The sequence below is a fragment of the Streptomyces sp. BV286 genome, from assembly GCF_019090165.1.
GTDB lineage: Bacteria > Actinomycetota > Actinomycetes > Streptomycetales > Streptomycetaceae > Streptomyces.
In genome coordinates this window covers 57,672-111,063 of record NZ_JAHRIB010000167.1, presented here as the reverse complement: position 1 = coordinate 111,063, position 53,392 = coordinate 57,672, and the positions used below count along the sequence as shown (strand labels likewise).

69 protein-coding genes and 2 pseudogenes (1 of these 71 running past the window's edge) are annotated in these 53,392 nt (G+C 68.4%); 36 read left to right on the top strand and 35 right to left on the bottom strand.

What is annotated here, in order from left to right; all coding sequences use genetic code 11:
• Window positions 1–2 precede the first annotated feature (2 nt).
• The 13 genes from KUF83_RS30445 (at window position 3) to KUF83_RS30385 (ending at window position 7,307) form a co-directional block, all read left to right on the top strand.
• The gene (locus KUF83_RS30445; RefSeq protein ID WP_217458208.1) at window positions 3–467 is read left to right on the top strand and encodes a hypothetical protein; all 465 of its coding nucleotides are present in this window, start codon (window positions 3–5) and stop codon (window positions 465–467) included.
• Complete coding sequence (locus tag KUF83_RS30440) at window positions 464–1,075, top strand: DUF262 domain-containing protein (protein WP_217458207.1); 612 nt, start codon at window positions 464–466, stop codon at window positions 1,073–1,075. Before KUF83_RS30445 ends, KUF83_RS30440 begins: the two co-directional genes overlap by 4 nt.
• Window positions 1,072–1,215, top strand: a complete 144-nt coding sequence (locus KUF83_RS30435) for a hypothetical protein (RefSeq protein WP_217458206.1) — start codon at window positions 1,072–1,074, stop codon at window positions 1,213–1,215. The genes KUF83_RS30440 and KUF83_RS30435 overlap by 4 nt, the downstream gene beginning before the upstream one ends.
• Entirely contained in the window at window positions 1,212–1,610 is a 399-nt protein-coding gene (locus tag KUF83_RS30430; protein WP_217458205.1) for a hypothetical protein, read from the top strand. Before KUF83_RS30435 ends, KUF83_RS30430 begins: the two co-directional genes overlap by 4 nt.
• A 99-nt stretch (window positions 1,611–1,709) precedes the next feature.
• Window positions 1,710–1,970: a hypothetical protein gene (locus KUF83_RS30425; RefSeq protein ID WP_217458204.1), complete on the top strand. Its 261-nt coding sequence runs from the start codon at window positions 1,710–1,712 to the stop codon at window positions 1,968–1,970.
• Complete coding sequence (locus tag KUF83_RS30420; RefSeq protein ID WP_217458203.1) at window positions 1,967–2,518, top strand: hypothetical protein; 552 nt, start codon at window positions 1,967–1,969, stop codon at window positions 2,516–2,518. The genes KUF83_RS30425 and KUF83_RS30420 overlap by 4 nt, the downstream gene beginning before the upstream one ends.
• 200 nt (window positions 2,519–2,718) lie before the next feature.
• Entirely contained in the window at window positions 2,719–3,189 is a 471-nt protein-coding gene (locus tag KUF83_RS30415) for a hypothetical protein (RefSeq protein WP_217458202.1), read from the top strand.
• Window positions 3,190–3,287: 98 nt separating this feature from the next.
• Window positions 3,288–3,929, top strand: coding sequence for a hypothetical protein (locus KUF83_RS30410; RefSeq protein WP_217458201.1), 642 nt, complete (start codon window positions 3,288–3,290; stop codon window positions 3,927–3,929).
• A gap of 152 nt (window positions 3,930–4,081) precedes the next feature.
• Window positions 4,082–5,059: a hypothetical protein gene (locus tag KUF83_RS30405; protein ID WP_217458200.1), complete on the top strand. Its 978-nt coding sequence runs from the start codon at window positions 4,082–4,084 to the stop codon at window positions 5,057–5,059.
• Between the two features lie 17 nt (window positions 5,060–5,076).
• Window positions 5,077–5,340 (top strand): hypothetical protein, encoded by a 264-nt coding sequence (locus tag KUF83_RS30400; RefSeq protein ID WP_217458199.1) that lies wholly within the window; start codon window positions 5,077–5,079, stop codon window positions 5,338–5,340.
• Window positions 5,341–5,512: 172 nt separating this feature from the next.
• Window positions 5,513–5,989 (top strand): hypothetical protein, encoded by a 477-nt coding sequence (locus KUF83_RS30395; protein WP_217458198.1) that lies wholly within the window; start codon window positions 5,513–5,515, stop codon window positions 5,987–5,989.
• On the top strand, window positions 5,989–6,723 hold the full coding sequence (locus KUF83_RS30390) for a hypothetical protein (protein ID WP_217458197.1): 735 nt from the start codon (window positions 5,989–5,991) through the stop codon (window positions 6,721–6,723). Before KUF83_RS30395 ends, KUF83_RS30390 begins: the two co-directional genes overlap by 1 nt.
• Window positions 6,724–6,893: 170 nt before the next feature.
• Window positions 6,894–7,307 carry a hypothetical protein gene (locus KUF83_RS30385; RefSeq protein WP_217458196.1) on the top strand — a complete coding sequence of 138 codons (414 nt, stop codon included), beginning with the start codon at window positions 6,894–6,896 and terminating at the stop codon, window positions 7,305–7,307.
• A gap of 78 nt (window positions 7,308–7,385) precedes the next feature.
• Here the strand turns inward: KUF83_RS30385 and KUF83_RS30380 are convergent, their stop codons facing one another.
• The 12 genes and pseudogenes from KUF83_RS30380 to KUF83_RS30330 form a co-directional block, all read right to left on the bottom strand.
• Window positions 7,386–8,438 (bottom strand): hypothetical protein, encoded by a 1,053-nt coding sequence (locus KUF83_RS30380; protein WP_217458195.1) that lies wholly within the window; start codon window positions 8,436–8,438, stop codon window positions 7,386–7,388.
• 60 nt (window positions 8,439–8,498) lie between these two features.
• Window positions 8,499–8,948: a hypothetical protein gene (locus tag KUF83_RS30375; protein ID WP_217458194.1), complete on the bottom strand. Its 450-nt coding sequence runs from the start codon at window positions 8,946–8,948 to the stop codon at window positions 8,499–8,501.
• A 97-nt stretch (window positions 8,949–9,045) separates the two neighbouring features.
• Complete coding sequence (locus KUF83_RS30370) at window positions 9,046–10,812, bottom strand: hypothetical protein (RefSeq protein WP_217458193.1); 1,767 nt, start codon at window positions 10,810–10,812, stop codon at window positions 9,046–9,048.
• Between the two features lie 51 nt (window positions 10,813–10,863).
• The gene (locus tag KUF83_RS30365; protein WP_217458192.1) at window positions 10,864–11,193 is read right to left on the bottom strand and encodes a hypothetical protein; all 330 of its coding nucleotides are present in this window, start codon (window positions 11,191–11,193) and stop codon (window positions 10,864–10,866) included.
• Window positions 11,194–11,451: 258 nt separating this feature from the next.
• On the bottom strand, window positions 11,452–12,498 hold the full coding sequence (locus KUF83_RS30360) for a hypothetical protein (protein ID WP_217458191.1): 1,047 nt from the start codon (window positions 12,496–12,498) through the stop codon (window positions 11,452–11,454).
• Window positions 12,499–12,709: 211 nt separating this feature from the next.
• Entirely contained in the window at window positions 12,710–13,123 is a 414-nt protein-coding gene (locus tag KUF83_RS30355; protein WP_217458190.1) for a hypothetical protein, read from the bottom strand.
• Window positions 13,120–13,485: an HNH endonuclease gene (locus tag KUF83_RS30350; protein ID WP_217458189.1), complete on the bottom strand. Its 366-nt coding sequence runs from the start codon at window positions 13,483–13,485 to the stop codon at window positions 13,120–13,122. The genes KUF83_RS30355 and KUF83_RS30350 overlap by 4 nt, the downstream gene beginning before the upstream one ends.
• A gap of 144 nt (window positions 13,486–13,629) precedes the next feature.
• Window positions 13,630–13,941 (bottom strand): helix-turn-helix transcriptional regulator, encoded by a 312-nt coding sequence (locus tag KUF83_RS42870; protein ID WP_308403206.1) that lies wholly within the window; start codon window positions 13,939–13,941, stop codon window positions 13,630–13,632.
• A 93-nt stretch (window positions 13,942–14,034) separates the two neighbouring features.
• Window positions 14,035–14,271 (bottom strand): annotated as a pseudogene (locus KUF83_RS42865) (helix-turn-helix transcriptional regulator); the annotation flags it as partial.
• 69 nt (window positions 14,272–14,340) lie between these two features.
• Window positions 14,341–14,847, bottom strand: coding sequence for a hypothetical protein (locus tag KUF83_RS30340; RefSeq protein ID WP_217458187.1), 507 nt, complete (start codon window positions 14,845–14,847; stop codon window positions 14,341–14,343).
• Window positions 14,848–15,214: 367 nt separating this feature from the next.
• Complete coding sequence (locus KUF83_RS30335) at window positions 15,215–16,408, bottom strand: helix-turn-helix domain-containing protein (RefSeq protein WP_217458186.1); 1,194 nt, start codon at window positions 16,406–16,408, stop codon at window positions 15,215–15,217.
• A 27-nt stretch (window positions 16,409–16,435) separates the two neighbouring features.
• Window positions 16,436–16,987, bottom strand: a complete 552-nt coding sequence (locus KUF83_RS30330; protein ID WP_217458185.1) for a hypothetical protein — start codon at window positions 16,985–16,987, stop codon at window positions 16,436–16,438.
• Between the two features lie 184 nt (window positions 16,988–17,171).
• Between KUF83_RS30330 and KUF83_RS30325 the strand changes: the two genes are divergently transcribed.
• From KUF83_RS30325 to KUF83_RS30315, 3 genes are all read left to right on the top strand, one after another.
• Window positions 17,172–17,615, top strand: a complete 444-nt coding sequence (locus tag KUF83_RS30325) for an XF1762 family protein (protein ID WP_308403203.1) — start codon at window positions 17,172–17,174, stop codon at window positions 17,613–17,615.
• A gap of 95 nt (window positions 17,616–17,710) precedes the next feature.
• On the top strand, window positions 17,711–18,583 hold the full coding sequence (locus KUF83_RS30320) for an RNA ligase family protein (RefSeq protein ID WP_217458184.1): 873 nt from the start codon (window positions 17,711–17,713) through the stop codon (window positions 18,581–18,583).
• A 933-nt stretch (window positions 18,584–19,516) separates the two neighbouring features.
• Window positions 19,517–19,855, top strand: a complete 339-nt coding sequence (locus tag KUF83_RS30315) for a PadR family transcriptional regulator (RefSeq protein ID WP_217458183.1) — start codon at window positions 19,517–19,519, stop codon at window positions 19,853–19,855.
• A 61-nt stretch (window positions 19,856–19,916) separates the two neighbouring features.
• On the opposite strand, the gene KUF83_RS30310 is transcribed toward KUF83_RS30315, so the two are convergent.
• On the bottom strand, window positions 19,917–20,303 hold the full coding sequence (locus KUF83_RS30310; RefSeq protein WP_217458182.1) for a hypothetical protein: 387 nt from the start codon (window positions 20,301–20,303) through the stop codon (window positions 19,917–19,919).
• A gap of 131 nt (window positions 20,304–20,434) precedes the next feature.
• On the opposite strand from KUF83_RS30310, the gene KUF83_RS30305 reads away from it, so the two are divergent.
• Window positions 20,435–20,827, top strand: coding sequence for a hypothetical protein (locus tag KUF83_RS30305; RefSeq protein WP_217458181.1), 393 nt, complete (start codon window positions 20,435–20,437; stop codon window positions 20,825–20,827).
• 30 nt (window positions 20,828–20,857) lie between these two features.
• Here KUF83_RS30305 and KUF83_RS30300 read toward each other — a convergent pair whose 3' ends face one another.
• From KUF83_RS30300 to KUF83_RS30235, 14 genes are all read right to left on the bottom strand, one after another.
• On the bottom strand, window positions 20,858–21,274 hold the full coding sequence (locus tag KUF83_RS30300; protein WP_217458180.1) for a hypothetical protein: 417 nt from the start codon (window positions 21,272–21,274) through the stop codon (window positions 20,858–20,860).
• A gap of 445 nt (window positions 21,275–21,719) precedes the next feature.
• Complete coding sequence (locus KUF83_RS30295; protein ID WP_217458179.1) at window positions 21,720–22,166, bottom strand: DUF4262 domain-containing protein; 447 nt, start codon at window positions 22,164–22,166, stop codon at window positions 21,720–21,722.
• A 103-nt stretch (window positions 22,167–22,269) separates the two neighbouring features.
• Entirely contained in the window at window positions 22,270–22,728 is a 459-nt protein-coding gene (locus KUF83_RS30290) for a DUF4262 domain-containing protein (protein WP_217458178.1), read from the bottom strand.
• Window positions 22,725–23,093: a hypothetical protein gene (locus KUF83_RS30285; RefSeq protein ID WP_217458177.1), complete on the bottom strand. Its 369-nt coding sequence runs from the start codon at window positions 23,091–23,093 to the stop codon at window positions 22,725–22,727. The genes KUF83_RS30290 and KUF83_RS30285 overlap by 4 nt, the downstream gene beginning before the upstream one ends.
• A complete protein-coding gene (locus tag KUF83_RS30280; protein WP_217458176.1) occupies window positions 23,090–23,590 on the bottom strand; it encodes a hypothetical protein in 501 nt (166 codons plus the stop codon). The genes KUF83_RS30285 and KUF83_RS30280 overlap by 4 nt, the downstream gene beginning before the upstream one ends.
• A gap of 112 nt (window positions 23,591–23,702) precedes the next feature.
• Window positions 23,703–24,335, bottom strand: a complete 633-nt coding sequence (locus KUF83_RS30275; RefSeq protein WP_217458175.1) for a hypothetical protein — start codon at window positions 24,333–24,335, stop codon at window positions 23,703–23,705.
• Between the two features lie 71 nt (window positions 24,336–24,406).
• A complete protein-coding gene (locus tag KUF83_RS30270; RefSeq protein WP_217458174.1) occupies window positions 24,407–25,240 on the bottom strand; it encodes a hypothetical protein in 834 nt (277 codons plus the stop codon).
• A gap of 51 nt (window positions 25,241–25,291) precedes the next feature.
• The gene (locus KUF83_RS30265; RefSeq protein WP_217458173.1) at window positions 25,292–25,984 is read right to left on the bottom strand and encodes a hypothetical protein; all 693 of its coding nucleotides are present in this window, start codon (window positions 25,982–25,984) and stop codon (window positions 25,292–25,294) included.
• 11 nt (window positions 25,985–25,995) lie between these two features.
• Window positions 25,996–26,301, bottom strand: a complete 306-nt coding sequence (locus KUF83_RS30260; RefSeq protein WP_217458172.1) for a hypothetical protein — start codon at window positions 26,299–26,301, stop codon at window positions 25,996–25,998.
• 91 nt (window positions 26,302–26,392) lie between these two features.
• Window positions 26,393–27,484, bottom strand: coding sequence for a hypothetical protein (locus KUF83_RS30255; RefSeq protein ID WP_217458171.1), 1,092 nt, complete (start codon window positions 27,482–27,484; stop codon window positions 26,393–26,395).
• Between the two features lie 145 nt (window positions 27,485–27,629).
• Window positions 27,630–28,277: a hypothetical protein gene (locus KUF83_RS30250; RefSeq protein ID WP_217458170.1), complete on the bottom strand. Its 648-nt coding sequence runs from the start codon at window positions 28,275–28,277 to the stop codon at window positions 27,630–27,632.
• Between the two features lie 67 nt (window positions 28,278–28,344).
• Window positions 28,345–29,274 (bottom strand): hypothetical protein, encoded by a 930-nt coding sequence (locus KUF83_RS42155; protein WP_254644598.1) that lies wholly within the window; start codon window positions 29,272–29,274, stop codon window positions 28,345–28,347.
• Window positions 29,275–29,362: 88 nt separating this feature from the next.
• Entirely contained in the window at window positions 29,363–29,860 is a 498-nt protein-coding gene (locus KUF83_RS30240; RefSeq protein ID WP_217458169.1) for a hypothetical protein, read from the bottom strand.
• Window positions 29,861–29,956: 96 nt separating this feature from the next.
• A complete protein-coding gene (locus KUF83_RS30235) occupies window positions 29,957–30,649 on the bottom strand; it encodes a hypothetical protein (RefSeq protein ID WP_217458168.1) in 693 nt (230 codons plus the stop codon).
• A 274-nt stretch (window positions 30,650–30,923) separates the two neighbouring features.
• On the opposite strand from KUF83_RS30235, the gene KUF83_RS30230 reads away from it, so the two are divergent.
• The 13 genes from KUF83_RS30230 to KUF83_RS30170 all read left to right on the top strand — a co-directional run bounded on the left by KUF83_RS30230 (window position 30,924) and on the right by KUF83_RS30170 (window position 42,601).
• Complete coding sequence (locus KUF83_RS30230; RefSeq protein ID WP_217458167.1) at window positions 30,924–31,658, top strand: hypothetical protein; 735 nt, start codon at window positions 30,924–30,926, stop codon at window positions 31,656–31,658.
• Between the two features lie 196 nt (window positions 31,659–31,854).
• Window positions 31,855–32,343 carry a hypothetical protein gene (locus tag KUF83_RS30225; protein WP_217458166.1) on the top strand — a complete coding sequence of 163 codons (489 nt, stop codon included), beginning with the start codon at window positions 31,855–31,857 and terminating at the stop codon, window positions 32,341–32,343.
• A 103-nt stretch (window positions 32,344–32,446) separates the two neighbouring features.
• Window positions 32,447–32,590, top strand: coding sequence for a hypothetical protein (locus tag KUF83_RS30220; RefSeq protein ID WP_217458165.1), 144 nt, complete (start codon window positions 32,447–32,449; stop codon window positions 32,588–32,590).
• A 187-nt stretch (window positions 32,591–32,777) separates the two neighbouring features.
• A complete protein-coding gene (locus tag KUF83_RS30215) occupies window positions 32,778–33,821 on the top strand; it encodes a hypothetical protein (protein WP_217458164.1) in 1,044 nt (347 codons plus the stop codon).
• 64 nt (window positions 33,822–33,885) lie between these two features.
• Window positions 33,886–34,701, top strand: coding sequence for a hypothetical protein (locus KUF83_RS30210; protein ID WP_217458163.1), 816 nt, complete (start codon window positions 33,886–33,888; stop codon window positions 34,699–34,701).
• Between the two features lie 138 nt (window positions 34,702–34,839).
• Entirely contained in the window at window positions 34,840–35,475 is a 636-nt protein-coding gene (locus tag KUF83_RS30205; RefSeq protein ID WP_217458162.1) for a hypothetical protein, read from the top strand.
• A gap of 2 nt (window positions 35,476–35,477) precedes the next feature.
• Window positions 35,478–35,768 carry a hypothetical protein gene (locus KUF83_RS30200; protein ID WP_217458161.1) on the top strand — a complete coding sequence of 97 codons (291 nt, stop codon included), beginning with the start codon at window positions 35,478–35,480 and terminating at the stop codon, window positions 35,766–35,768.
• 87 nt (window positions 35,769–35,855) lie between these two features.
• The gene (locus KUF83_RS30195; RefSeq protein WP_217458160.1) at window positions 35,856–36,962 is read left to right on the top strand and encodes a hypothetical protein; all 1,107 of its coding nucleotides are present in this window, start codon (window positions 35,856–35,858) and stop codon (window positions 36,960–36,962) included.
• Between the two features lie 149 nt (window positions 36,963–37,111).
• Window positions 37,112–37,579 (top strand): hypothetical protein, encoded by a 468-nt coding sequence (locus KUF83_RS30190; protein ID WP_217458159.1) that lies wholly within the window; start codon window positions 37,112–37,114, stop codon window positions 37,577–37,579.
• Window positions 37,580–37,711: 132 nt separating this feature from the next.
• Window positions 37,712–38,680 (top strand): hypothetical protein, encoded by a 969-nt coding sequence (locus tag KUF83_RS30185; RefSeq protein ID WP_217458158.1) that lies wholly within the window; start codon window positions 37,712–37,714, stop codon window positions 38,678–38,680.
• Between the two features lie 183 nt (window positions 38,681–38,863).
• Window positions 38,864–39,868, top strand: coding sequence for a DUF6884 domain-containing protein (locus KUF83_RS30180; protein WP_217458157.1), 1,005 nt, complete (start codon window positions 38,864–38,866; stop codon window positions 39,866–39,868).
• An 87-nt stretch (window positions 39,869–39,955) separates the two neighbouring features.
• Entirely contained in the window at window positions 39,956–41,047 is a 1,092-nt protein-coding gene (locus KUF83_RS30175; RefSeq protein WP_217458156.1) for a hypothetical protein, read from the top strand.
• A gap of 102 nt (window positions 41,048–41,149) precedes the next feature.
• Complete coding sequence (locus KUF83_RS30170; RefSeq protein ID WP_217458155.1) at window positions 41,150–42,601, top strand: hypothetical protein; 1,452 nt, start codon at window positions 41,150–41,152, stop codon at window positions 42,599–42,601.
• 56 nt (window positions 42,602–42,657) lie between these two features.
• Here the strand turns inward: KUF83_RS30170 and KUF83_RS30165 are convergent, their stop codons facing one another.
• Genes KUF83_RS30165 through KUF83_RS30150 form a run of 4 tightly spaced genes read right to left on the bottom strand, consistent with a single transcriptional unit; the run spans window position 42,658 to window position 46,470 of the window.
• Window positions 42,658–44,061 (bottom strand): NAD(P)/FAD-dependent oxidoreductase, encoded by a 1,404-nt coding sequence (locus KUF83_RS30165; RefSeq protein ID WP_217458154.1) that lies wholly within the window; start codon window positions 44,059–44,061, stop codon window positions 42,658–42,660.
• Window positions 44,058–45,257, bottom strand: a complete 1,200-nt coding sequence (locus KUF83_RS30160; protein ID WP_308403199.1) for an MAB_1171c family putative transporter — start codon at window positions 45,255–45,257, stop codon at window positions 44,058–44,060. Before KUF83_RS30160 ends, KUF83_RS30165 begins: the two co-directional genes overlap by 4 nt.
• A gap of 2 nt (window positions 45,258–45,259) precedes the next feature.
• On the bottom strand, window positions 45,260–45,844 hold the full coding sequence (locus tag KUF83_RS30155) for a toxin-antitoxin system, toxin component (RefSeq protein ID WP_217458153.1): 585 nt from the start codon (window positions 45,842–45,844) through the stop codon (window positions 45,260–45,262).
• Window positions 45,841–46,470 carry a hypothetical protein gene (locus tag KUF83_RS30150; protein WP_217458152.1) on the bottom strand — a complete coding sequence of 210 codons (630 nt, stop codon included), beginning with the start codon at window positions 46,468–46,470 and terminating at the stop codon, window positions 45,841–45,843. The genes KUF83_RS30155 and KUF83_RS30150 overlap by 4 nt, the downstream gene beginning before the upstream one ends.
• Window positions 46,471–46,716: 246 nt before the next feature.
• Between KUF83_RS30150 and KUF83_RS30145 the strand changes: the two genes are divergently transcribed.
• The 3 genes from KUF83_RS30145 to KUF83_RS30135 all read left to right on the top strand — a co-directional run bounded on the left by KUF83_RS30145 (window position 46,717) and on the right by KUF83_RS30135 (window position 48,668).
• On the top strand, window positions 46,717–47,238 hold the full coding sequence (locus tag KUF83_RS30145; RefSeq protein WP_217458151.1) for a hypothetical protein: 522 nt from the start codon (window positions 46,717–46,719) through the stop codon (window positions 47,236–47,238).
• A gap of 575 nt (window positions 47,239–47,813) precedes the next feature.
• Window positions 47,814–48,347, top strand: a complete 534-nt coding sequence (locus tag KUF83_RS30140) for a MarR family transcriptional regulator (RefSeq protein ID WP_254644597.1) — start codon at window positions 47,814–47,816, stop codon at window positions 48,345–48,347.
• Window positions 48,348–48,350: 3 nt separating this feature from the next.
• Entirely contained in the window at window positions 48,351–48,668 is a 318-nt protein-coding gene (locus KUF83_RS30135) for a hypothetical protein (protein WP_217458150.1), read from the top strand.
• 77 nt (window positions 48,669–48,745) lie between these two features.
• Here KUF83_RS30135 and KUF83_RS30130 read toward each other — a convergent pair whose 3' ends face one another.
• Entirely contained in the window at window positions 48,746–49,291 is a 546-nt protein-coding gene (locus KUF83_RS30130; protein ID WP_217458149.1) for a hypothetical protein, read from the bottom strand.
• Between the two features lie 283 nt (window positions 49,292–49,574).
• Entirely contained in the window at window positions 49,575–49,793 is a 219-nt protein-coding gene (locus KUF83_RS30125) for a hypothetical protein (protein WP_217458148.1), read from the bottom strand.
• Window positions 49,794–50,199: 406 nt separating this feature from the next.
• Here KUF83_RS30125 and KUF83_RS30120 point away from each other — a divergent pair, with 406 nt between their 5' ends.
• From KUF83_RS30120 to KUF83_RS42660, 3 genes are all read left to right on the top strand, one after another.
• Window positions 50,200–50,907, top strand: a complete 708-nt coding sequence (locus KUF83_RS30120; protein ID WP_217458147.1) for an RNA polymerase sigma factor — start codon at window positions 50,200–50,202, stop codon at window positions 50,905–50,907.
• A 70-nt stretch (window positions 50,908–50,977) separates the two neighbouring features.
• On the top strand, window positions 50,978–51,268 hold the full coding sequence (locus KUF83_RS30115) for a hypothetical protein (protein ID WP_217458146.1): 291 nt from the start codon (window positions 50,978–50,980) through the stop codon (window positions 51,266–51,268).
• Complete coding sequence (locus KUF83_RS42660; RefSeq protein WP_217458145.1) at window positions 51,265–52,734, top strand: hypothetical protein; 1,470 nt, start codon at window positions 51,265–51,267, stop codon at window positions 52,732–52,734. The genes KUF83_RS30115 and KUF83_RS42660 overlap by 4 nt, the downstream gene beginning before the upstream one ends.
• Before the next feature lie 86 nt (window positions 52,735–52,820).
• Here KUF83_RS42660 and KUF83_RS30105 read toward each other — a convergent pair.
• Together KUF83_RS30105 and KUF83_RS30100 are read right to left on the bottom strand one after the other, a co-directional pair.
• A pseudogene (locus KUF83_RS30105) lies at window positions 52,821–53,183 on the bottom strand (single-stranded DNA-binding protein); the annotation flags it as partial.
• Window positions 53,184–53,251: 68 nt separating this feature from the next.
• Window positions 53,252–53,392, bottom strand: partial view of a peptidoglycan-binding protein gene (locus KUF83_RS30100; protein WP_217458143.1) — the 3' end only. 933 nt of this gene lie beyond the right edge of the window; only the last 141 of its 1,074 coding nucleotides appear in the window; its start codon lies off the right edge, out of view — the gene reads right to left on this strand; its stop codon occupies window positions 53,252–53,254.

Below are 53,392 nucleotides of genomic sequence, written 5' to 3'. Positions count from 1 at the left end.
CAGTGAAGATCACCATCGAAGTCCCTGATCCCGCACCGCCGCAGGTCGTCGCAGCCGTTACCGCCCTCATCACTGCGGCTGGCACGCACGGCACCGTCACCACCGACGCCGAATGGACCGTCGAGCGCGCGATGCGGCTGCTGCGGGACACCAACTCCCGCACCGTCCTGTTCATCGAGGCGGCCGTCGAGGGCGAGGGGTGGGTCGACGGCCCGGCCTTTCGGGCGCAGTGGGGCGAGAGCGCGCTGCGAGGCCCGAGCCAGTCCATCACTAAGGCCATCAGGCGCGGTGCGGAACAGGGGCATTGGTCGCCGACCATCACCCCGCCGTTCACTCCCACCGCCCCCGACAAGGAAGGGTGGTCCAAGACCGGCGGCTACTACCTTGCCGACGGCCTCGTGCCGATCTTCCGTGAGGCACTGGCCGCTTGGAAGAAGGAGAACGAGAAGAAGGGGGCCGCCACGTGACCCGCCAGACCACTGGGCCCATCCGGCACACGAACTTCACCCCGACGTTCCGCCGGGCGTCCGCGCTCGTCGCCGACGTTAAGCGCGGCGACCTTGACCTGCATCCGCCGTACCAGCGCGGCAGCGTGTGGGACGACACGCAGCGGCTGAATCTCATCGAGTCCTGGCTGTCCGGTGTCCCGACCGGCCCGATCGTCCTGGTGGACCGGGCCAACGGCGAGTGGCGGACACAGGACGGCAAGCGCCCGCTCCACGACGAGATCGAAGTCGCCATGTGGGGGTGCGCAGACGGGCAGCAACGCATCACCACGGCCATGGCCTGGTTCGACGACGAATTCGCGGTGCCATCCTCCTGGTTCGACGCTGATCTGGTGGACACGACCGAGCGAACCCCGGATGGCCCGTACGTCCGCTTCACCGGCCTGACCCGACCGGGACAGCTCAAGTTCGACATGAACCAGGCCAGCTTCCAGGTGTCCGAGGACCGGACATGCACCGGCCTGGCCGACGAAGCCCGCACCTACCTGCTGATCAACACGTCGGGGACCGCGCAGACGGCCGCCGATCTCGACAACGCCCGCTGTATCGCCAACGGAGACTCGTCATGAGCGACACCCAGAACACCATCCCGTGGCACTGCGAGAACCCGCAGCTTCGCGCTGACGGGTTCCCCGAGGCCGCCGCGACGTTTCAGCCGGACCCGGCCCTTGTCGATGCCGCTTGGGGCGAGGAAGAGGTTGCCCGGTGAGCGCCGCCATCTTCACCGACGCCGAAGCCATGGAACATCAGGCCCGGTCCTTGAGTGACGAGCTGGACCTGAGTGCTGGCTGGGAACAGCACTTGCGCACCGAGCAGCGTATTGAGGAGTTGCGGGAGGAGGCCGCCAGTATCCGGGCCCGGATCAAGAACAGCATCGAGCACATTCGGAACTACTACGGGATCGACCTGCGTGTCGACCTGAAGGTCAAGCACAACGGTCATGCAGGCCACATCGTCGGCTTCGCCGGGCAGTACGTCGTCATCCAGCTCGACGGAGGCAAGTACCCGATGACCTGCCACGCCACCTCAGACGTGGAGTACCCGCCGGGCACCCAGGTCGGGCCCGGCCCGGATGAGCGGTTTGCTCACCTCGTGCAGGTGTAACGGACACCCGGGTCACTCCGTCTATCCCATGCACGGCCCCCTGCGTCGGCGCCCGCCGACCTCGTTGCTCAGGCAGGGGGCTGTGCGCTGGGAGAGATCGTGAGCACTGCCACCATCGCCGACCGTGCCGAGCTGCTGCGCGAGGCGTCCCTGACGATCTGCGGCCAGCGTGAGGGCAAGACGCGCTCGTGCGACTCATGCCTGCGTAAGGCGGACGCCGTTGTGCAGCTCCTCAACGGTCCGGATCTCAATACCAGGCTCCTGCCGCACGTCGCGGACATCGTCTGCGGTTCGACCGGTCGCCCCTGCTCGGACTGCTGGGAGAAGGCCACCGCCCTCATGCTGGAGCTGCGTCGGTGACGTTGTTCGAGTTCCCGGAACTCATGACGGTGATGGGCGAGGTGCAGACCGGCCGGCAGAAGGTCAGCTCCATGCAACAGGTCGCGAGTCTCCCCTGGGAGGCGATTCCCGCGACGGCGTGGCGGCACGTTGTCCGCAAGGTGAAGGCATCTCTGTACTACGACGCAGGCGCCATCTGCGTGTTCTGTGCGGATCTCTCGCCCGGGGGAGTCTCGTGCTCGGCTACTCCGCGATGCGGTCCCGTCCGCCTGAGCATCTGGCCAGGCTTGGGTGCACAGAGATACCCGCTGACTGACGATCTGCTGACCTCCTACTCGGGGTTCGACCGGCTCCGGCTGATCGCTACGACATCGGACCTTCTCGGGCCGTACGCGCAGCGGGAGGTGATGGCGACCAGTTGGGTCCGCACCGACCCGATGAAGCGGCACGCCCTGATGCAGGAGATTGTGGGCGAGCTGGATCGGTCCGTCCCAACGGCTCCCGTCCGTACGTTCATCTGGGACGGACAGCGTGAAATCGCCTACCCGAGCGCCTGGTTTGAGGCGTGATCCGGCCGTGAATCGGAAGCGCTCGATGGCAGCCCGGGACGCCGGCCGGACCGCGAGCGTACAGATGGCTACACCGGCGGCCGCGGGTGGCAAGTCCCCGTGGCCGCCGCGGTGTTCGTGGGTGCGCAGCCCGGCCTCATCTATCAGCCTTGGTTGAAGGTTCGGCAGAGTGATGCTGCCCCTTGTGGAATGATCCGATCATGGGGAGACATCAGTGGGGGAAGGCAGTCAGCGCGGTCGCCTTAGGCGTGATCGTGGCGGCCGTGAGTGGTTGTGGCGGCTCGGGTGACGACAGTGCGGCCCCGAAGCCGGCCGCGGTAAAGACGCCGAAGACGGTGAGCCTGGACAAGGCGAGCACGGCTTTCGAGGACGCTGTCACGGATCACGATTCGACGGGCGGCTGTGTCTCGGTCGAGATCAACACGTGCTACGACGCGATGATCGATCTCATCGAGCCCGCGCGTGACCTGCGGAAGGCGATGAACGCCGACAAGTCCATGCCAGCGGACTTCTGGACAGACGCGTACGTGCTCATCGACACGATGGAAGAGGGCGTGGCGATCGGGGAGGACCGCGGGGGAGGCGAGATGAACACCGCGAGCAACAGACCGAAGGTGTTCGGCAGCGCGCACGACCTGGTGGACTGGCTCGCCGCCAACCCCGTCAAGTAGGGGCGTCGTCAGTAGCCCGTGACACCCGCCGACATCGGCTCGGGCCGTATCTTCTGGATCGCGCCCGCGAGGGCCGGAGCCGATATATCCTAACAACCTTGTTACAGCAGCTAACAACCTTGTTTGAGGTACTGGTGTCTGGATCGCGCGATCAGGAAAAGCTGACAATCGCTATCGACGTAAGGCATGCCGCACGCCTAACAGCGATCAAGAAAAAGCATCGGAGAGCCGCTGCCGAGTATGCGGATAAATTGATTGCCCGGGGAGTTCCACGAGTCGAGGCCCAGCTCCGGGCGCGCCTACGCCGGCCGCGGCGGTGGCCGACGCTCGATGACATTGTGGCGCGCGCCGTCGAGCGGCGCCTGGACGAAGAGGATCTGCGCGGCCCCTGGCATCCGCTGTCTCCCGAGGAGCAAGTCCTGGCGTCATTGCCGGGACGCCAGCCAGGCAAAAACTACCCCGGCTTCCTGAAGTACCGAGCATACGAACTACCCGCTGAGCTGGTACTTCGCTTGCGGACGGCCGCGATTCGCGTCAGCGAGGAGCCGTTGGCGGAGATGGAGGAGCGAGGGCTGACGTACAACCAACTCGACATGACGCTGGAGGACCGAGAGAAGCGCGAAGAGCTGGTCGAGAGGGTGTACTCAGTGCCTCGGATCGTGCGTCAGGCGCTGGAGCGCTACGGCCCCTGGCCCCCGGATGAGCATCCTCCGTCAGCCCCGGAGGCCACCGAAAGCTAATTAATCAAACAACCTTGTTACAAGAAGCGGCGCACTCCGCGCGATAGATAAGGCCGAGATCGCTCCATTGCTACCTCCTCCGGAAAGATGCTTGAATTTCCTTGAAGAACAGGCTAAAAATTCTCTCGACTTTCCCGCCTGGAGGATGCTCAATGGCCAATTACGTACCTGCCCTGCTCAACCTGCCGCGCTACACCCACTGGAGCGATGTGCCTGACGGGCTGCTCACCAAGACCCAGCTCAACCGGCGGGGCCTCAAGCCGGGCTCCGCCCCGGTGGGCCAGGTGCTCTATCACGGCAACTGCTACGCCCCGCTGCACGACGTGGACGCCGCCGTGCCGAAGCGCGGGTGCTCTCCTGCGCAGCGTGCCGCGCTGGATCGGGCCCGCGAACTTCAGTACGTGTGCCGGCGGTGCGGTGACCGCCGCGACTACCCTCTCGGCAGCGGGCGCTGGTGTGAGCCCTGCTCGTACGCCGCGGCGCTCTATGCCTCGCACGCCAAGTCCCGGCGCTTCGCCCGCGAAATCGTCGGCGACCGCGGCGCGGCGCTCGTCGTCGTGGCGGCTGGCCCCGGCGAGTACGCGCAGCCGGAGACCGTCGCGGTCATCCGCGTCCACGACCAGGAGTTGCTGCACGAGGGCGCGGCCGGGGCGTACGGCACGCCGGAACGCGGGGCGCTGCTCGACCGGCTCGATGTGCTCCTGGACGGCCGCCGCGTCGTCCACGAGACCGACCGGGGCCCGGTCAGCCGCTACCCGTCCATGCTCGTCACCCCGCCCGGACAGCACGTGAGCAGCACGCGTGACAGCCTCCACGCCTGGCTTCGCCCGCACCGCGAGAGTGCCGAGAAAGCCGACTACGTATCGCGCCTGTGGCGGCAGTGGTTCGCTTGGACCCGAGACGAGTGGACCTCCACGGCGAGCGAGCCCGGGGACCAGGAGCGCGGCGTTTGGGTCGCCTGGGACCGGACCGCGGCCGCCGCCACCGACGCCTTCGCCTTGGCCGTGCTCCTGCACCGGATCACCGAGGGCACCGAACCTGTATGGGAGCGGGCAGCCTGGATGGTCGACGGGCACGGAGTGCCGGACCCAGGCCCGGTCCGCCGGCGCAAGGCGGGGGCGGCGGCCTGATGGTGCAGATCCGAGTGATGACCGACGACAGCGACGTCGGCGAACACATCCTGGAAGTGTTGGAGCCGCTGCTGCGGTCATGCACCTCTCTGGTCGTGAGCGAGCGGACGAACCTCAACCACCGCGGCGGCGGCCTGCGCGTCACCTACGAGGTGATGCTCAACCCCGGGGCGACGACGGTGCACGTCGACCAAGAGGTCACCGTGGAACGGGCCGACGCCCCACGGCGGCGGCCGTCGCGACCGGCCTTGCCGCGGGCTGGTCGTACGCTCGACCCATGATCTGGGTGAGGGCGGCATCGATGGCGTCCGGCTTGGCGCCGTGGTGGACGAGGCGGGATCGGCGGCCGAAGTACTCGAACCGCTGGACAGCCTGAAGCTCTGGCCGCGGCCGAGGTCTGGTGAAGGCACCCCTGTCGAAGACCGGATTGTGTACTCGGCCCGGAATCGCCTCGTGGAAGACTGGCCGCTCCAACTGGACAGCACCGAAGGGCCCGTGATGACCGACCAGCCCCGTCTCTCCGAACTTCTCGGCGCCACGAGTCAAGAAGCCGTTCTCGCCGAGGACTTCGCCTACGTCCTCGATCGGATCTCCGCGCTGATCGGGTACGCAGAGGATGGGAACTGGCGCAGTCTGCACGAGAAGATCGGGTCTTTGAAGTCGGCGCTCGACACCTTCGACCACAAGATCAGCGAGTCGGTGACGTACGAGGACACCGGCGAGAAGGGATCGGTGTACCGCGACCCGATCGTGGACACGCACCGGACCGTGCAGCTCATCACCGCGTTCGCGCAGAGCAGCGGCGGGCGGCTCGGACCGGCGCTGTTCCCCATCTCCAAGCTGGAGAACGAGCAGGCCGTCGAGCAGATCCGCGCCGACCAGGAACGCAACCGCCGCTTCAAGCAGGAAATGTTCGGAGACGACGCCTGATGGCAGCGGTCCCGCGGCGGGCCGAGCGGCTGCGCAAGGTCGCCTGGAAACTCACCGAGCAGTACGGCCTGCCGCGCGACCGGCAGATCGAGGCGGAGATCGACGACTACGCCCGCCCGAAGCGGTGGACGTTCGTCTGGAGGGATGGCCCCACCGAGACTCAGCTCCGGCGCGCGGCGGCACAGCTCGACAAGGAGGCGTTGGATGGGGTCGGCTGTCGGCGCGAGTACAGCGACACGGCTTACGCCGTCGCTGCGATCCGGTGCCTGCGCGATGGCGACCCGGGAGAGGACCCGTATCACGCGGGCGTCAGCGTCTACGACGCCGGCCGGCTCCTGGACACGACGAAGAACCCGGGTCCGAGCGACGACCGGGAGCGCCACATGGCCGCGCGCTTGGTGAAAGCCTCCGAACGACGCCCCTCGGTGTACGGCGACGGAGACGCGATCTGCCGAGAAGCCACGGAGAAGGGCCTGTCGCCACTGCTGCGGGGCGAGGACGCGCCGGCGCTGACGCCGATCGAGTTGCTGACGGAGCGGTATGCCCGTGGCTCCGCGAGCGCGCTGTGGATGTACAGGCTGACCCCGGTGACCCCGTTGGAGGCATTCGCGGCCGTGCAGGCGGACGAGAAGGCGTCGCCCGAGCACATCGCCGCGGCCCTGACCCTGCTTCCGGAGCTGCATGCGGCACTCGACGCTGCGGCGGCGTCACTTCAAGAGCGGCTTTCCCCGTAAATGTGATGAACGCGGAGTAAAGTGCGTCTAGGCCTGGTACCGCCTCCCCCGTCGGTACCAGGCCTGTTCATCTCCGGCCGCCTTCTCGTCCCGAGACGGAAGCATGCGCCGACCTGCACAGTCCTCCGAGCCTGCCGCCCCGGCAGGATCTTTTACGGAAGGACTTCCACATGACCTCTTGGACCCCGAAGCTCACGAACGTCGCGGGCGAGGACGGCACGGTCGGCACCGGCGAGTTCGTCGACGCGAGCGGCGCCGTCGTCTTCACCGCGCAGATCGTCGCGAAGAAGGAGACCAGCGCGGCGTCCAACGCCGGGTTCGGCCTGACGCTCCCGGTACCGGCGAAGGCCGGCGTGCGCGTCGTCTTCCAGCTGGAGCTGGACGGCCGGGACGCCGACAACGGCGTGTGGACGGGCGAGGGCCTGCTCTACGCGAGCAGTGACGGTTCGCAGATCGACCGGCTCCGGGTGACCACGGCCGCGAACGGGGCCGCACTCGCGAACGTAGGGCATCTCTACGGCGACGCCGAGGGCGCCACCGCGGCGGAGGTCATCACCGTGTCGGGGTCGTACATTCCCGCCTGATGAACGCGGTCTGACGGGCCGCCGGGCACCGATGGGGTTCCTTCCCTGTCTCGCCCGGCGGCCCATCGGTGTTTCCGGTCAGGCGGTCCGGCCGCGCACGATGATGACCTGCTGCACGCCGACTGATTCTTCGCGCTGACGCAGTTCGCCTTCGACGGCCCGGCGGATCGGTTCGAGGCGGGTCGGCATGGGCTTCCACTCCGGTACCGCGGCGCCGACCTGCGGAGCGTCGCGCTGGCTCTGGAGGACTTCCATCTCCTCGTTGAGGGCTTCGGCCGCGCGGAAGAAGACGCGCTGGACACCCCGAGGGCGCAGTGGCATGCCGGGCGGTTCTTGGACGAACGTGCCGTCGGGCAAGCGTCGATTGTTGTGTTCCAGCGACACCCACAAGTGTCTGACCGCGTTCTGCTCATGCTCCCGGCCCCGCTGGTAGCGCTTCGTCAGTTCCTTCCACAGCAGAAGGTAGGTGTTGAGAGCATCGCGCGTCGCGGGAGACAGCTCCCATTCCTCGATCGGGGGCGGTTCGGCCATACGCCCCTGCCGGGGGCGCTGGATACGGATGGTGGACAGGTCGCGGGCAAGGTGGGCCACGTGCTGGGCGGCGAGGGTGCCGGAGCTGGCGCCAGTGTCGAGGACGATGCCGTACATCGCGAGAAAGCGGATACGGAACGGCTCGCTGATGGACCGCGCGACCTGCCCCTTGAAGTGGTCCAGGAGCAGCGCGCGGGTGGGGGGCGGAACGACCGGGGCCGGGGCCGGGACGGGCGGCTTCTCGGGGGGTGCGAACGGGGTCCCGGTGTGCGCGGCAACGATCTCCATGGCGCGTATGCGGGCGCGGATCTGCGAGTCGGACTCGGGGATGGTTTTGCCGTCTCCGCGGATGAGGCCGCGGACGGCCAAGTGCAGGAACTCGTCCACGGAGGGTGGCGAGAACAGAGAAGCCAGATCGTCGTACGCGTCGGGGATGAGCCCGTGATTCTTCAGAGCCCGCGCGAACGCCCCCTGTAGAGCCCGCAGGTGCTTCTTGCTGGAGGAGCCCATCTTCTCCGTGGGGAGGGCGCACAACTCGTCCACGGCGCGACTGAGGGCGATCAGTGACGGCGCGGTGGGCGTCTGTGCGGCAGTGGACATGCCCACCATCATGACGGGTGGACTGTTGGGCGGCTCGCAGACGCTGGAATAGATCATCCCTTACGTCTGATCCTGCCCCGGCCTCTGCTGTCGCTCTGTCCTCCGGAGAGGCGTAAGGAGTGTCATGACGAGCCGCCTGATTGCTAGGGCGAAGCCGCCGAGCGTGACGACACTGAAACCGAGAATGCTGACCCACGCGGTGAAGAGCGCCAAGATCGGACTGGGGGAGCGCTCGTCTCCAACCAGCCACAGAATCAGACCGGTCTCGGCAACGAAACTGGCCACGCACAATCCGATCCAAACTATGCCTAACATGAACATGCCGCGCATAGACTCTCGTTCGTCACGAGTGATTTCCGGGCCCTCCCCGGTGAACGCCCGGAGCAGCAGGTGTGAGCCTTGTTGCCACTTCTGATTCAGGACTGCGACTTCGACTGCACCGGCCAGCATGATCACGGGGATAACCGTGGACATCGTCCCGGCATACTCCTCAGTCATTAGGTAGTTCATGGGTTCCGCCCCTTGATTCGCCGAGCCGATGCGGCAGTATGCCGCTTCAACCGGTGTCCGCACGCCGCCTTCCGGGTTCTGCGGCCGGTCATCTGGGTCAGGCTATGAGGCCACGACGGCGGACGTACGGCTCGTAGACGGCCAGGAGGATGCCTTCGGCGCGGTCGGGGCTCTTCATCCCCCGGGCCTTCATCTGCTTCTTACTCTCGACGACGCTGTGTCCGCCAGCGTTGTTGCCGAGGTTCGGAGTGGTCAGCTGGATGCCTGCCTCACGGTCGACTCGCAGACGTAGGCGGCCGGAGCCGGTGGAGGGGTCGGGCTGGAGGAGCGCGCGCGTGGCGAGCCACATCTCGTCTCTTTTGCGCCATGGCCTCATTACGGCGCCCGGGTCGTCACGCTCGGGGGATTCGGAGACCATGACGCCGATGATCTCTGAGCTGTGCTTGCCGTTGTCGCCCCAGACTTCGAGCATGCCGACGGCACCGTGACCTAGCCCGTTCTTGTCGATCTTGACGTGGACCTTCGCGGTGGACCCGAGGGCCTGCGCCAGGCGCTCCGCGGCGTGTACCTCCTCCAAGATCTTCTTGGCGACCTTGACCTGGTTGTCGTTGGCGGCGCCGCTGGAGTGGTGGCGGTGCTCGATCGCGTCGCCGACGATCCGGTAGATCGTGAACTCGTCTCCGCCGTCGGCCGCGACGTCCACCCCGAGACGCACCCAGGAACCGCGCTTGACGGTGTGCGTGGCCGTCTCTCCTTCAAGGCCGAGGTCGCACAGGCGCACCCAGCTGGGCCCGGTCGGGTCGTCGTTCTTCTGGGCGTCTTCGACCCAGGTGATGGGGATGACTTTGCCGCCGCCGCCTTTCGGGAAGCGGGCGTAGACCTTCGCTTCAACGTACGGGTGGTCTTGTCCGTACTCGCGGATGGTTCGGTCGACCCAGCTCATGTCTGGCAGGTGGAGCGCGAGGGAGTGCTTCGGTACGCCGGCCGGGCAGTCGTTGCAGTACGGGACGCGTTCTTTCGTGATGGCGGGGGAGTCGAGCGTGGCGATCGGCACGGTGACGGTGGTGGGCTCTTCGGGGTTGTCCCCTTCGTCACACAGGCCCTCGAACCAGGAGCGCGGGTCGTCGGCCGGCGGGTTGCCGATGGCGAGCATCCTCGCGTCGCCCGTCAGCAAGTTGTTGGTGCCGTTGCCGATGCCGCGGGCGATACCTCCGGCCTCGTCCACGATGACGAGCAACTTCGGGGTGCCGTGAATTCCTTGCATCGCGGCTTCGTCGCCCTCAGGTGCGGTGAAGCCGTACGCAACCAGTACGTCGTTGCCGTAGCTGTCGGGCATCTTCCACTGGGTGGTGGCACACCAGCCGGGGAGGCCTGCGCGGGCGATCGTCCTTCGGACATGCGGCCAGAGCTGGTTTCTGACCTGCCGAAATCTCGTCGCGGTAGTGACGATGACCATCGTCCCGGGGGGATTCACGGCCCCCGCCCACGCGACCAGCCTCCCGGCGATCCAAGTTTTCCCGACGCCGAATCCTGCGGGGACCGCGATCCGCTTGTGGAAGGGGACTGCGTCCACGATCTCTCGCTGCTTGCTCCAGATCGATTCCCCCAACACGTCCTCAATGAATCCGGAGGGCGTGTCGTGCCACAGGCCGTACATGGTGCCGGTCTCGCGCTCGACTTCGGTGAGGACGTGCGCCAGGTCGGCGTTGTCGAGAGTCTTGATCGTGGCGCGGCGGGCGGGGACGGGTGCGCGCAGGAGCAGGTCGGCGATGCTTGCGGCATCCGAAGAACGGACGCCTTGGCGCTGGTCCTTGCTTGCGTGCGCGGCCGTGACGACGTGTGTGGGTGAGGTCGTGGCGGCCATGGGGCGCACCGTGCCGGGCCTGCACTGTTATCGTCCCGGGCTGACCTCTCGTCAGTAGCAGTATCCGCAGACGCTGCTGTTGCCGCCGCACTCTTCGGTCAGGTGGTAGTCGCCGCGGCATCCGCAGTCGCAGCCGCCGAGGAGACGCTTCGCGAACAGCTTCCTGATCTTCGCGAGGAACAGCTTGTCGGGGACGGGCCCGATCTCAGCTTCAAGGGCGGCTTGTACGTCCCATGCCATCCGCCAGGGTGCTGCGCCGGGGCGGGATGGGGGCGGGACGCGGCGTACGGCGTCACACATTGCTTCGTCGGGGATGTCCTTGCACTGCATGCGGCGGCCGTTGATCAGCCGGATCGTGGGCCTCTTGAGCGTCTGGGGCACGGAGATCCTAGAAACGTCTGCGGCCCCCGTCCGGTCTCGGGCCTCCGCTGCGGCCACCGGGGGAGTGGTGGGAGCGGTGCACGATCGGGGACGGGGGCCGAAGTGGAGGTGAGGCGGCTCCCTGAGGGGGGGGTAGGGAGCCGCCTCTGGTGGGTGATGACCGAACCGAACCACCTGCGGGCGAAGGGCGGAGGGCCACCCTTCACAGCCATAGACGTAGTGGCCCCGTCAGGCGTTACAGGTTGTGCTGAAGGATTTTCACGTCTGGTTCTCGTCGGGTGACACGACTCGGCGTACGACCTTGGGGTCGCGGTCGATGGCCTCGGCGATCTGTGGCGGGGTCCAGCCGTACGGGGCTGCGTGCATGACGCGGATCGCCGTGTCGCGGATCTCGATGGCGGCGGCTTGGCGGGCCTTGGCGGCCTCGTACTCCGTGGCGATGTCAGGCAGCTGCTGCTCGGCGTTCTTGACGAACCTGACTCCGGCGGCTCGGGCAGCGGCCGGCTGCTTGGTGCGGTCGGGCAGTTTCGCGTCGCGGGGCAGGCCGAGCGCGCGCGCGAGGATGCGGTTCATGGCGTTGCGGCTGATGCCGGCGGAGTAGTACACACCGCGGGCGGTCGTGTAGAAGGCGAGACTGCACACCGCAGCGTCACGCTTGGGCAGGAGATCGGCGACCTTCTCCTCCTCCTGGTCCACGAACTCCCCCACGAGCCGCAGCCGCGCTTCGTCGGACACGGCGACCTTGGCGAACTCCTCCAGGACTCCGCGGCGGGCCTGGTCGCGGATGGCCGCGAAGTCGGGGCGCGCCAGGGCAGGGACGTTGCTCCGGCCGCCGACGGTGCGGAGCTCCTCGTACACGTCTTCCAGGTGCGCGAGGGCGGTGTCGCGGCGGGCTTCGGCGGCCTCGTAGCGGGCGGCGATCTTGACGGCCCGGCTGGTGGCGTTCTTCGGGTGCGGGACACCGGCCTTGCGGGCGGCCTCCGCGCGGTTCGCAGGCCAGCTCGGGGGGTTGATCCACCCGTCACGGCCGTCGAGCCCACCGGTAAGCGCGTCCATGGCCAGGCGCTTGACCTGGGTGCGGCCGATGCCGAACTTCTCGTGCAACTGTGGCTCGTACTCGTACAGGGCCGCAGCAGCGATGAGCCGCTGGCGTTCTGCCTTCAGCATGGAGAGTTCCATGTACGCCTGGTCGCGGATCTCCTCGGCAACTTCGCGCCGTTGGGCGGGGTCCTTGACCTTGCCGAGTTCGTCGTTGACCTCGGCCTTTGCGTCGGCACGGAGCTTGTCGTAGTCGGTGCTGCTCATGATGCTGTCCCGTTTCCGGGTGCGCGCCCTGTGGGCACTGGTGGCAGGGGCCTCCCCTAGCCGGATGTCCTTACCGGGAAACTGTACACCGGGTCCGCAACGGGGAGGTAGGCGCGGCCGATCTCACGCATCACAAGGAGCACCAGGAGGTCACCGCCGGGGAGTGGCTGGTCGCCGTCGCGGGGGACGGCCCGCGGCGGCGTGCCGGCGCTCATCCCGTCTTCCTGTGCGGGTTGTCGAAGCGGGCTCGGAGCTCGGCCGCGGTGAACATCCGGAAGACGCACAGGGTGCGGGAAGCGATCGTCACCGAGACACCGCGGCGCCCGCCGGGCTCCATCAGCATCCACCCCGTACTGAAAGGCACACACCGGCGCGTACGCCAGCCGCCGACGGAGTACCGGCCCCACCGGCGGCCGAAGTCGCGGAACCACAGGTCACGGGAGCCGCACGGGCCACCGAACCGCCCGATGGTGACGGTGCGGCCCAGGGCGGTGAGCGCGAAGCCGATGGTGCGCCTGCGGTCGTCGTCGAAGCTGAAGATCCGCGAGTACGACAGGGTGCCGCCGCTGCGCCACAGGGCCACGTACCAGCGCATCGTGAGAGGGAAGCTATGGGTCGCGTTCACGATGCGCCTCCGACAAGGGCATCGACGCGCATGCGGGTGCCGTCGGCGTAGAGGACGTACTCGGCTCTGCCCGGGTAGGTGACGGGTACTTCGCCGGGGAGCATCGGACGGCGGACCTTCCAGCCGGAGCTGTACGACTCGCGGGGGTGGTCCTCAAACCAGGTGTTGCACGTCGTGCACACCAGGAGGAGGTTCTGCGGCTGATTGATCCACTCCTGGCGGGCTCCGCCCATCCCCCGGTTGACGCGGTGGTGGATGGTCAGGTCCCGGGGGCTGTTGCAGCGGGCGCAGCGTGCCCCGTCACGGACGTGGACGAGGTTGCGCACCGCGTCCGTGGGGCCGGTGCGGCGTCGAAGGGCCACGGCGAGGGGTCTCCGTCCTGTCCCGCGCGCCGGGCCGCGGTAGCGGCCGCCGTGGAGCGGGCGGGAGCGAGGACGGGACCATGCATGCCGGGCGGGGCTACCGTCGCGGGGCCCCGATCTGCGAAACGGAGAGGCAGCTGAGTGTCAGATGCTCACACTGGTCGCGTGACGCTGCCGCTGGCGAGCGGCGTCCAATTCGGCAACACGTTGCCGAACCGCGACGAGGTTGTCGGGGTTGATCCGGTAGTAGACCCGGGGAGGCCGAGCTTCCTTCCTCGGCTGCGTCTCCTCTTCCAGGCGGCTCAGGAGCCATCCGGCGCGCTCCATTCGGCTGAGGGCGGGATAGACACTGCCGGGGCCGTAGTCGAGGGCACGGACAGCCTCAAGGCCGTAGAACTCGAAGTTCTCGTCGGCTATGTGACGCTCACACGCATAGTCGGCAATGTCGATCGCCACTCGTGTCCACCTGCCGAATGGTTTCACCCCGGTTACCGCGCGGAGGAATCGTTGGAGGCGGCTCGGCACGAGAACGGACTGCCTCATGCGGTGCCCGTGCGACGTCAGCTCGTAGTAGCGGCGCCCGGAGATCCGAGGATCTGAACTGTCCACGTTGTCCGCGGCCACCCACCCGCATTCTTCAAGGCGCTGAAGGATCGGGTACACAGTTCCGGGCCCGCGGCCCGTCTTCCAGCAGATCGTCAGGCCCCACTCAGGCGCAGCCGGGCTGGCGTCTCCTAAGACCTGCAAGATGTCACGGGTGGCTCTGGTAAGCCGGAGAGCAGTCATGCCGTCATTGTGCTGCTGAAGTGACGTGACGCAGGCCTGAACGGAGAACCGCGTCACGTCACTTGAAGGTCAGGCGACTACGCCGGCCGCCTGGCGTTGCTGTTGACGCTGGCGGGCGGTGTTCAGGGCGTCGAGGACTTCCACGGCGTACGGGACATGCACGTAGCCGACGTACACACGCCCCAGGGGGTTGTCCCCCTTGCCGAGGACGACTTCGTACTCCCCGCCGGTCGTCTCGTCGTCGTAGTTGTACGTGCCGGGCTCGGCGTCCTCCATGTCGAACCATGCAGCGTCGAAGACGGCTTGGACGGCCTCGATGATCAGCTCGTTGGGGACGGAGTCCAGCTCGACGGTGGCGCGGGTGTCGTCGTCGATGCAGATCCGGCCGTCGCCGAGATCGCGGGGCTTGTCGATGGCGAGGGTCACCGGGCAGCAGTAGGGCGGGGTGGGGGAGCGGTCGAGGCCGGGCAGGGCCGTGCAGAGGGCGTTGATGGCGCACTGCTGCTGATGGTCGTAAGCGTCCTTCCACTCTTGGAGGGCCGCCTTCACGGCGGGCGTCATGTTGTCGGGCTGCATGTCTCGTGTCCGATCGTTCGTGCCGGGAAGCCGTCGTTGGGTGCCCGGCCTGGAGGGGGGTCAGCCGTGTGACGGTGACGGTGAAGATCGCTTGTGTCTCGGCGCGAGGCCGCTTGTCGGCCGAGGACTTCCCTGGACACGACGAAGCCCGCGGCGGTCCGATCTGGTCCACCACGGGCTGGACTTCGTTCTGTTCCTTCTTTGTGTTTGGTTCTCTTCTGTTTACATGCGCCACAGCGCATGAGGCCACGTACGCCACAGCGCATCAGGCCAGATACGCCACAGCGCATGAGGATTTCACCTGATGCGCTGTGGCGTATGAGGAAATCCTGATGCGCTGTGGCGTACGAGGAATAGTTTCCGCAGGTCAGATGCGGTCCGAGCGGCGCGGCCAGAAGCGGAGTTCCTTCACCATCCGCAGCACCTCCCGTCCGGGCCGTCGGCTGCCGATGACGATGACTGGCGCGTCACACACCGGCCCCTCACCTACCGCGGGCACGCCTGTCACGATCCCTCCGGATGCCGGGGCCTTGGTGAACGCCACCTCGGCCGACGACGGCAAGATCATCAGCGGCTGGTTCTTCAGCGCGTTCCCGAACGCGGTACCCACGCCAGAGGCCAGCTCTGTCCCCTGGATCGCGCCGTCTTTGATCACCGCCGAGACGAGCCCGCCCGGCGCGAACGGCCTCAGCTCCTCAGCAGGCGACACCGCCGGCTTGTTCTTCGCAGCGTCCGCCTCCTCGATGCGCGTGCGCAGCTGGCCGCACAGCCGCTCGTGCTCGTTCGCGTACACCCCGGACTCGTTGACCCGGGCGCCCAGGGCGAGCCAGCGGGCGAATGTCCGGTAGGAGATCCCGACCTTCTTCGCTGCCTCCGTGCGCGTCGCCCCCGCACGGACGACCCGTACGAGCAGCCCCACGATCACCTCCGTCGCCGGGAACGCCGGCTCCGGGACCGGCTTGCTCATCCCGCCCTGCGCCTGGGGAGCGGGCACCAGCACCGGAGGGACAGCCAGGGGCTGCGCCGTCTCCACACGGGCGTGCAGGATGCCGCACAGCCGTTCGTACTCGGTCGTCGCCCCGCCGGCCGCGTGCACCTGTCGGCCACGGGCCAGCCATCGCAGGACACTGCGCTTGTCCACTCCCGCGGCTTCGGCGGCCTCCTGCAACCGGCCTTCCTGGCATAGCCGCGTCACGGCCTCCAGCCGTGCGGAGTTCAGCAGTGCCGGGCGACCGATCGGCGCCTTTCCCTCGGGCACGTTCTTGCCCAGCGCCTCGTCCGACATGATCGCGTCGATCGCGCGCCGCTTGCGTTCGGCGACTTCCAGCGCCACGACCAGGCGCAGCGACAGCAGCTCAAGGCCGGTGGATGCGCCCCCGTTCTCGCGCATCTTGCGGCCGAGTGTGATCCACCGCTGCAACGTCGTCAGGGGGACCCCGACCGATGCGGCAGCCTCCCCGCGAGTCTTGCCTTCCTGCACCGACTTGGCGATGCGGTTGATCATCTGCACGTGCAGACGGGTCGGACGGCCACGGGTCGGCAGAACACTGATCTTCGTCATGGCGCGGAAGGTAGACACACCGCCGCATTAGTGTCCTGCGGCCCCCGCACGGCCCTCCGGCCGGGCACGGCCGCCGCCGTCCAACTCCTGCACGGACGCGCTGAACCTCCCCACCAAGTCCTCGTAGGACCCCACCCATTTGCCCATCAGTTCACGGTACGTGAACACCTGCTCGGGGAGGCTCAGCATAAAATGCAGGTCCTTCGCGAAGATCCCAAGTTCCCGCGCTTTGGCATGCAGGTCGGGCGCCACGTCGAGCGCTAGGAAGCTAGCGGTGCGCTGCATTCCCTCGGCAGCGCTGGCCAGCGTGTTCAGCTCCTCCACAGTGAGACGGACCGCCGCTGTGCGACGCGCCAGTCCCTTCCCGAAAGCCGCCCGAGCAGCGTCCGCGTGCGTCAAGAAGCCGCCGTACGCTTCCCGACGCATCTGACGGAGCCACTGCTCGTGCGTTCCCCGGCGCTGCTGGTCGGCCTGATAGCGGGCACCGCGGAAAGCGATCAGAGCCGCGACCGAAGCCCCCGCCCCACCGATAATGCCGCCGCCCAACGCGCCAATGAGTCCAGCCAATCCCGCATCCACGTCGAGATCGTAGAACGCAAGCTGCTGCTCGCAAGGGGGAACGGAGACAGCGGCCGGGGACGGTAGCGTGCGGCGGAACGCATGGTCACGGCCTCCGGGCGCTGCAGGGGCGCCCCTGCAACGTGGAGGATTCGTGCTCCGTCCAACCCCCGGCGCGCACCCGGGGCCCCCGAGACTGCACCTGGTGCCGGTCAGGCAGAGAGACGCCAAAGCGTTCGTCGCCGAGTGGCACCGCCACCACACCGCTCCGGCCGGAGCGGTGTTCTGCGTGGGAGCGGCGGACGACGCCGGCGTGCTACGCGCGGTCGCCATGGTCGGCCGCCCCGTCGCCCGCATGTACGACACGGGCCAGACCCTTGAAGTCACCCGCACCGCCACCGACGGCGTCCGCAACGCCAACAGCCTCCTGTACGGCGCCGCGTGGCGCGCAGCGAAGGCGTTGGGCTACTCCCGGCTCATCACGTACACGCAGGACGGGGAGAGCGGGGCAAGCCTGCGAGGGGCGGGCTGGCAGGTCATCGCGCAGCGTCCGCCGCGGCCGGGCTGGAACTGCCCGAGTCGGCCCCGGACTTCGAACGGCAACGACCTGGTGGCCCGAACGCTGTGGGAAGGCGCTCACCGGGGGTAGAGACGTCCCGCAGCGTGTGTCCTGGGCCGCCGGGAGCCGCCGCAGACGGAGCACGCCACCGCGCGTATAGTCCCGGCCGACCGCAGGCTCAGGGTGTGGAATGGCCCGTCTCTGTCGCTCTCGCCCAGGCCGTATCAACGCTGCCCGTCGGCAAGGAGGTGTACTACGAGCCGAAGATGGACGGCCACAGACTGGTCATGTGGCGTACGGAAGACAACGTGCGCCTGCAGACCCGGGCCGGCCGAGACGTCACCTCAGTCTGGATGGATCTTGCGCTCGCAGGAATGCAGCTCCCCGCCGGGGTCGTACTCGACGGCGAAGGAATTGTGTACGTCGATGGCCGAATCAGCTTCGGAGCGGCGCAGTCGCGGGCGAACTCCACCCTGATGCGCGCCCGCGCTCTGGCTGAACGGCACCCCGCCCACTACGCCGTTTTCGACATCCTGCGGCACCCGGAACACGGCGACACCCGAGGGTGGTCCTACCGACGCCGTAGATCCCTGTTGGAGCACCTTCTGGAGGAGTACGGCGTGGGGCCGCCGATCCAGGCTGTGCCCACGACGACGGACGTCGAGCTGGCCCGGCTCTGGTACGAGGCACTACAGCCGCAGGGCGTCGAGGGCCTGGTCGTGAAGGTCGGCTCGTCCACGTACCGGGGCAACTCCAGGCAGTGGCGCAAGATCAGGCACGCGGAGACGGTAGACGCCGTGGTCGTCGGATACACCGGGCCGGCCGCTCGCCCCCGGCACCTGGCCGTGCGGCTGCCGGACGGACGCACGGCGTTCTCGCAGGCCCTGAGAGCACCGTTGGCGGCACAGATCGCGGCGCTGCTCGCCACAGCAGGCCCGGCACGCCAGACGCGGACCGCTGCGGGGGAGTCATTCAGCGCAGTCGGCATGGATGTGGTGGTGGAGGTCTTGTCGGGCACCACTCGACATGCCGTCGTTACCGTGACTCGGATGAAGTAGCGCCGACTGTTGCGGCCATGCAATGGTGTATCAAGGCTGCGTGCAGTCTTTCAGCGAGGGGCCCTTTCTGGCCGCGAACCTTCCAGGGCCCAACGCCTTCAGCTAGCCGTCCGGCCCCTGGTTACAACCAGGGGCTGACGACGTCGTACAGCCGGATAACCGCCTGTACCGCGCGCAGCGTCCCGTCTGTGGCCGCAATTATGGCCACTGTGGTGACGCAGGCTCGTCTGAGCCGTTGCCACCGAGAACGCCGCGTGCTGGTGGGACATATTCGCCTCACCATTGCGATGCACCTCCTTCATCCCGGGCCCGAGGTCTCGGACCCGATCGGAGTCTGGGAAGTCGCTGCCCGGGTGCCGAGCTGCATCGCTAGCGCCTATGGGACCACATGGATGGTGCGTGAACCGGGCATCTTCAACTCGCGGACCGCTCATCGAGACGGCGAAGAACACCCTCAGTGACCGATCGCCGAGTTAGTACTAAAACGCGCTAGACAGGCCAGTGACCTGCGGCTTCACTCGCCTCACGGAACTGTTTAAATGCGGACCAGTAACACTAAGTAACGTATGATCTCTGTCACATTCTCCCGTTTTGCGTGCTCAAGGGAGCATCCAGGCAGATAGTGCAGCTTTGTCGGCGCGCCTCGGACAGCAGGCAGCCGTCCGGGGCGCGCGCAGCGTCCAGGTCGATCAGCCGGTGCCGCCGAACAGGCCACCGTTCCCCGATCCGCCGGTCCCTCCGCAGGGGAATCGAAACCCCTTCGGGATGCGCCGGGGGCCTGGTGTACATGGCAGCTGGCCAACCCGAACCGCCCCTTCCCCGCTCCGTTGGCACCCGGAGCCTTGCGCAAGGGGATCATCTCGGGCCTCCGAAGAGAAGGCAAAGCGTAGGCTCGTCCAGCAATCAGCGGCGCCTCGTCACTACTGTGCACGCATGGCCATCAATCTCACCCCTGCCGTGGTGAAGGTGCTCCACGCCTTCCTGGCCGACGCGGAAAACGTCTTCTACGGCGCTGGGCTGACGGCATCCACCGGCGTCTCCAGTGGTTCGCTGTACCCAGCTCTCACACGCTTGGAGCGGGAGGGCTGGATCACGGGCATGGGCGAGGACGTTGACCCTCGCGAGGTAGGCCGCCCTGCCCGGCGCCTCTACCGGATGACCGGGCGGGGGGTGTGTGAAGCGCACGTCGCACTGGTCGAGCTCAGCGAAAGCGTACGTCCGCCGGCGGCCTCGCCCGGCTGGTTGGAGGAACGAGAGCGCTCTTCGCACTGACAACGCAGCACGCCCCGGGCAGCGGGTCAGCCGTCCGGGGTGCGCGCAGCATGCAGGTGGGTCAGCCGGTGCCGCCGAACAGGCCGCCGTTCCCCGATCCGCCGGTCCCTCCGCAGGGTGGCGTGCTGGGCTCTCCCGTCGGCTCCTCAGTGGGCTCCGCGGGCACGCTGGGCTCGCTCGGCGGGAACGTCTCCACGGGCACGTCGTCCTGGGGAGCGAAACAGGGTGTCGGGTCGGGACCCGAGTCAGTGGGCTCGGGATCGACCGGGTCGCACTCGGGGTCGAAGATGCTGCAGCTCGCCGTCGGCGACGGCTCGGGAGTCGGGTCGTCGCTGTCGTCACCGTTTCCGCCGAACACGGCGTACGCGGCGAGGATGGCTCCGACGACGACCAGGACGACACCGACGAGCAGAGCGGTCAGCCGGCCCGGGGGCTTGGACACGGACATGAGGTGTTCCTTCCATGCGGGTGTGTGACCGCCGGAGAGTGCACAGGTCGGGGGCCTTGTGGCGCGGGCTCAGTCGTCCCGCGGCTTGCCCGGGTGGAGCGGGCCGGCAGGCCTGCGCCTACGCTCGAAGAGTGAGCAGCGAAGCGATTCCCGAGCCGGTGGAGGCGCGCCCCTGGCGGGCCGACGATGGGCCGATGCCGAGGGTCACGACGTGGCCGGAGCGCGGCTGCCCGGCGCTCGGCGTGTGGTCACACGAGGCATGGCGGTACGCGCGGGTGATGGGGCGGCAGGACTGGGCCGACGGCCGCGTGTTCTACCAGGTGAGCGTCGACCTGCGAGGTGACACGACGGTCTCGGTGCGCCTGTACCAGTGGCCGCAGCCGGGTCTACGAGTGGAGCGGCGCCCGCCGGGCCGGGAGCGGTCTGCGGGAACGGCAGCCGACCGGGGCCAGGGAAAGATGCCGCGCGCGCGGCCCCGCACGAGCAGTGCGGGGCCGAACGGACGTCCTCCTACGGCTTCGTGAGCAGCTGGGGCCTGGCCCCGGAACAGCCGGTCAGACCGCCTTGGCCATGTTGTCCTGTGTGAGGCCCGGGAGCGCGTCCGGCAGCTTCTTGAGGGCCTGCCGCGCGGCGATCAGCTCAGGGCCTTCGAAGTTCTCCCAGTGCTCATGTGTCAGGACAATGCTGCTCGTCTCGCGGCACTGCGCCCACAGACGGTCGTACTCGGCCTTCTGTTCGTCGGTCCACCCGGTGGTGGGCTCCCGCGAGGAGCTGTAGCCATTCAGGACACCACCGTGCGCCGGGGCGGGCGCCTCCCAGCCGTCATGCGGATCACGCGACCACGGCAGCTTGGCCTGGTAGCGGTTCAGCTCCTCAAAGGCCTCGGCGGCGGCCTTCTGCGCCTCGACCAGCTTGGGAGGAAAGCCGTACGGGTTGGACGGGTCGGAGGGGGTGTCGGTGGCATCGGTCATGTGATCGAGAGTAGCCCGCGCCCCGGACATTCCCGGATGGTGAGCCGGGGCGCCCGGGGCCCGTCATCACCTGCGGACAGTCCTCGGCAGGGCCGAGGCTTTCGGAGCAGCGGGCTTCCTGACCTCGCTGCCTTGCGGCTTCCGCGGTGCCGCCGTCTTCTCGGATCCGCGGGGTATGCCGCTATGCCCGCTCCCGGAGTTCGAGCCGGACACTGCCGACGACGAGCCGTACAGGATGCACGGCCGGGCGCCGGACGGCACGAGGTCGACGCCTCCCGTGCGGGACACCGGGCAGGTGGGCGGGCCGTCGTCGTCGCCAAGCATCGTCAGCGCGAACAGCACACTGAACGCCACCACGGCGGCGATGACGGCACCCTTAAGACGGTGATGACCAGAGGAGTGGTGCGACTTCACAGAGGAGCGCCTTTCCAGGGCAGGGAGGGGGCTACAGCAGAACTTGGGCGTCGGGCTGGGCGTAGTACTCATCGCCGGGAAAACAGCCCCACTTGTCGGGGACCAGGACTTGCCACACGGTCACGGGCGGGCCGGACAGGTCACGGGCGCTGGTGAGCTTGGCGGTGTCCTCCACGAGATGCAGGCGGACCGTGAAGCCGCCTTGCAGCACCGCGTCCAGCTCCATGCCCTCTGCCGGGTCCAGGTGCTCGACGTGGAGCTGTTCGGCGGCGATGCGGAGAAGGTGCGCGGCGAGCGTGCCGGGCGTTCCCGACGTCGCCAGTTCGTAGGCGCGGCCGGGCCTGGCGGCCAGACCAACCGTGTATGAGAACGGCAGCTCATCCCCGTCCGGGTCGAAGATGTGGTGGATAGCGTGCTCTGGGAGCACCCGGATCTCCGGCTCCGGAACTCCCCAGTTGTTGTCGTCGTAGCCAGGCATGCGGGCGGTCCTTCACATCGGTACGGGACGCGGCCAGGGCGCGTGTTCGGCGCACTCCAGCCGACTCGCTCCGCTACCGTCCACGGCTGCACGGGCACCGGGCCTACAACAGCCGCTGGCCGTCGAGCCCGCGCACGTACGCCGGTTCGTCGGGGAAGGCATCCCGGGGGCCGGGCAGCATGACCTGAAGGGCAGGCGCGGGACGCTCGTACAGGGCGTGCACGACTTCCATTACCGACGGCTCGTCGACTGCCCGCAGCTTCACCGTGGTGTAGCCGTCCACGCAGTGCAGCAGCATGCCGGGAGCGAGGCAGGCCCGTGGGGTGGACCAGAACCGGCCAGCGACATCGTTGAGGAGGCGGGCCGCCGCATCCGGGTGGGTGCCGACGATCGCCAGCTCGTACCCGCCCGAGCGGGTCTTCACGTGGAAGCCGACGGTGTACGTGAGGGTGGGCTCGACGTACAGCGGATCGCTGACGGAGACCACCGCATGCCCGTAGTGGTCGCGATACGCGGCAGTGTCCGCGAGGAGCATCGGGTCGACGGCGGCAAGAAGGGTCATGCGGCAGTCCTCCGGATCGGCACGGGGCGGGCAACGGGGCGCAGCGCGGGGCGAGGTCCCTGAGCCGGCGTGGTGACCGGGGTGGCGGCGGTGACGCGGGCGGACACGTCCGTCATCCAGGCGCGGAAACTGTCCGGCACGGCGCATCCGGACCGCTCCACGACCGCCCACACTTGCGGGGCCGTCGCCATCCCGAGGAGCGCGTTCGGAGACTCGGGCAACAGCGGGCCGGGCGGGAACGGCACGCCGATCGCGGCGGCCAGGTCGCGGGCGAACCACACCGGTTCACCTCCACGCACCCGCACCCGCACCCGCACTGGCGCGTAGTCGTAGGGGAACGTGCGGGTCCCCGCCCTGGCGCTCACCGGGTTGGCCTGAACGAGGAGCGGTTGAGGATCGCGGCGAACGTCAGGGCAATACCGCGCGCGGCCGGGTCCTCGGTGCCCGCAGCCATGGCCTGAGCCTCCGTCTGCGCCTGATGGATGACGTCGGCCTGGTTCTCTGCGCGCTGCTTCCACATCGCCAGTGCCCCCGTGTGGTTGCCCTCCATGCAGGCGAACGCTTCCTGCATCGCCTGCATGGACGACTTCGCGAGTTGCAGGCGGATCTCCGGCCGGGAGTGCCCCAGGACCCACAGGAACTGTCCGGGGGTGGTGATCTGCTCGGACAGTCCGGCCGGTTCCTCGCCGGACCGTATCCGGGCCACCTCGTTGCGCAGCCGGTCGTTCTCCGCGCGCAGCCGCTCGTTCTCCTTGCGGACGGCCGCTTCCTCAACGAGCAGCGTTCCGGCGCTCTGCGGGGGCACGGACGCGCGCGAGACGTACGGAATAAAGGGGAGATCGATCGAGGGCGCAGCAGGCATGGGGACCTCACGTGTGACGGGCGCGACAACACATAGACGGAGTGGGCGGCGAATCCGCTACACCCCGACGCAATCGGGCACGCCGGGGCGTCACGGCCGGCTCAGGGCCCGGTCACAGGAGCGACCACTTCCCCGAGTGCTCGAACTCGCCCGTGCTGAGGTCCACAACCAGGTGCGCCCCGTGGGCCGGGGGGTCGGTGCGGGAGTAGTCCGCCAGGAGGGCACGGAACCGCTCCTCCAGCGCGAGGCCTTCGGCGGCCTCCGGCGATCCGTCGTCCTCGGCGGTGAAGCCGATCAGGACCGGGTCGTCGCATCCGGCGATGTGGACGTAGACCGTCTCGTCGTCCCAGAACACCCCGTCGTCGTAGTTGGGGTTCGTGACGAACTCGACGTGCGTCGGGGTCTCCGGCTCGGGTATGTCCGGGTCGGCGGCGACCAGGGCGCGCAACACCGCCACCAGCTCCCCCGGGATACGGCGGTCGCCCTCGGCCATGAGCGCGTTCCCCAGGGTGTACAGGTCGTCCCGGGTCCAGTGCCGCACCATCGGCAGCACGCGCTCCGGGGCGGCGAAGAACTCGGGGTCCATGCTCGCCACGGCCTTGAAATCGGCGTACGTCAGCACGCTGTTCGGGACGAGTTGACTCGCGCTGATGGCGCCCGCCTCGATGCGGGAGGCGGGTGAGGCAGCCGGCACGGGAGCCCGGGTCGTGCCAACGTCGATGGAGGCTCCGGGGTACAGGTTCACGAGGGTGGTCCTTCCAAGGGGGGGGCGGGCCGCCCGGTCGTACGAGACCGGGCGGCCCAACGAGAGAGAGGTCAGAGGTAGTTGGCGCGGATGATCTCGGCGATTTCCTCGGCGACGGCGCGCAGCTCGTACGGGTAGGAGGGGGCGCCGTTCGGGAGGTCGACGGTGATCCGCTTCCCGTCCGGGTCGTCGTGGAGCGTCACGACCAGGTCGTCGTACTCGTCCACGAACACACGGAGCGTGGGGACGTCGGGGCCCCAGAGCTTCCCGTACGCGCCTATGTAGCCGGACTCGGAGCCCCAGCCCTCCCCGAGGACGGTCGCGGCCTCCTGGGCGTACTCGCTGATGGTGTACGCGTACTCGGTGCGGCGCGCGTCCTCGGCGGGCTCGGTGAACGGGGACGGGATGACGACGCGGAGGGTGTCACCGACCTGCGGCCGATCGAAGTCGCCGATCTCCACCAGGGCCTCGGAGACGAACGAGCGCTCGAAGTCTTCCCCGTACGTCTGGCCGGTCGGGGAGTCGGTGAAGTAGGCGGTCGTGTCCCAGGTGGCCCATGCCGGGCCGTCGTCGTACTCGGTGGTGACGCGGAAGCTGATCGCGGCCGGACGGCGCACCTTCGGCCGGTCGTCGAACCACTCCGTCAACGCGGAGCGGAGGTCTTCCAGGAGGGTGCCGTACTCGTACCGGGGCGGGGTGACGTCCTCGGTCCACAGGCGCGCCTTGTGGCAACCGCCGCACGCCTTGAGGTCCAGGGTGTTGAGTTCCTTGCAGACGCAGCGCCACAGCAGGCCCGTGAAGGGACCGAGGTCGGCGAGTGCGTGCTGCTGGGAGAGGAACGCGGCGCTCATCAGGCGGCCGAAGACCTTGGCGGCGAAGTTGCGCGGCATGGTCGCGGTGTTCATCACAGGGGTTTCCCTTCAATGGGCCGCCCGGCGCGCGCCGGGCGGGGAGGTTCAGGCGGGGAGAGCGACGGGCGCGGCGTCCAGCTCGGCGAGCAGCGGCCGGACGAACGTCCGGGCGAGCGGCATGTCCGCGTCGCGCCACGTGGGCGTGGACTGGATGGCCTTCCAGTGCTCGGTGGTCATTGCGAGGGCCGGGGCGTCCTCGCAGTCCGGCACGGCGCCGGGGGTGTGGGCGCCGGTGATGTCGACGTGGGTGCCATCGGGCCGGGTCACGACGACGTGACCGATACGGCACGGGCACTCGTCCTCGTCGACTCCGGTGCACATCGAGTCGTTGCCGAAGCAGTCCGAGGTGAGCAGCGCCGTGGTGGGCCACCCGGTGACCTCGTTCAGCGCGAGGGCGAAGGCGTGGCACTGGCCGCTCGTGAACGCTTCCCGGGCGGTGTCATCCAGCCGGCCTGGGGTCACCTCGAACGTTCGGTGCCACTGGCCGACCACGGTGACGGGCCGGTCGGTGGGGAGTCCGAACGCGCCGGTGAGCGCGCTCATCACTGCGTCGAGCTGTTCGTCCGCCTCCAGGGCGTACGTGAAGCGGTCTTCGTCGTAGGCGGGCAAGTCGCTCTCCGGGATATCCCCGTCGTCGTCGGCGTGCTGGTTGAGGGCGACTCGGTGGGCGGCGTCCATCGCGCGGTAGTCGGCGATGGCGGCGTGGACGACAGCAACGGGGGTCAGGTTCTTGGACATGGGGGTGGTGGCTATCGGGGCTCGGGGCCTTGTGTCCGGGGCGTGTGGTCCTCGGTGGCGCGCAGCTCGGCGAGCCGGGCGGCCACGGCGCGGGCGACGGTCCCCAGGAACGGGGCGTGGTCGCCGGTGCGCTCGGTGAACCGGTCGTTGGCCAGGGCGATGAAGCGGGTGTTCGGGGTCCCGTCGGCGCTCATGAGGGTGGAGAGCTGATCGGGGGTCGCGCCGAGGAGATCCGTCGCCATCTCCGTGATGACGGGGTGGTCGGCGAGGGCCGTGACGGACTGGTCGAACGCGGGGGAAAGGACGGTGACGGACACCTGGGGCTCCGATCAGGCGAGGCGCTGACGTGTGAGGGCCGGGAGAGTGCAGGGCGGGAGCGGCTTACGTCGCGCGCTCCCGCCCGGGGCGTCAGGCGTCGCCGCGCGCGATGGCCTGGAGGTCGGCGAAGGTCAGGTCCGGCGCGGGAGGCATGGCGGCGGCGGCCGTGACGTACTCGAACGCGGTGCGCTCCTGCTCCGGCGTCGGGGCGTACGTTCCGCGCAGCGCCTCGATGGCGGGCGCCTCGTTGGCCAGGAACTCGAACCAGGCGGAGTGCGGCCCCTCGGTCTCCCAGCGCTTCCGGGCCAGCCACAGGGCGTGTCCGGCGCTCACCGCGTCGGGGAAGCCGTAGCGGGTCAGGCCACGCGCGGCGATTCGCTGTTCTGTGACGGTCCAGGCGTGCCCGGCGCGGAGCTGCGTGGTACGGACGACGGAGTGAACGGGCATGTCGGCCCACTGCTCGCCGGTGAGCGGCGACTCGGTGTGAAGGAGCACTTGCCACGACTCGGGCGTCTTGTCCATGACGACCGGTCCGGGTTGCTCGTAGGCGTAGGCCATCACGTCGCGTGCTTCGTCCACCAGCTCGGCCCAGCGGTCCGCGTCCAGCTGGCCGGCTGCCGCGCGGCGGTCAAGGTGCTCCCACGCCTTGAGCAGCGCTCCGGGCATCGCGTCGTTGCTCTCGTCGTCGTCCTGGCCGTAGTCGGCGCCGGGCTGCGCCCCGATCTGGTGCCACACCTCGGCCGGAGTGAACTCCGGGCCTCCCTCCCAGACCGTCGTGAACGCGTTCTCCTGATAGGAGTTGACGACCCTGTTGGCGGCGGGGTGCACGTCGGCGAACAGGTGGGCGGCCGTGCCGTACTGGTCCTGACGCTTCGTCTCAGCGCGCTCGGCCTCCCATGCGGCGTCTTCGGCGGCTCGCTTCTGGGCCTCCGGGTGCGCGGCGACCTTGGCCTCGGCCTTGGTGCGGCACCGGTCGTGCACGTTGGACAGGGGCCACCGGTCGGCGTCCCGAAGGTCGCGGTAGAACGCGTCGTTCTCGTGGTGGTTGCGGGGGCGGATGCTGCGGTTGCACAGGGCGCGGCCGTCTTCGTCGAACGCGTGCCAGAGCTCGAAGCTGGAGTTCGTGACGGACCAGACCTTTGACTCGGTCAGGTAGTCGGTCCAGCGGGGAGTGGCGGACATGGGTGTCCCCTTCGGATTGGGTTCGGAGCGTTGGTGTTGGTGCCGCTCGCTCGTGCGGTCCAACAAGCAAAACTGTACACCATGTCCGACGGTGGGCAACAGGGGACCCCGCCCCCCGAGCAGCAGGGACGGGGCCAACGGCACGTCAGCAGGGCTGAGGATGCACCCGCTTGCGGGCCCGCTCCAGCACGGCCGCACGCTGCTTCACCGGTATGTCCAGGTAGTACGCGCCATACACGGACGGGCCGTCTCCTTGAGTGGGAAGGCGGTGAACGACCAACGCTCCGCCCGGGTGCGTTGGCGTGCACTCAGTGATCACGAAGTGGACGCGCGTGCGGCCCATGCGGCGCATCCACGCGTACGTAATGCCGCCGTGCTCGGGGAGGACGTGACGGGCCGGGCCGATGTGCAGCCGGTAGCGCGTGCAGGCGGACGGCACTCCCGGGTGATCGTGCTCTCCCTTCCAGTGCCCGCACAGGGCGCAGCACGGCGTACGTGGCGGCCGTTCGCACGGCACGGCACGGAACACGGGCCCGAGGTGACCGGGCACCAGGCCCGCGCGCTGCCCGAACGTCAGCGTCACCGTGCCGTCCTCGGGCTCCAGCGAGGCCGCACCCAACGAGTGCAGCGCGGAAGCGAGCAGCGACCGCAGCAGCGCCCCTGAGACCACTCCGGCGGACTCCGGCCGGTCGGCGTTGCTCAGCCGGTACGCACTCCCGTCGGCGTCCAGCGGGCGACCGATGGCGTGCGGCACATCGAGCCGCACGCCGGCCTGGGGGAGGGTGGCAGGCATGGTGAGTTCCTCTCGGGCTTGGGCTGTGCCCCGGGCCGGCTGTCTGGCCCGGGGCACAGCAAGGGGGCTACGCGGGGGCGGGGAGCAGGGACGCGGGGATGATGAGCGCGATGTCGTCGCCGTCCCACACCACGCATTCGCCGTCGATCTCCTTCTTCATCACCAGCCGTCCCACAGCCGGAGCCGGACCGCAGTGGGCGCGGATCGTCTCGCACGACGTGCACTCGCAAGCGGCGTCCCACAGGGCCGGAGCGGCAACGTAGGCGTCCCCGAACCATTGGGACCGGCGCCGCACGATGTCCGGGTGCGGGGGCGTGAACCCTCCGACGACCAGGTCACCGGGGCCGACTGCCCCGGCTGCAACCGGCCGGATGGCGGACTCCAACGCCCCGGGCGGCAAGGGCCGGTAGAACCTGCTCACGGGGCGGGACCGCACGATCAGCGGCGTCCGTACGGGGTCGATGTCGAACGGCACGGTCGTCCGGGGCTGGTCACGCCCCAGAGAGACGCGGTGCGCTTCCTCGCGGCCCCGGACGTACAGGTGCTCAAGGTCCTCCGGGTGCTCCGTGCACTTCTCGGCCGTCCACCTGTACTCAGCCGCGCCAAGGGCGAACGCGGCCTGCCCGGCGGTGTGCGGTGCGTCGTCGGCGCCCCAGACGGCCCACGGCCACATGCCGCCGATGAGGTACCGGCCGTGCACATCCGGCACCACGATGATCACGCGCCCCAACGCGTCGTAGTCATCGGTCCACTGGAGCGTCAGGGTGCCGTCGGCGGAGAACGCGTAGCTCATGCACAGGTCGTCGCGGGTGACGTCGCGGGCAATCTGTTCGGCGGTCTCCCGGGTGAACAGGTGCGGGGTGTCGTCGAGCCACAGGGACGTGACGGGCAGTCCGACGTACGGGCCGAGCCCGGTCTCCTCGATGGTGAAGAGCTGGATGCTCAAGCGCGTTTCGTCGGGGTACGTGGCGTGCGGCATGGGCGGGATCGTGGTCATGCAGTCGGTTCCTTCCGGACGGCGAGGAGGGTGCCAGATGGCAGGGCTTGCGGCCCGGGGCGGTCGTGCCCCAGGCCGGCTCAGCGGCTCAGCGGTGGCTCATGGAGCCACGGGGCGCGCGTGGCACGCGGGCGGCGGGCGGAGCGGGGGCGGCGGGTTCGTCGGGGGTATCCCGTGCGGCGGGGTCGGCGGGCGGGGCGTAGCGCAAGAGGATGCGGGTGACGGCCGCAGCAGCGTTGGCGTCGCTGGAGTGGAGATCCCGTTCCCACAGCTCCCAGGGGGCGCCGCGTCGCTGCTGGTAGTTGCCCATGTATCCGAGGTCGCCCCACTCGGCGCCGAAGGGGTTGCCAGACAGGCACGTCCAGCCGTAGCCGTTCAGCGTCTCCGGGTCGATCTCGCTGACGACCAGGTGGCCCCACGGGGAGTGGTAGACGACGCACGGCGCTTCGGTGGCCGGGGGGCGAGGCGTGCACGGTACGAGGGTGCGCAGCACGCTCGCACCCGGATAGAAGGCGTGGCCGCGCAGCGTGCGCAGGGACTCGAACAGCGGCGTGTCGGAGAGGGGATGGAAGCGGGGGATGCGCATGGGGGTGGCGGCGCCTTTCAGGCGTGAGGAGGGCAGGGGGCGGGGCAGGGAGCGCGGGGGCGCAGCCGGGATGCCGCGCCTCGTGGGGGGTGGCGCTTACACGGTCGCGGTGAAGGAGCGGCGCGCGTTCAGTACGGCGGCCGCGCGCTCGCGGGCCGTGGGAAGGTCCGCAGCGAGAGGGGAGACCACGTGGTCGGTGCGCCCGTCACGGCTGGTACGGAAGGCTGCCCAGCCGTTCGCCGTGCCCCACGCATGGGCGCGGGGCTGACGGCACGGGTACCTTTCCTGCTTGCGCCCGTGCGTGGCATGCGGAGCGCACACCTTGCAGTCCCAGCCCAAGGCGAACGCCTCTGAGCCGGCCAGGGAGCCGTCTGCCCTGACAACGCAGGTCAGGTAGACGCGCCCGATCTGCACGTCGATACCGTGCGGCATTTGCAAGCCCATGAGTTGTGCCGCCTCCAGTTCCGCCAGAGCCGTACGGAATTCGACGTGCGCGGCTTCCAGCGGCGGGCCCCAGACTCCCGGGTCGTCCATGTCCGTGCGCGCTTCGCGGTACCGGCGCCAGGCCACGGTCGGAGCCGTGACGACAGCCAGGCTCTGCCCCGGGGTGACACACCAGACGTCATCGGAGTCCAGATTCATCTCAACCTCGCTCGGCAGGACGTGCGTGCCGCACGAGCAGTGAAACTTGCCGTCCCTCCCGGCAGTGAAGGTTCCGTGGCCGCATTCGCTGCATTGGAGCACGGTCACGGCGGCGGGCAGTGCGGGGGCGAGGGTGCGTGTGGGCATGGCTGTCTCCTCGGTTTCGGAGCGTTCGGCGGCTGACGGTTGCTCGGTCCGTCGCTGCCGTTCGGTGCAAGCACGACGATACATGACCACGGACGTTTTATGTACACCGCGTCCGACACGGGATCGGCGGGATCCTCGAAAAGGAAGTCCCACCCCGCGAATTAACGCCACGACACCACGGAGTGCCGGACATGGTGTACAGTTATCAACGTTGGACGGCACGAGCGGGCCGCACCAACACCAACGCTCCGAACCCAACCCGAAGGGGACACCCATGCCCGTCACCATCAACGAGACCGGCGACCACCTGCCCCAGTACGACCACATCGCCCCCAACCGCATCCACATCTCCGTAGCGCAGCTCCCCGACGGCCGCGTGAGCGGCGTAGACGTCTACGCCAACGCCCCCGCCGAAGACGAGATCCTGCCCAGCGAACCCCGCGCCACGGTGTGGACCGTCCCCGTCCCCGACGTCGACGACACCGACCCGTCCGCCGCCGCGAAGGTGCTCGACCTGGCACTCACCAACACCTACCGGGACGACGACGGTCACGGCTGGAGCGAAGGGGAGCGCCACGCCAGCAACTTCTACGCCGACCATGCCGGAGAGCGCACGTTCCTCCGCACCGTCGAAGCGCACCTCATCCGCGCGGGCTACCTGGACGCGCACACCGGCATGGTCGCCTGCCAGTCGTACGGACTGAACATCAGCGACGACGACCTGGTCATGAAGTGGTCCGAAGGATGGAAGTGGGTGGCCATCGGCCACGACGCCGATTGGGCGCCGCAGCCGGACGTACTCGCCCCCGCAGACGCCTCACCGCGACGCGTCGCCAACGCCATCATCGACAACCTCGCGTCCCTCGACGTGGACCTGTACGAGCGGCTGCCGCTCCATCACCGGGCCCGCGTCTACGTCCGCACCTTCGGGTGGCGTGCCCGGCTCCACCGCATCGCCTACCGGCTCACGCGCTTCCGCCGCACCGTCCGGGCCCGCATCCCCCGCTAGACCCCGCTGGGGCGCACCGGCACCCCCGGTGCGCCCCAGCCGGCCCGACCCCCGCGCGCACGCGTAGGACGGTCGCAAAAGTTGCACAAGCGTTCCTTTGCGCTGGTCACAGCGCTGTCCCCGCTCGCACGGTCGACCCCCTTCGCGCGGTCCCGCCGGGCGCTCTTCCCTTCCTCTCTTCTCCACGGGAGTTTCTGTGTCTGCTGTCCGCGATGACGTCCGCACCGCTCTCTTCCGCCCCCTGACCGATCCGTCAGAGGTGACGTTCGCTGCGTATTCGAAGACGGTGTTCGCCCCCGCGTCGAACCTCGTTCCCGACGTGCCCCGTACCCAGGTGGTGTCGGGCGCGTTCCTCCGTGCCCTCCTGATCGATGCCATCCGATGCTCGGGTGCTGTGGCGTTTGATGATCTGTCCCGCACGGTGGCATTCACCTACGCCGCCGGAATGCGTGATCACGCCACGTACGAGTGCCGCCCCATGCCCACGCCCCGTACGCCGGTCTGTGGTGAGTGCGGTCAGTGGGAGAGCGAGCACGGGAACCCGAACGCGACGTGCTGCAGCAGGTTCGATGTGGAGCCGCGCCCGGACACCCCGCAGAACCCGCTCTGCGCAGCATGCGATCAGCCGTTCTTGCACCACGGCCGTCGGTTCACCGTCGCGTGCCGTGGCTTCTTCCGGAAGTGAGCCGGCCGCCGTCTCCGCATCGATCCGCGGCGCAGTGTCGCGGGCCGGTGCGGGGGCCGACGGTGCCCCCTTTGCCATCCATGACCCTCTCGGAGGTTTCACCATGCCCAGCAGCACCCCTGACGACAGCACGCGTCCCGCCACCATCGGCGAGCTGCGCAGGCTCTCCTTCCGGGTCGGCATCATCGCCGTCATGTTGGCCGTGTCCACGGCTGGTCTGACGATTCTGATCCTGATCGGCTCGTAGCGATCAGTCCGGGGCGGAGGGCTCGATGCTCTCCGCCCCTCCCTGCGCCACTGCGGTCTGCCGCTGTCGCCCGCGATGTCCGTCAGGGCCGTGAGCAGGGCGCGCCGTAAGCGATCCCGCCGGGCCATCATCCGTGCCTCCCCGCCGGCCCGCTGTCTCCCCTCTCATCTCACCCTGGAGAGTCCTTGTGATCGACCTGTTTCCCGCCGCGGCCAACCTTCTCCGCGCCATCGTGAACTCCCCGAACGGAACCGACTTCGACCCCGTGCGGGGCGGTCGGCTCCGTATGCACGACATCGACATGCAGCCGAACCGGTCCACTCTGACCACGCTGGTCGACAGCGGTCTCGTGGACTCCGTCGGCTCCCGGGTGCGCGCCACGGCGGCCGGACGGCAATGGGTCGCTGTGCACTTCGACGGTGCACCCCGTACGCACACCCATGACGGGCTGCGCGCTCTGCTGATTGCCGGACAGTCCGCCGTGCGGGCCGTCGAGAACCGCAGCTCCCGCAGAGTCCTCAGCGACGTCGACAAGGCCCTGTGCGCTCTGCCGCTGCTCGACATGGACGATCAGGCGTACAACATCGTTCAGGGCGCCATACGGGCCGTTGGGCGCGCCGAGGACTCCGAAACATGGGCGCTGCTGTCCGAAGCCGAGCATGGCCTGTCGCTGTGGCTGCACCTGCCCACGCCGAAGGGTTCGGGCACGGACGCAATCATGGCCGTAGCGACTCTCGCCGTGCACTGCGCGCGGACACGCGACTGGGGAACCGAGGGAGACGCGGAGCGCACGGCTCGGTACCGCGCCTACCAGGCCGGAGTGGAAGCCCTGAGCGCGATCGTCAGCGCCGTGCACGGCGACACTGACGTGCGCCGGAAGCTCGACAAGGCCATGACGACGTTCTTCGACGCCGTACGCCGTGCCATCTCGTACGAGGCGCTGTACGAGGTTCGCCGGGCCCTGGTGGAGTTCGCCCGCTCGTACGGCCTGTTCGTGATCGGGATGCGTCAGCCGCAGCCGTCCGACACGAGTTGGGAGTGGGAGCGCCGTATCGGTGACTCTGTCTTCCTGTTCCGTGTCGACCCGCCGATGTTCGACGGCGACCCGTACGGATCCGTCGCGGTACAGCGCGTCGGCGGGGTCGGTTGGGGCGATCGGGTCCGGTACTTCCCCCTCAGTTCGGACGAGAAGCGGCGGGCCGCTGTCGACGCCGCGCGTTACCGCATCTGACATCCGCCCGGCCGGCGGTCTGCCCAGCCCTCTTTCCCTTCGTGTGTCCTTGGAGGACTCGCCCATGACCACCATCGTCCGTACCGATCTGCGTCCCCTGATCGTCGCCGGGCAGTCCGCCGTTCGCGCTGTGGAAGACCGTGCTTCGGTGGCATCCTTGTTCGCCCTCGAACGCGCTCTTCTGGCCATGCACCCTCGGCAGGGATCGGCTGAGCGGCGCTTCGAGTTCGATGAGGCTCTTGCGAAGGCCGCAGCCGCGGTAAGGGGTGCGAAGAACCGGCCCGAGTGGGACATGGTGACCGACGTCGAGCGCGCCGTTTCCCGCCTGATGCACGAGCCGGACGGCGCGACGCTGGATCACCCGGCGGTGCGGGAAGTCGGCAAGCTCGCTGTCCGCTGCGGTATGGCCGAGGGGAAGGCCGGGGCGGCGGTTGCAAGGGCATGGAACCGGGCCTACCTACTCGGCATGGAGGCCCTGCACATAACGGCCGGGGCCACCTACGGTGAGCGGTCCGGGCGCGACCTGGACAAGGCCGTGACGGAGTTCCTGACCGCTGTACGCCGTGCAACTGCGTACTCGGCGCTGTACGACACGCGCAACGCCCTGGTGGAAGCCGCCCTCGCGTACGGACTGTTCGTCGTCGGGATGCGGCAGCCCATGCCGCCGGGCGGCCGGTGGGAGTGGATGCGTCACATCGGTGGCGTGGTCTACCACTTCGAGACCCTTCCCCCGTCGTACGTGGAAGGCAGCTACCCGTACGGGGCGATCGGGGTTCGCCGAACCGCCGGTGACGGCACGTCCGGCCCGGTGCGCTACTTCCCGCTCAGCCCGAAGGGGAAGCGTCGCAACCCGGTGATGGAAGCCCTGTACCGGATCTGATACCGCCCGGCCCGGGGCGCGTCGTCCCGGGCCGCCGGCCCGCTGTCCCCTTCCCTCAGCCGCCGCTCCCGTGGCGGCCGTGAGCAGGGCGCACCGTGCCCGTTCCGTACCTCGTACCTACCGCTTGGAGATGACCCCTTGTCCACCATGACTCCGGCTGCTCCGCCCGTGGAGCCGTCCGCTGTGTTCCCGATGCCGTCCGTCCCGATCGCGTTCGCGGACGGCGACCGCTACGAGTGGCCCGACACCGGTGACGTGTGGGTCCGTTCGGCTGCGGACTGGATTCCCGCGCCGGACGACAGGAGCGGCTTCCTCTCGGACGCCGAGGTGCGCGCGAGTCTGCACCGGGCCGTCGTGCAGTGGGACGTGAAGCCCCGGTTCGTGCCGGTGGTGCCCGGGGAGATCCTGCCGGGCATGCGGCTGCACAGTCTCTTGGACCTGCTGCATCTGGACATCGGCGGTGCGCGGTCCGTCGCCCAGTACGTCCGGTCCGACGCGGGCGGGAAGCTGGTGCCGCTGCGGGAGTCGGTGGCCGAGCATGCCGAGGACTTCGCGTACGACGTCCCCGGGACCGTCACCTACAGCGACGCCGTTCACGTCCTGGACGTGATCCTTGCCGAGCAGCTGGAGGCGGAAGTCTCCTACGACGCGGCCGCGGGACGGCTGTACGCCCGCTACGTCCGGCACGTCGCCGGCTGGGAGACCACGATGCTTCCCCAGACCGTGGAGTGCCTGCACGTGTTCATGCTGTCGGCTTCTCCGGCGGAGGCGTAGCCGTGTCGAGAGAGAAGGAGCGCGACCTGTTCGGGGGCATCCTCATGCGGGAGTTCGGTGAGTACGCCACGGCGCTGACGGAGGCCGGGCACGACTGGACCGTGTGGGAGACCGCCGTGTGGCCGCCGGACAGTCGTCTGAATTGGTTGCATGGCCGGTTCCTCCTCGCAAGGGAGTGCGCGGGCGTGTCCGAGCTGCGCCCCACCGACGGAGAGATCAGCCAGGAGTACAGGGCGCGGCTGGCCTACCTGGAGATGTTCCCCGACGGCATCCCGAGCCTCGCCGATGGGTGATCGTCCGCCGCATCCCGTGGCGGCCCGACTCGCCGCCCTCCGCTCCCGGTTTCCCTTCCCCCACCGCAACGATTAGGAGTGACCATCATGTCGAACAGCAGCACTACCCCCCGTCGTGTGCTCGCGTCCGTGGACCTGGCTGCCCGCGTGACGACGCTGCTCTCCCTGACCTTCCCCGAAGCCGGTCCGGCGGGAGGAGAGGGCTTCCGTGTCCTGTCGCACGATCAGCAGGAGCCGCGCCGCATGTTCGTCCGCTGGTACGGCGCCGAGCCGACTCGACCGGGGTGGACGAACGGGCCGGAGCTCGGCGTCGAGAAGTACCGGGCGCGGATCGTTGAAACGCTCATGCGTGCCGGGTACGCGGTGACCAACTCGCCGGGGAGCGGGGACGTGTACGTGGCGGACCGGCCGGTGGACACCGCCGGAGCCCGGTTTGGGGCCGTGCCCTCCGATCTGCCGTTCAGTGACCCGTGGGTGGTTCTGGACCTGTGGACACGGGTGGACGTGACCACCGCGGCGGCCGAGAGAGACGCGATAGCGGAAGCGATGCGGCTCGACCGGGCGCACGTGCTAGAAGACGCTCGGCGCATCACCGCGTCCGCGCCGGACCTGTGGCCGCACCTGGAGCGCGCTGACGAACTCCTCGGCGACGGCGTGCGCTGGCTGAGTCAGGAGGTTCACGACGTGACCCGGTACGGGGATGTCGTCGAGCACGAGCGGATAGACGCGCTGGTGCGGACGGCGAACACGCTGCGAGCCGGCCGGGAGGTCACCGTGCAGGGGCGCATGGTGGTGTGGGAGGAGCCGGAGCCGCTGCTGCGGCCGAACCCGCCGCTGTACGAGGTGCGTTGGGTGCCGGTGAGCAGGACTCCGTCCGTGGGGTTCTTCCCTGCGTGGCGGTACGGCCTGGTGGAGGCGAGTGCGGTGACGTTGCTGATCGGGGCCGGTCTGCGGCCGGTGGTCTACGGCGAGCCGATCGGTGACGGTGCGTGGATGTGCGAGCAGGAGGGGTTCATGGTGAGCCCGCTCGACCCGTCGGAGCCGTCCGTGCCGGGCATTCAGGTCGACGCCATGGGGCGGACGGCGGGTGAGCAGCAGGGGCGCATACCGGAGGTTCTTCGGGCGGGCGGCTGGACGGTGGAGGAAGACCCGACCTGGGCGGGTTCCTTCACGGCGTTCCCGCCGGCGGGATAGTCCGGCTGTTCCCCGGGGGAACAGTTCACGGTTCGGATAAGCCGAACCCCCTTCCCCAACCCCGGACATGGTGTACACTTTTCCTTGTTGGACCGCACGAGCGAGCGGAACCAACACCAACGCTCCGAACCCGACCGGAAGGCACCACCATGCCCGCGACCCGTTCCCGCAAGCGCACTCCCGTCGCCCCGCAGGCCCCCGTCGAGCCCGCCTGGCATGCCATCGAAGAGCAGGTGTGGGCCGCTGCGGAGAAGCGGAAGGCGCAGGCTGTGCGCACCGACGTCGAGGCCCGTGCCCTCGGCTCCTACCTCGTGTTGGCGCACACCGCCTACCGCGAGGACGGTTCGGAGTTCTGGCTCTCCGCCCACCTGACCAACCCGCATGGCTGCATGGTCGCCTCGCTCTCCCCGCTGGATGAGAGCGGCACCTTGTGGCGTCACCGCGTCACCTACACAGCCGTGGAAGTCGCCAGGCACGTGTCGCTGATGGACGCTGCAAACGCTGCGGCTCTGGAAGCCGTCGAGCGCGGCGCGTGGTCGGCCGTCGAGTGCGAGGACGTCGAAGCGGCCTACGCCGCCCGCCCGCGCCCCGTGCTGTGCGAGGCGTGCGGCCGATAGGCCCCGCCCGGGGAGGCGCCCCACGGCCTCCCCGCCCAGCGGCCCCGCGCCGCCCCCCCCGTCCTTCCTTCACCTTCACCCCGGTCGGCGCGCCCGTCCGCGCGCCCGCCTGCCCGAATACGGAGCACCCTCATGACCTCTCCCGGCTTCCTCGCCAACATGCGCACCGCCGTTCAACGTGAGGCGGAGCGCTCCAGACTTGAAGCGGCCCGACGGACCGCCGACCAGCAGCTCACCACTGCCCGTCACCGTCTGCGCGACGCGAACAACGCACTCGACCGCGCCCGCGCCCACCTGTCGAAGTCGGACAAGTACCTCGCGCTGTACCCGCCGGGCACGGAGCGCCAGGAGGACCGCGAACACCAGGCGCAGCAGCTCCCCAAGCTGGTCCGTCGGAGCGGGTACGCCGCCGCTCTCGCCGCAGCCGCCGCCGTGGTCAGCGAGTCCGCTCACCTGGAACTCGCATGGCAGGACAGGCCCGTGCGCAAGGAGCCGGGCGCGGCCCTCGCCGATGTGGTCGGTGACCGGCTGGACACGGTCGTGAACGCCCCGGGCTACCGGGTGACCGTGCATCCGCAAGGGGATGTCCTCTGGAGCAAGACCGAACGCGGCCTGGTGCGCCGATCCCGCGCTCGCTCCATCGTCTCCGCCTGGTTCACGAACCCTCACGCCCGCGTCCTCCAGGACGTGGAGGGGCGGCTGTTCATCGTCCAGCTGCTCTCTGTGATCGAGCTGGTGCCCACCGACATTGCGCCGCCGCGTACAGAGGCTGACGCGCTGCGGGCCGCACTCGCGACGTACGGCTTCCCCGCCGTCCAAGACGGTGAAGGCGGCATGACGTGGCTCTCCGCGCCGCTCAACCCGCTCACCCCCGAAGACGACGTGCACAGCGGGCTGCACTACCGGGTGAACGCCGGCGAGCAGGTCGACCGCGTGGCATCCGCGCACGCCGAGAGGTTCAGCGTCGCCCTGTACGACGAGGAAAGCGACTACGTCGACAGCTTCTACGGCTCCCGCGACGGCATGGCCCTCGCCGAGGCCTGCGCGCACACCGCCCGTGCCATCGCCGAGGACTCCGCACAGCACCCTTCCCGCCGCTGACCTGGAGCGCCGCACTGCCCGCCCGCGCTCCGGCACGGGCGGAGGTGTGCGGAACGAGCGGCCCGGCCGCCCGCACGACAAAGAGTGCAACCGGTACCGGCGGCCGTGAACCACGCCTTCCCCACCTTCTGATCCCTGCTCGCCGCCCGGCCGGAGTCTCCGGCCGGGCCGGAAGGAACACCCATGTCCCTCACCCCTACGGGCGCGCGCATCCTGCACTGCAACGACAACGGCGTCGTCTCCGGCCACCCCGCCGCCATGGCCCGACTCGAAGCCGACGGCCTGGTCGTACCGCACAACGCCGCCGCCGGTACGCACCGGATGACCGAAACCGGAAGGAAAGCACTCGACGAGTGGCGCCAGACCCACGGCGCCCCGGCGGCCCCGCTCGCCACCATCCCGCCCAAGCTCCCCAAGAAGGTCCACGAGGCGGTTGTGACGGCCGCACAGCGCCCCGATCAGCTCGTACCCGGCAGGGACGACCAAGCCGCGTACTGGGCGGGGGAGACATGGTTCCGCGGCCCCACGCTGCGCGCCGTTCACGCCGCCGGGTACGCGGACATCCGCCCCACGTCCTGGGACCCGGAGCCGATGACGTACGAGCAGACCGGGCGAAGTCTGTTCCTGACCCCCGCCGGCCGCGCGTACGCCCGGGTGCGCGGCAACATCGACGTACGGCGCAGGCGCATCGTGATCATCGCGTGCGGAGATAAGAAGCTGCCCGACCCGGGCCTCAACGAGTACGGCAACCCCAACCCCGGCTACCCGGCCGGCAAGCTGTACATCGGCGACTATCACGTCTCTCTGCGCTCTGCGGCAGACACTCTCACCAGCCCGTCGCTGATCCGCATAGCCTCTGCGCTCCACGGACTGGTCGACCTCCAGCGGCCCCTGCACCCCTACAACGTGAGACCTGGCGATCCGCGGGCCGTCACTCCCGAGCGGATCGCCAGTGACGCCGCCGAGCTGGGCACGGACGACGCTGACGTGATTTTCCTGGGCGGTCAGGACTACGTCGACCTGCTGCGCCCGTCGATCCCGCACCTGTTCGCGCCGTTGACGGGCGGCATGGGGTCCCAGCGCGGTCAGTGCAAGCAAGCCCGCGAGAGCGCCGGTCGGCGCGAGGTGTGGTGGAAGACGGCCGCCGCCCTGCACGAGAAGCACCACGCGACGCAACGCACGGCCTGATGGTTGCCTGTCCCGCCCGGACCGGCCGGGCGGGGCGGGGAGCTGCACAGTCCGCGCTCCACCACCCCATGCGACGGAGACACACCGATGAACGACACCCAGACCGAGACCGAGCAGCAGCCGGAGCTGCCCGACTGGCTCGTCAAGGCGGAGGAGGAAGCCGCCGCCCGGCAGAAAGCCGCCCGGCAGGCCGAGCGAGCCGCCGCCCAGCGGCACGCCGACCTGGTGAACGAGCACCTGAAAGAACTGGGTATCGAGCCCATCGAGCCGGCCCGGGTCGACGACGCTGAGTTCTTCACGGTGCTGCGGCCCGCGTTCCTCGCCCCGGGGGACTACCAGGCCGACGAGCATCCCGTCTGGGCCAGCTACGACACCAACCGGGGGGTCACTGTCAACGTCGGCCCTACGGACCGGCCGTACGCCACCGAGTACGCGGCGAACCTGACCTCCGTCAAGGACGTGGTGGATGCCCGCCACGCGGGCCCGGCCGCCCAGCCCCCGAGGCCGGTCCAGGAACTCGACTGGCGCGCGGAGGCCATCCGTCGAGTCCGTCCGATGCGGAGCGGGCGCACGGACGGCGACGCGGTCTCTCAGGCTCTCGATGGCATGACGGCCGTCATGCTCAGCCTCGCGCCGAACGGCCGCCCCCCGGTCCCGACCGGTACGGAAGTGGATCTGGATTGCGAGTTCCTGCCGGGCGACCTGAGTCCATCGGGGCTCGTCTCCCTTGCGCTGAACGCCGGGCCGGGCCGCACTTTGTACCTGGTGAACGCCGATATGGACACCCTGGCCGTGCGGAGCAAGCAGTTCATGCGCGCCGAGGTGTGGCCGTGTCTGCCGCTGACCCTGGATGGCGAGCTCGACCGCAGCCACCCCGACGTGCAGAGCTACGACGAGATCCGTCGCCGGGTGGAGAAGTTCTTCGCCGGGCTCGGCAACGACGTCACGCTGTGGGTGTACTGCGGTGCTCAGGACGTGATCCGACTTCACACGCTCTGGGGCAACGACTGGCAGGTGATGCCGGGCTCGGTGCCGCAGTGGGCGGACGATCTTGCCCGACTGCGCCGTGAAGCCGGCGGGGTGAAGCTGCCGCCGCACACCGGCCGCCGCCATCACGCCCTGGAGGACACCGAGCATCAGCGCCAGGCACGCGCATACCTGCGCGGCCTGATCGGTTGACGCCATTCCGACCCTGCTGTCAGCGGGGTGCGGCAGAGTGAGCGGGGCGGAGCCAGTCGAGTTGGCTCCGCCCCGCTTCAGTATCAACGAAACGAGGAGTACGTGAGCAGCGATGAAGGCGGGGGCCGCCGCATCGAGGAGGATGCGGTGCAAGCCGGTGTCCACACCAAGGCGCCCATCACCAGGTTGGACGCCCAGTCCGCTCACCTGCTGGGCGAAGCGGTCATTGTGATGATCCAGCCGGACACCGTGACGGTCACCGCCGAGGACGGCAAGTTGCTGGCCGCTGACACGGTGGAGATGACGGTGAAGCAGCACGGAGGTGAGCCGTTGTCGCTGCCGCCCGACTTCTCGGGCGCTTCGGTGCCCGGCTGGACCGCCCACCTGAACACAGAGAATGACGAACTGCTGATCCACTTCCCGGGGGGGTACGTCTTCTACGACGGCACGATGCCCACCACGGAGCAGTGGCGGAAGGACACCGCGGCCGCCGGCAGCGCGGTCGTTATCACGGGGCCGATCGCGACCGTCGCCGACATCGAATCGGTACTCGTGTCGGGCCGTGCGCACTGGACTCGGATCCCGTTCACCATCGGATCGGGTCCGGCTGGGAGCAAGGCGCGCCCCACAGTGCGGGTGGTGGAAGGGACTGCGGCCGAGGAATCGCCGAAGGAGGAGCCTTCTAACGCGGAGGCGGTGACGGCTGCCGCTGCAGAGCGGTGCTATGCCTTGGTGCGCGAGATGCGGCAGCACTACCCGAGCGTTCTGGGGCAGATGACTCAGTTCGCGGACCGCAAGGGCGCCCCCGGGTTCACGGACTGGCCCGATTGGTGCTGGGTGCCGATGGCCGGCGCGTACACCGTGGTGTGCCCGACCGGCGCGATGCTGCCCGGCGATCCCCGCGCGGGCGATGTCGCCCGCGTGGCCGCGCTGTCCACCTGGTGGCTGACCAAGGGCGTGTACTGGATCGACCCGGAAGCAGGGGCCAAGCACGTGGCCACCGCGTGGAGTGCGCCCGGAGTACCAGCGGAGAGGCCCCTTCCGCGCGAGCGGCTCCTCCGGGACCTGCCCCAGCAGTGCGTGTACATCGCGGTGCCGCCATACCTGCAAGAGGCCGGGCAGACGCCGCCCATCCGAGGCGTTTTCGTGCACCTGGAACACGACTACCGGGGCGACCGTCCGGAGCTGCGGCTGCTCATCGACCAAGACGGCACATGGGACGGGCTGTTGGGCACACCCGTCCTGCTGGACCGCCCGACCTTGCTGGCTTCGGCACGCGAGCAGATCAAGCCCGAAGCGTTCCCGGGGCTCGTGGACGACGAGCAGCAAGAGACGCTGGCCAAGCTGGTCCGGCTTGCGCCATTTATGGTGTGGCCCGCGGTTGAAGCCCTGATCGACCCGGAGTTGGTCATCAGCGGGTGGGATCTTCCCGGCGAGCAACCGAAACCGGCCACGCCACGCGCCACGGGCGTGCCTCGGTGGAAGGGCGCAGCGAAGGCTTCGCGGTGGCGGGTGGGAGTTTCGGCACCGCGACCGGGCTTGCGTACGGTCTGAGCTACTCGCCGTTCGACAGGTGGAGGGGCTCCGGGCGATTCCGGAGCCCTTCCACTTCAGCCGTTGAGGACTTGGAGTTCCTCAGGGGTGAAGGGCGGCTCCTCCAGCTTGTCCTTGAGCGGCCCGATGGCAACGGCGATCAACGTGCTGGGCCGTCCAAGTGTGTGGGGGCCCGCCTCCATCGTGACTACGTCGGTCAGGTCTCGTGCGACGCGGCCGGAACCGGTGGCGGTGTAGATCAGCCGGTCCACGAAGCGGGCCGAGACCCGCTCGCCGAACGTGGGCCCGGTATCGGTGGCTCCGGGGTAGAAGACATCCGACCCGGTGGCGAAAGCCCAAGCCGTCTGAACGTGCGGCGTGATGGCCTTCTGGACACGCTGTGCCAGCCGCGGCGTGCCCCATCCGTGCCGCTGAATGGTCTCCTGAAGGGTGACGGCGCTCTGTGCTGCGACGGTCATACCGTGCCCGTACACGGGGTTGAAGGCGGCAACGGCGTCTCCGAGCACCACAAGGTTCTCCGGCATGGCCGTCTTCTCGTAGTAGCGGCGCCGGTTCGCCGTCGTGCGAGTGACCGTCACGTCAGTGAGCGGAGTGGTGCGGGCGAGTATCTCCCCGACGATCGGATGCCGTAGCTGCAGGGCGAAGTCCACGAAATCGGCGGGGTCGTCGGTGGGCTGGCCTCCGCGGGTGCCGGAAAGCGTGACGAGCCAACGGTTCCCCTCGATCGGCAGGATGACCCCCGCCTTCCCGGGACCGTCCCCTCGGGGATCGGCCTGCACATTGATGATGGGCCAATTCTCTGGAAGCTCCGCCGGGGCCTGGTAGATGCGGCTGGCGTACACCAGCCCTGGATCGACAGCGCGGGTAGCCGGCTCGGGAGCGCCGAGTTCCTTGAGCCAGTGCGGCGTGCGTGATCCCCGACCGCTTGCGTCGAAGACCATGTCGGCCGAGATCGTCTCTTCGATCCCGTCGGTCCCACTGATGCGGACTCCGGTGACCGCCGCGGCGGTGCCCTCCAGGCCGATCACGTCGGTGCCCTGGCGGAGGGTGATGCGTTCGCCGCTGCTCTTGAGGACCTGGTCGCGGACAACGACGTCGAGCAGGTCGCGGGTACATCCGATGACGTAGTGGCTTTCGGCCCAGCGGCGGAACCAGCCCGCAGGGCTGTAGCCGACCATGCCCGTGGTCAGCGGTATACGGCGGGCTCCTGCCGCGGCGAGTGCCTTCTCGGTGCCCGGGAGCAGGGTCTCGATCGCGTCTGCGCCGCCCGACCAGAGCAAGTGGACGTGATGGGCCTGCGGCAGGTTCTTGCGTGGTGCGGGTTGCTCGGGGAGAACGTCGCGTTCGATGACGGTGACGTGCGCTGTATCGCTCAAAGCCTGTGCGGCAAGCAGGGCGGTGAGACTTCCTCCGATGACGATGGCGTGCGGGGATCTGAGGCCTACGGGTGCGGTGCTCATGGGGCCACGCTTTCGCTCTTGGCGGCTGCTGGGACACGGGCCGCCTGCATCCTGGGGGGCTTGCGGAGTGCTCGGGAGATAGCGATGACGTCATCCATGCCGTCCGCCGGCAGCCGCGAAGGGGGTTTGCGGTTCTCGACGCTGGTGGAGCTCAGTTGGTCGACGGCGTTTGTGATGGCGGCCGCGGTGGCGTGGGCGTGGGCAGCCTCGGGGGTGTGGCCAGTGCGGAGATACTCCTCGCGGATTTGCTCGCGAAGGGTCTCGTCCAGGAGCGGCGCCAGGTGACGCAGGGCATCGCGGACGATTGTCTGGCGCTGGGTCAGCCGCAGGTCGAGCGGGGCGAATCGGCCCAGCGACACGGGGGCGGATGAGGCCGGCACGGAGTCGAGGGTGCGGGCCAGAGGGCCCAGCGCCCAGTACTCGCGCCGGGTGTTCCACCGGTGGGTGATGCCTTCGCCGACGTGCGGAAGGATGAAGCCGAGGGCGATGAGCACGCCGACCACTGCGGCGATGGACGGAGCGAGGTCGGTGGACATCCAGTCCAGGTCGGTTCGGCCGAACCAGCGGGCGACGACCGGAGTCAGTTTGGCCACGTCGTACAGGATGTTCGCGGCGTAGCCGAAGCTGAGCAGTACAACGCCGGCGTGGAGCCAGCCGGTACCGCGTACGTGGCTTCGCCATCTCCACAGCAGCACCGAGGTGATCAGTACAGCGACGGTGTGCCCGAGCAGGTACAGCACGATCATTTCGCGCATGTACGGCGTGGTTGCGTAGTAGGTGTCCAGGTCCCGCAGCCGCTCGACGTCGTGGTCGCCGAGAGAAAAAAGGATCCACAGCGCGGCGCAGAGCGTGCCGTAGCCGCCGTACACCCAGAATCTCGCGCGGCGGATACTTTCAGGCGTGCCACCACGCCATTTGATGACGAGTAGAAGGCAGGACGCGCAGAACCCGGTGAGCAGGCTGTAGACCCAGGGGCCACTGAAGTTTGTGATCCCGGTGATGTCGTTCACTACGACGATGGTGGGCGGCGCGGCGAAGATGAACACGCAGCACGCCGCTAGAAGCAATCCGCAGACCTGGCGCAGTAATGGGTTACGGAACGCGCGGATGAGCGTCGGCAGTTTGTAGACGAGTGCCACGAGCAGAACAACGGCCGTAATGGTGTACGGGTTGTAGATGAGTTGGCTGAGGGTCACAGTCAGCCCTGCAATCCTCGGTAGCCCAGCGTGACGCCGAGACGGTGGGCGACGTCGTCGATGGGGGGCGGCGCTGCGACGTTCGGGTCTGCGAGCCAGCCGCGCATCTTGGTGCCCAGGAGCAGGCCGAACCCTTCGGCTGACACCTCCTCTTCCTGGTGGGAATGGCTGCGGGACGCGACGCGACGGGCCAGCTCCGGCCAGTCAACTTCTGTGGCGAGAGCGGCCCTCGCCGCGGCTGAGCCGCCATCAACATCGTGACCGCAGTGCCCGGCGTACATGTGCCAAAACTCGTGTCCTAGGACGACCAGTTTGTGAGGGGGAGCCAGGCTTTCCTCCACCACGATGACGTCCTGCTCGGGCAGGTCCAGCCACAGGCCTGTCGTGTGGCTGGCGAGCTCAGGAGGGAAGGCACGGATGCTCAGCAGAACGGGCCGTTCGCGGCGCACGCTCATGGCGTCGCACAAAGCCTCGAAGATTGCTGTTGGCTCTGCGGGTACGTCGACCGCTGCAGTGACCGCGGCTCCGAGGTCAGCCATTAACTTGCGCTGCTCCCTGGCCACAGCCCGATTCGATATCTTCTTCATCGGTCGCCCTCCGGGCTTTCCATACGGGCGATCTTGGTGTTAACCACTTTGAGGCTGTTGGTGATGTCAGCGACCATTTTGGCGACTTCCACCAACTCGCCTTGGCCCCACATCGTGATGCTTCTTCCCGCGATGTGCGTGACCCCGAGATCCTTGAGCTTCTTCTCGGGGTCCGCCGTGATTTCGAGATCGAAGACGACGGACTGGAGCTCGCGGTTCACGGCTTCGGCCGGCGAGTCTGTGAGGAAGGTTGGAGCTACACCGTAGAACCGTGCGAGGTCGGCGCCAGCGGTGATGCTCGGCTTGGCCTGTCCTGCGACCAGCTTCTTGACCCATGTCGTCGTCGCTCCGAGCGCGGCAGCGATGTCGCGGATGTCGAACGGCTCACCGTCGGCGTTCGTGTGGACCTCGTACAGGAAGCGGACGCGGTCGCGTACCAAGGAATCCGCATCGGTGGGATGCGGCTGGCCGCCGGCGAGCAGAGCCGTCACGTCTTCCCGGGGAACGCCGGTGTCGTAGCTGAGGCGTTGGATGTCCAAGCGCTCAGCGCGGTCGAGGCCGCAGATCCTCAGTAGCTCATCGATGCGGTGCAGCGTCTGCGGCAGAGAAGGGTTGGGCTCACTCACCGTGGCTCTTCCTCGTGGAACGATCGTTGCGGGCATGGCACGAAACTTTCTCGTGCGAACTATGCCCCTTGCGCAAGGCGCACACTAGAGGTTCAGAACGATCGTTGCCCAGCTCGGGAACGATCGTTGACAGGCTGACTATGCCCGTAGCAAGATCCGGCGAGGACGCTGTGAAACCAGATGACAACAGGGGGTACAAGGAATGAGTGTCATCGCAAGCGTCTGCCGACGGGACGGAATCTTGCAGTGACCATCAAACCGGAGCGGTGGCCTCCGCGCGGAACAACACACTTCGAACGTGCGCCGCTGGCCATCCCTCCTGACAGCTACTCAGCACTTCTTCCGGAAAAGCCCTCTTTACCTGTAGGGCTCGCCATGACTCGACGTTCCCGCTTCCCCGTACCGGCGACTGACGCCGCCTCTGCTGAGGCGTGCACCATCGCCCGCCCCATCCTCCGGCTGATCCTCGGTGTTGTCGCCGGAGCCGGCTCCGGCGACAGTGGTGCAGTCCTGCGCCGCCGCATCGAGGCATGTCTCGCTGAGCTGGTCGCCATCGCATACACCGCCAGCAGCGGCGACGACCTGCTGTGTTCAGTGTGGGTGGACGCCGACCATGTCTTTCTCTCTGTCGATCATGACCAACCGCTGCCCCGGGTGCCTGGCGACGACGCCATGAGCCTGAGCGCGGTGGTGTCCATCGCCGACGACTACGGCAGTGTCGTCACCGACACCGGCAGTCAGACTTGGGCCGCGATCCGCCGCCACTGATGTATGCCTGCTGCTGCCGGGAACACTGCTTTTGCCTGACACGTCACCGCGGAGACCTGTCCGCTATACCCGAGCAAACCCTCCAGCCCATTGGACCTCAGCCCGGGAAAGCCAGCCAGAGCGCGCCGGCAGGCGAATGATGCGGCACGCGTGTGCTTCAGCAACCCAATCCGGTATCAGCCACGCTGCCCTGTTGTTGCGATAGAGGGGTCACCCCGGGGCACGGTCAGACTGTGTGATTGCTTAGCAGGCACCCCGAGGACCGCAGCGCTTGCGCGAGGACCGCAGGGACACCCCTACGTAGCTGCAGGTGAGAACTTCCTTGATGCACGTAGAGGGCGCAGCCCCCGCAGCTCTTTGACCTGCATAAACGCCGGAAAGATCGGCATCCTAGGATGCCGATATTGGCACCCTAGGATGCCAATATCGGCATCCTAGGGTTCCTTCGCGTACCACTCGTGACATGTCGCCAGCGGTACGCTAACGAACCCTAGGATTCCTTCGCGTACCCCAGATGACATGTCACGAGTGGTACGCGGGCGAATCACCCAGTTCCTTCACGTACCACTGGTGACATGTCACCAGTGGTACGATCCGCGCCAACAAGAGAAAGCCCAGGTCAGGGGTCGTTAGTGCCGAATCAAGGGCGCAGTGGACACAGCAGAAAGCTGGTCAACACCGCGACCGGTGAGGTCCATGAGCTGTACGACGCGGAAGAGAACCGCAGGTCGTACAGCTTCGGCGGCCGGCACGGACAGTTCAGCTTTGAGCGCGTCCTAGCCATGCTGGCTGCTGACTCGGGGATCACCGGTGACGAGTTCCGCCTCTTTTTCTACTGCGGAATCATGACGTACAACGGGAAGGGTGGTGCCAACGCGAGGGAGTCTGCCGAGTACCTGGGCCTGACTCCGCAGGCGACGAGAAGGATGTCGAAGAAGCTCGCGGAGCACAAGATGCTCCTGGTGGCCGACAGAATCGGCCGGACAATCAAGTATCGGGTGACTCCCCACATCGTCTCCAGCCTCTCGGGGCGGGAGCAGTCCGAGGAAGCAGCCGCCTACCACCTGCCGACTCTGCCGGGCCGTCCGGCACAGAGACGAGGGGCCTGATCCATGGCACGTCAAAGCCCGTATCCGGAGCTCGAAGCGCTCCAAAGGCGCATAAGCGGCCTGTCGCATCTGAAGCAGGGCGTCATCATGACGTACGCGATTCTGGGCGGCCTGGAGAACAGCGTCGAGCGCACCGCGACAGATCTGGCTGAGATGATCGGCGTGCCCCGGTCCCACTTCTCCCGAGCCCGCAGCGAGCTGGCAGCTGCAGGCTATTTGGAGTACACGCACCGCGAGGGCCAGGTGCACTTTTACCGTCTGGGCGAGGAAGCGACTGGCCGCGAGGTCGTCGTGCCGCTGCGAAGCCGGCCGACCGGCTGAGGCAACCGGACAACGGAGGAGGGGCAGAAGGGCCTGTGCCCTTCCGCCCCTCCTTCATCGTGTGCGCAGCAGTCGAGTCAGCTCTGTCGCCTCCTGCTCAGGCGGTCTGACGCCTTTCCTGCCTGGTAGTCCGCCAAGTCCTTGTCGCTGTGGTAGGCGACCGGTATGTCCTCTGCGGTGTCCCAGATCGCCCACGGCAACGGCTGTCCGCGGTAGCGCTCGCCGTCCTCGGGCCGGTACTCCGTCACATACCGCGGCTTCGGCCGGTCGTTCAACGCGCCGACGGAGGCGAACAGGTGGGCGATCCGCTCTGCAGTGTCGGGGGAGACGGGCTGAGGCTCTGCGAGGGCGGGGGAGGAGTGCGGAGGCGCCGGCCAGTTGTTGGTGTCCAGGCCTACGGCCATCAGCTCCGGGAGCGGCGTTCCAGTGGCGCGCGCCAGCAAGTAGGTGCGCTGCTCCTCGCTGGTGCCCGTGCGCCGTTCGCCCAATGCGATATGCACCGTCCTCAGCTTGGCAACGATGTCTTGGATGTTGTTGTCGCCGGGGCCATGGTCCCTGCGGGCCTTCGCCAGCTGGTCGATGGCCTGCGAGCGCCATGCTGAGATGCCTTCTGCCTCCGCCATCTGCACGTTCCCAAATCGTGTCGCCGGGCAGTATCGGGCCTGCCCGTGGGGTTGTCCGTAGCTCATGACTCACGGACCCTCGCAGTGGTTGCAACCAGACTTGATAACCGGCCCCAGCCGGGGCTTGGCCCGGGTGCTTCTTTGAAGGGGGCGAGGGCGAGGCTGCGCTTGCGCGCAGGCATCGAAGAAGGGCAGGCCTGGGGCCGGTTATCAAATTTTCTCAGTCCCTACCTGCTGGTGATCTCACCGTAGTTGATGCTCAGTGGAGAGTGAGGGGCTGTCTTCACGAGCGAGTCCCAGAGAACGGGTGGCGGCGCACCCGCTTGAAGCGGGGGACCTCGCCGTGCCGTTCGACGGTGATGGAGCCGTGGCGGCGGCCGGCTTTGAGCACCTTCTGTGCCTCCTCGAAAGGCAGGTCGAGGAGACGTGCGCTCTCGGAGGCGCACATCCATTGCGCGAACGGAAGCCGGTTGATCCGGTCCGCCAAGTTGGCTCGGGGCATAGTGGCTTCCTCCTTCTTGGCTGACCCGGGTCGCTCGTCCCCGGGCGTGGCCACACACCATAGTGCACACCGTGTCCGTGCATGTCGTATGCCGCGTGCAGAAGGAGGGGTCGATCACGAGCATGAATTGCGGTTTTGTGGTTAGACGCGACACGCCCGCGATGCGAGAGTAACGGTTCTGTAACCGACCCTAGGGGAAGTGGCATTGCCCCTGGATCAAACGAGCCCGTATCGCCCGTAAATGACGGGTTGTCAAGGTGTATGAACCGTGATGCTTCGGTGTGAAAGCAACCTATGCCCTACATGCTTCGTTTTCGAACCGGCGTGCGAATCAGTAGTGGCGCGCTTGATCGTGACTGTCGGAAGATGGCGTTCCAGAGGCCGATCAAGACCGAAGCGAGGCGGTATGCCCAAACCCAGCGCGAACGCGAGTACGTCGTGCGACGGGGAGACCGGGCAGGCGCTGGAGGCCGCCGCGCAGCTCGCGGCCGAGGACCCGAGCAACAAGGCGGCGCTCGCCGAGCTGTTCTACGCCATGTACGAGCCGATCGCCCGGTACATGAACGGACGCATCCAGGATCCGTCCACGGCTGAAGACCTCGCCCAGGAGGTCTTCGTGAAGGTTGTTCAGAACATTCACACGTACACCGGCGCCGGCATCAAGGGATGGATCTGGGCCATCGCCCGCAACGTCTACAACGACTACTTCCGGCCGATGAAGAACCGCGGGTTCGAACAGCCCACCGGCGACTTCTGGCACCTGGACGCACCCAGCACGGAGATGGGGCCGGAGGAGAGCGCCGAGTGGGCGGAGCTGCGCGGCGCGATCAGAGGAAAGCTGGACAAACTCCCCAAGGCGCAGGCCATGGTTCTGGCTCTGCGTATTACCTGCGAGTTCAGCGCGGCGGAGACGGCGGAAATTATGGGCCGTCCAGTGGGTACGATTCGAGTGTTGCAGTGCCGCGCGCTGGCTAAGCTGCGTGGACTAATGCCCGAAGGTGACAGCAAACTGGCAATGTATCTGCTGTCCTCGTCCGACACGGAGCGGGAAAAGGGCGCGCGAGCAACATCAGTGAGGCTGAAGGAGAAGGACGATGTGGGCTCTAGGGGATAGCGCCGTCGCAGCGCAGCTTGAGGGCTGTCTGTCCGGCGACGCGGAACCTCAAGGCCCGGAGATAGCCGGCATGGTGATGGCTGCCGGAGCACTCACACCGCGCCGTCCCATCCGCGAGGGCGCCCGTAACCGCGCCATGGCGGCCATGATGCGCGAGGCCGAGCGACAGGCCAGCCCGCCCGCCGGAAACCACGTCGAAGACCTCACGGACCCGGGCGTCCACGCCCGTGTCGCGCAGGCCGGGCCGAAACTGAAGCTCACGGTCGCAGACATCGAGGAGATCGATGACGGGCGTCTGGAGGAGATCGCCGCCAACGTTGCGGCCTACCTCGGCCAGAACGCTCCGGACCGCAATTCGTGAGCAACACCCAGGAACTGCGCGTCCTCGAACAGGACATGGGCGCTGGCGCCATCACGTTCGAGGACCATGAGCAGGGCGTCACCTACCTCTTCGTACACCCCGACCAGTCCTTCGAGTGGGCCGTCAAGAACGTTCTCAAGGTCTGCCCGGAGCTGAGCCTGTCGCGCGTGCAGGATCTCGTGCGCACCCACTGCAAGAGCGTCGTGGAGATGAACGAGCGGTTGGGCGTCGACCTGGTCGTACCGCGCTTCGAGGCCGCTCCCGACGCCGGCGTTATCCCGCCTGCCCCGGTGAAGATCAGTGGCCAGCACCGGCGGCCGCGGCCGCCGCGCTGGGCGAAGATCGCGGCAGTGGCGGCTCCCGCGGTCGCGAGCGGCATGCTCCTCGCCCAGTGGCTCAGCCCTAACTCCAACTCCACCACGGTCGTGGACGCCTCCGTCAGCCAGGACGACAAGGCGGCCGCCGGTACCTACCGCAGTGACGATTTCGAGGAGATCGCCGACGGCGGCGCGTTGAAGTGTGATCCGGTGGGCGCGTTCGAGGCCAAGTGTGTGGATGCCGACGGCAAGGTCATGTACAGCGAGGCGTCCGTAGGCACCTCCACGGCCTTCACCTTCTCCTACGACCTGGAGAAGATCGGCTTCCGCCTGTTCTCGGATGCGGACTCGGCTGCAGCGTGGGTCGCCGAACAGGCCAACCGGGAGCTGTACCAGAACGTCAGGCAGCACGGCCGCGTCGTGCTGTGGGGCACCGACGCCACGCGGCTGCAGGAGTGGAGCCGCTCGATCTCCGAGGACCCGCACGGCATACAGCCTGCGGTTGCCCTGCAGTCCCAGCACGGCGGCGGCATGTTGACGTCGGCGAACGCCGGACCCTTGCCGATCCGCCTCGCTGTCCTGGCTTTTGGAACTCTGGGTGTCACCAAGGAGACGGTCAAGCAGGCTGTCACGAGCGAGGATGCGCAGTCCTTCCAGCTCCTTCGGGCTGTCGCTCTCGTTCTCGGCAACGCTGACGGCAGCCAGCTCGGCATCGTCCCCTCGGGGCCGAGCGACGCGGTTGCCGTAGTCGCGGACGCCCCTTCCGGACCGGCTCACGATGACAAGGAACCCCACGGCGGAACGGCTCCGGTGCCGGTGCCCGACTCGGTGAGTTCAGGCCCTGTGGCCGGCACCACGCCCAGCGGCGGAGCGGTCACGACGCCCGCACCCGCACCCGCGCCCACTCCGTCCATGCCCGCCCCGGCCAAGCCCGCAACGGATCCGGAGCCTGTGACCGCACCTGCCCCGGAGCCGGGGCCAGTGGCCGAGCAGCCAGTGGAAGACCCCGCGCCGGTCGTCACCCCGCCGGAGAGCCCTCCGGTCGAGGACCTGCCGCGCCCGGACACACTTCCGGGTCCTCCCGTACAGGAGGACCCGGAAGGCGACGGACTGTCCTTGGACGCACTGCCTATGCAGTGGGCGGCCTAGAACGGCGGCTCCGGCTGCCGACTCGCACCGTTGCCCCACGGGTCGGCTGCGGCCGACCCAGGAGCGGGAGCTGACTGCTTCTGGACCGACACCTTGGTCACCGTCGCAGTCGCTCGCGTCAGCGAGGGCCCCACCTCGTCTACTTCCAGCTCGTAGACTGTGCGCTTCACCCCCTCGCGGTCCTCGTACGAGCGCTGCTTGAGCCGTCCCTGCGCGATGACGCGCATGCCGCGCGTGAGGGAATGGGCGACGTTCTCCGCCGTCTGACGCCAGACTTGGCAGCTCAGGAACAGGCTGTCGCCGTCCTTCCAGTCGTTGGTCTGGCGGTCGAAGGTGCGCGGGGTGGACGCGATACGGAACTTCGCGACCGCGGAGCCTGACGGAGTGAAGCGCAGCTCGGGGTCATCGACCAGGTTGCCGACGACGGTGATGACTGTCTCGCCTGCCACGGACGGGGCCTTTCAAGGGGTGGGGAGGGGGTGGCCGACCCGCGGAATTGCGGGCCGGCCGGGAGAGGTCAGGCGAAGAGGCGCGACCAGGTCTGCGGACCGGGCAGGCCGTCGGCTTCGCCGCCGGTCCAGCCCTGGGCACGCTGGAAGTCGCGGACGTTGTTCTTGTCGGCGTCCGACCACTTCGGGCCGGGGCCCTTCGTGTAGTG

What these genes read in the sequence shown, in the direction of transcription:
- KUF83_RS30435 (WP_217458206.1), top strand. Translation starts at nt 1,072, where the DNA reads ATGAGCGACACCCAGAACACCATCCCGTGGCACTGCGAGAACCCGCAG.
- KUF83_RS30415 (WP_217458202.1), top strand. Translation starts at nt 2,719, where the DNA reads ATGGGGAGACATCAGTGGGGGAAGGCAGTCAGCGCGGTCGCCTTAGGC.
- KUF83_RS30405 (WP_217458200.1), top strand. Translation starts at nt 4,082, where the DNA reads ATGGCCAATTACGTACCTGCCCTGCTCAACCTGCCGCGCTACACCCAC.
- KUF83_RS30400 (WP_217458199.1), top strand. Translation starts at nt 5,077, where the DNA reads ATGACCGACGACAGCGACGTCGGCGAACACATCCTGGAAGTGTTGGAG.
- KUF83_RS30390 (WP_217458197.1), top strand. Translation starts at nt 5,989, where the DNA reads ATGGCAGCGGTCCCGCGGCGGGCCGAGCGGCTGCGCAAGGTCGCCTGG.
- KUF83_RS30385 (WP_217458196.1), top strand. Translation starts at nt 6,894, where the DNA reads ATGACCTCTTGGACCCCGAAGCTCACGAACGTCGCGGGCGAGGACGGC.
- KUF83_RS30380 (WP_217458195.1), bottom strand. Translation starts at nt 8,438, where the DNA reads ATGTCCACTGCCGCACAGACGCCCACCGCGCCGTCACTGATCGCCCTC.
- KUF83_RS30375 (WP_217458194.1), bottom strand. Translation starts at nt 8,948, where the DNA reads ATGAACTACCTAATGACTGAGGAGTATGCCGGGACGATGTCCACGGTT.
- KUF83_RS30370 (WP_217458193.1), bottom strand. Translation starts at nt 10,812, where the DNA reads ATGGCCGCCACGACCTCACCCACACACGTCGTCACGGCCGCGCACGCA.
- KUF83_RS30360 (WP_217458191.1), bottom strand. Translation starts at nt 12,498, where the DNA reads ATGAGCAGCACCGACTACGACAAGCTCCGTGCCGACGCAAAGGCCGAG.
- KUF83_RS30340 (WP_217458187.1), bottom strand. Translation starts at nt 14,847, where the DNA reads ATGCAGCCCGACAACATGACGCCCGCCGTGAAGGCGGCCCTCCAAGAG.
- KUF83_RS30335 (WP_217458186.1), bottom strand. Translation starts at nt 16,408, where the DNA reads ATGACGAAGATCAGTGTTCTGCCGACCCGTGGCCGTCCGACCCGTCTG.
- KUF83_RS30315 (WP_217458183.1), top strand. Translation starts at nt 19,517, where the DNA reads ATGGCCATCAATCTCACCCCTGCCGTGGTGAAGGTGCTCCACGCCTTC.
- KUF83_RS30310 (WP_217458182.1), bottom strand. Translation starts at nt 20,303, where the DNA reads ATGTCCGTGTCCAAGCCCCCGGGCCGGCTGACCGCTCTGCTCGTCGGT.
- KUF83_RS30300 (WP_217458180.1), bottom strand. Translation starts at nt 21,274, where the DNA reads ATGACCGATGCCACCGACACCCCCTCCGACCCGTCCAACCCGTACGGC.
- KUF83_RS30295 (WP_217458179.1), bottom strand. Translation starts at nt 22,166, where the DNA reads ATGCCTGGCTACGACGACAACAACTGGGGAGTTCCGGAGCCGGAGATC.
- KUF83_RS30290 (WP_217458178.1), bottom strand. Translation starts at nt 22,728, where the DNA reads ATGACCCTTCTTGCCGCCGTCGACCCGATGCTCCTCGCGGACACTGCC.
- KUF83_RS30280 (WP_217458176.1), bottom strand. Translation starts at nt 23,590, where the DNA reads ATGCCTGCTGCGCCCTCGATCGATCTCCCCTTTATTCCGTACGTCTCG.
- KUF83_RS30270 (WP_217458174.1), bottom strand. Translation starts at nt 25,240, where the DNA reads ATGAACACCGCGACCATGCCGCGCAACTTCGCCGCCAAGGTCTTCGGC.
- KUF83_RS30265 (WP_217458173.1), bottom strand. Translation starts at nt 25,984, where the DNA reads ATGTCCAAGAACCTGACCCCCGTTGCTGTCGTCCACGCCGCCATCGCC.
- KUF83_RS30255 (WP_217458171.1), bottom strand. Translation starts at nt 27,484, where the DNA reads ATGTCCGCCACTCCCCGCTGGACCGACTACCTGACCGAGTCAAAGGTC.
- KUF83_RS30250 (WP_217458170.1), bottom strand. Translation starts at nt 28,277, where the DNA reads ATGCCTGCCACCCTCCCCCAGGCCGGCGTGCGGCTCGATGTGCCGCAC.
- KUF83_RS42155 (WP_254644598.1), bottom strand. Translation starts at nt 29,274, where the DNA reads ATGACCACGATCCCGCCCATGCCGCACGCCACGTACCCCGACGAAACG.
- KUF83_RS30240 (WP_217458169.1), bottom strand. Translation starts at nt 29,860, where the DNA reads ATGCGCATCCCCCGCTTCCATCCCCTCTCCGACACGCCGCTGTTCGAG.
- KUF83_RS30235 (WP_217458168.1), bottom strand. Translation starts at nt 30,649, where the DNA reads ATGCCCACACGCACCCTCGCCCCCGCACTGCCCGCCGCCGTGACCGTG.
- KUF83_RS30230 (WP_217458167.1), top strand. Translation starts at nt 30,924, where the DNA reads ATGCCCGTCACCATCAACGAGACCGGCGACCACCTGCCCCAGTACGAC.
- KUF83_RS30220 (WP_217458165.1), top strand. Translation starts at nt 32,447, where the DNA reads ATGCCCAGCAGCACCCCTGACGACAGCACGCGTCCCGCCACCATCGGC.
- KUF83_RS30210 (WP_217458163.1), top strand. Translation starts at nt 33,886, where the DNA reads ATGACCACCATCGTCCGTACCGATCTGCGTCCCCTGATCGTCGCCGGG.
- KUF83_RS30195 (WP_217458160.1), top strand. Translation starts at nt 35,856, where the DNA reads ATGTCGAACAGCAGCACTACCCCCCGTCGTGTGCTCGCGTCCGTGGAC.
- KUF83_RS30190 (WP_217458159.1), top strand. Translation starts at nt 37,112, where the DNA reads ATGCCCGCGACCCGTTCCCGCAAGCGCACTCCCGTCGCCCCGCAGGCC.
- KUF83_RS30185 (WP_217458158.1), top strand. Translation starts at nt 37,712, where the DNA reads ATGACCTCTCCCGGCTTCCTCGCCAACATGCGCACCGCCGTTCAACGT.
- KUF83_RS30180 (WP_217458157.1), top strand. Translation starts at nt 38,864, where the DNA reads ATGTCCCTCACCCCTACGGGCGCGCGCATCCTGCACTGCAACGACAAC.
- KUF83_RS30175 (WP_217458156.1), top strand. Translation starts at nt 39,956, where the DNA reads ATGAACGACACCCAGACCGAGACCGAGCAGCAGCCGGAGCTGCCCGAC.
- KUF83_RS30165 (WP_217458154.1), bottom strand. Translation starts at nt 44,061, where the DNA reads ATGAGCACCGCACCCGTAGGCCTCAGATCCCCGCACGCCATCGTCATC.
- KUF83_RS30155 (WP_217458153.1), bottom strand. Translation starts at nt 45,844, where the DNA reads ATGAAGAAGATATCGAATCGGGCTGTGGCCAGGGAGCAGCGCAAGTTA.
- KUF83_RS30140 (WP_254644597.1), top strand. Translation starts at nt 47,814, where the DNA reads ATGTCACCAGTGGTACGATCCGCGCCAACAAGAGAAAGCCCAGGTCAG.
- KUF83_RS30135 (WP_217458150.1), top strand. Translation starts at nt 48,351, where the DNA reads ATGGCACGTCAAAGCCCGTATCCGGAGCTCGAAGCGCTCCAAAGGCGC.
- KUF83_RS30130 (WP_217458149.1), bottom strand. Translation starts at nt 49,291, where the DNA reads ATGGCGGAGGCAGAAGGCATCTCAGCATGGCGCTCGCAGGCCATCGAC.
- KUF83_RS30125 (WP_217458148.1), bottom strand. Translation starts at nt 49,793, where the DNA reads ATGCCCCGAGCCAACTTGGCGGACCGGATCAACCGGCTTCCGTTCGCG.
- KUF83_RS30120 (WP_217458147.1), top strand. Translation starts at nt 50,200, where the DNA reads ATGCCCAAACCCAGCGCGAACGCGAGTACGTCGTGCGACGGGGAGACC.
- KUF83_RS30115 (WP_217458146.1), top strand. Translation starts at nt 50,978, where the DNA reads ATGGTGATGGCTGCCGGAGCACTCACACCGCGCCGTCCCATCCGCGAG.